At 55.0% G+C, this 57,671-nt stretch carries 52 protein-coding genes (1 of these 52 cut by a window edge); 25 read left to right on the top strand and 27 right to left on the bottom strand.

Annotated elements, in window-relative coordinates; translation table 11 throughout:
* Positions 1-1,690 carry the 3' portion of a glycoside hydrolase family 65 protein gene (locus GOX88_RS15400; RefSeq protein ID WP_367648079.1) on the top strand. Its footprint begins 752 nt before the window's first position, so 1,690 of the gene's 2,442 nt are visible here — the last part of the coding sequence; the start codon falls outside the window, past its left edge; the stop codon is at positions 1,688-1,690.
* A gap of 51 nt (positions 1,691-1,741) precedes the next feature.
* Here GOX88_RS15400 and GOX88_RS15395 read toward each other — a convergent pair whose 3' ends face one another.
* Positions 1,742-2,899, bottom strand: a complete 1,158-nt coding sequence (locus GOX88_RS15395) for a sugar-binding domain-containing protein (protein WP_170403605.1) — start codon at positions 2,897-2,899, stop codon at positions 1,742-1,744.
* Between the two features lie 138 nt (positions 2,900-3,037).
* Here GOX88_RS15395 and GOX88_RS15390 point away from each other — a divergent pair, with 138 nt between their 5' ends.
* The 8 genes from GOX88_RS15390 (at position 3,038) to GOX88_RS15355 (ending at position 13,538) form a co-directional block, all read left to right on the top strand.
* Entirely contained in the window at positions 3,038-3,700 is a 663-nt protein-coding gene (locus GOX88_RS15390; RefSeq protein WP_170403602.1) for an HAD family hydrolase, read from the top strand.
* A 534-nt stretch (positions 3,701-4,234) separates the two neighbouring features.
* On the top strand, positions 4,235-5,500 hold the full coding sequence (locus GOX88_RS15385; RefSeq protein WP_170403599.1) for a hydroxymethylglutaryl-CoA reductase: 1,266 nt from the start codon (positions 4,235-4,237) through the stop codon (positions 5,498-5,500).
* A complete protein-coding gene (locus GOX88_RS15380; protein WP_170403596.1) occupies positions 5,497-6,408 on the top strand; it encodes a UbiA family prenyltransferase in 912 nt (303 codons plus the stop codon). Before GOX88_RS15385 ends, GOX88_RS15380 begins: the two co-directional genes overlap by 4 nt.
* Complete coding sequence (locus GOX88_RS15375; RefSeq protein ID WP_170403593.1) at positions 6,405-8,867, top strand: PEP/pyruvate-binding domain-containing protein; 2,463 nt, start codon at positions 6,405-6,407, stop codon at positions 8,865-8,867. Before GOX88_RS15380 ends, GOX88_RS15375 begins: the two co-directional genes overlap by 4 nt.
* Positions 8,854-9,954: a DUF3419 family protein gene (locus tag GOX88_RS15370; protein WP_170403590.1), complete on the top strand. Its 1,101-nt coding sequence runs from the start codon at positions 8,854-8,856 to the stop codon at positions 9,952-9,954. The genes GOX88_RS15375 and GOX88_RS15370 overlap by 14 nt, the downstream gene beginning before the upstream one ends.
* On the top strand, positions 9,951-11,282 hold the full coding sequence (locus GOX88_RS15365; RefSeq protein WP_170403587.1) for a hypothetical protein: 1,332 nt from the start codon (positions 9,951-9,953) through the stop codon (positions 11,280-11,282). Before GOX88_RS15370 ends, GOX88_RS15365 begins: the two co-directional genes overlap by 4 nt.
* Positions 11,279-12,124, top strand: a complete 846-nt coding sequence (locus tag GOX88_RS15360) for a hypothetical protein (protein WP_170403584.1) — start codon at positions 11,279-11,281, stop codon at positions 12,122-12,124. Before GOX88_RS15365 ends, GOX88_RS15360 begins: the two co-directional genes overlap by 4 nt.
* Complete coding sequence (locus GOX88_RS15355) at positions 12,117-13,538, top strand: AMP-binding protein (RefSeq protein ID WP_170403582.1); 1,422 nt, start codon at positions 12,117-12,119, stop codon at positions 13,536-13,538. The genes GOX88_RS15360 and GOX88_RS15355 overlap by 8 nt, the downstream gene beginning before the upstream one ends.
* A 568-nt stretch (positions 13,539-14,106) precedes the next feature.
* Here GOX88_RS15355 and GOX88_RS15350 read toward each other — a convergent pair.
* The 6 genes from GOX88_RS15350 to GOX88_RS15325 form a co-directional block, all read right to left on the bottom strand.
* Positions 14,107-14,916, bottom strand: a complete 810-nt coding sequence (locus GOX88_RS15350; protein ID WP_170403579.1) for an NAD-dependent epimerase/dehydratase family protein — start codon at positions 14,914-14,916, stop codon at positions 14,107-14,109.
* Positions 14,904-15,806, bottom strand: coding sequence for a hypothetical protein (locus GOX88_RS15345; protein WP_170403576.1), 903 nt, complete (start codon positions 15,804-15,806; stop codon positions 14,904-14,906). The genes GOX88_RS15350 and GOX88_RS15345 overlap by 13 nt, the downstream gene beginning before the upstream one ends.
* Before the next feature lie 50 nt (positions 15,807-15,856).
* Positions 15,857-16,852, bottom strand: a complete 996-nt coding sequence (locus tag GOX88_RS15340) for a substrate-binding domain-containing protein (protein ID WP_170403573.1) — start codon at positions 16,850-16,852, stop codon at positions 15,857-15,859.
* A gap of 56 nt (positions 16,853-16,908) precedes the next feature.
* Positions 16,909-17,895, bottom strand: coding sequence for an ABC transporter permease (locus GOX88_RS15335; protein ID WP_174826145.1), 987 nt, complete (start codon positions 17,893-17,895; stop codon positions 16,909-16,911).
* 2 nt (positions 17,896-17,897) lie between these two features.
* Complete coding sequence (locus GOX88_RS15330; RefSeq protein ID WP_170403566.1) at positions 17,898-19,463, bottom strand: sugar ABC transporter ATP-binding protein; 1,566 nt, start codon at positions 19,461-19,463, stop codon at positions 17,898-17,900.
* Positions 19,464-19,598: 135 nt separating this feature from the next.
* Positions 19,599-20,270, bottom strand: a complete 672-nt coding sequence (locus GOX88_RS15325) for a GntR family transcriptional regulator (protein ID WP_170403563.1) — start codon at positions 20,268-20,270, stop codon at positions 19,599-19,601.
* An 85-nt stretch (positions 20,271-20,355) separates the two neighbouring features.
* Between GOX88_RS15325 and GOX88_RS15320 the strand changes: the two genes are divergently transcribed.
* From GOX88_RS15320 to GOX88_RS15260, 13 genes are all read left to right on the top strand, one after another.
* Positions 20,356-21,246 carry an SMP-30/gluconolactonase/LRE family protein gene (locus GOX88_RS15320; RefSeq protein WP_174826138.1) on the top strand — a complete coding sequence of 297 codons (891 nt, stop codon included), beginning with the start codon at positions 20,356-20,358 and terminating at the stop codon, positions 21,244-21,246.
* Between the two features lie 26 nt (positions 21,247-21,272).
* A complete protein-coding gene (locus tag GOX88_RS15315; RefSeq protein WP_170403561.1) occupies positions 21,273-22,307 on the top strand; it encodes a sugar ABC transporter substrate-binding protein in 1,035 nt (344 codons plus the stop codon).
* A gap of 84 nt (positions 22,308-22,391) precedes the next feature.
* Positions 22,392-23,915: a sugar ABC transporter ATP-binding protein gene (locus tag GOX88_RS15310; RefSeq protein ID WP_170403558.1), complete on the top strand. Its 1,524-nt coding sequence runs from the start codon at positions 22,392-22,394 to the stop codon at positions 23,913-23,915.
* Positions 23,912-24,913: an ABC transporter permease gene (locus tag GOX88_RS15305; protein WP_050606102.1), complete on the top strand. Its 1,002-nt coding sequence runs from the start codon at positions 23,912-23,914 to the stop codon at positions 24,911-24,913. The genes GOX88_RS15310 and GOX88_RS15305 overlap by 4 nt, the downstream gene beginning before the upstream one ends.
* Before the next feature lies 1 nt (position 24,914).
* Positions 24,915-25,703 carry an SDR family NAD(P)-dependent oxidoreductase gene (locus tag GOX88_RS15300; RefSeq protein WP_170403554.1) on the top strand — a complete coding sequence of 263 codons (789 nt, stop codon included), beginning with the start codon at positions 24,915-24,917 and terminating at the stop codon, positions 25,701-25,703.
* A 22-nt stretch (positions 25,704-25,725) separates the two neighbouring features.
* Positions 25,726-26,220, top strand: coding sequence for a lactoylglutathione lyase family protein (locus GOX88_RS15295; RefSeq protein WP_108861949.1), 495 nt, complete (start codon positions 25,726-25,728; stop codon positions 26,218-26,220).
* The gene (locus GOX88_RS15290) at positions 26,213-27,244 is read left to right on the top strand and encodes a C-terminal binding protein (protein WP_170403551.1); all 1,032 of its coding nucleotides are present in this window, start codon (positions 26,213-26,215) and stop codon (positions 27,242-27,244) included. The genes GOX88_RS15295 and GOX88_RS15290 overlap by 8 nt, the downstream gene beginning before the upstream one ends.
* A gap of 12 nt (positions 27,245-27,256) precedes the next feature.
* Positions 27,257-27,946 carry an RraA family protein gene (locus GOX88_RS15285; protein WP_108861947.1) on the top strand — a complete coding sequence of 230 codons (690 nt, stop codon included), beginning with the start codon at positions 27,257-27,259 and terminating at the stop codon, positions 27,944-27,946.
* Positions 27,927-28,847: a 2-dehydro-3-deoxygalactonokinase gene (locus tag GOX88_RS15280; protein ID WP_170403548.1), complete on the top strand. Its 921-nt coding sequence runs from the start codon at positions 27,927-27,929 to the stop codon at positions 28,845-28,847. Before GOX88_RS15285 ends, GOX88_RS15280 begins: the two co-directional genes overlap by 20 nt.
* Positions 28,844-29,470, top strand: coding sequence for a 2-dehydro-3-deoxy-6-phosphogalactonate aldolase (locus GOX88_RS15275; protein WP_170403545.1), 627 nt, complete (start codon positions 28,844-28,846; stop codon positions 29,468-29,470). Before GOX88_RS15280 ends, GOX88_RS15275 begins: the two co-directional genes overlap by 4 nt.
* Entirely contained in the window at positions 29,467-30,168 is a 702-nt protein-coding gene (locus GOX88_RS15270; RefSeq protein WP_170403542.1) for an SDR family NAD(P)-dependent oxidoreductase, read from the top strand. The genes GOX88_RS15275 and GOX88_RS15270 overlap by 4 nt, the downstream gene beginning before the upstream one ends.
* A gap of 9 nt (positions 30,169-30,177) precedes the next feature.
* Positions 30,178-30,696: a 2,4'-dihydroxyacetophenone dioxygenase family protein gene (locus tag GOX88_RS15265; RefSeq protein ID WP_170357704.1), complete on the top strand. Its 519-nt coding sequence runs from the start codon at positions 30,178-30,180 to the stop codon at positions 30,694-30,696.
* Complete coding sequence (locus GOX88_RS15260) at positions 30,677-31,090, top strand: methylglyoxal synthase (RefSeq protein ID WP_170403540.1); 414 nt, start codon at positions 30,677-30,679, stop codon at positions 31,088-31,090. The genes GOX88_RS15265 and GOX88_RS15260 overlap by 20 nt, the downstream gene beginning before the upstream one ends.
* 24 nt (positions 31,091-31,114) lie before the next feature.
* Here the strand turns inward: GOX88_RS15260 and GOX88_RS15255 are convergent, their stop codons facing one another.
* The 4 genes from GOX88_RS15255 to GOX88_RS15240 form a co-directional block, all read right to left on the bottom strand.
* On the bottom strand, positions 31,115-32,260 hold the full coding sequence (locus tag GOX88_RS15255) for an alpha-hydroxy acid oxidase (protein WP_170403537.1): 1,146 nt from the start codon (positions 32,258-32,260) through the stop codon (positions 31,115-31,117).
* 45 nt (positions 32,261-32,305) lie between these two features.
* Positions 32,306-33,589: a TRAP transporter large permease gene (locus GOX88_RS15250; RefSeq protein WP_010437263.1), complete on the bottom strand. Its 1,284-nt coding sequence runs from the start codon at positions 33,587-33,589 to the stop codon at positions 32,306-32,308.
* Positions 33,590-33,599: 10 nt separating this feature from the next.
* Positions 33,600-34,085: a TRAP transporter small permease gene (locus tag GOX88_RS15245; RefSeq protein ID WP_170357713.1), complete on the bottom strand. Its 486-nt coding sequence runs from the start codon at positions 34,083-34,085 to the stop codon at positions 33,600-33,602.
* A 78-nt stretch (positions 34,086-34,163) separates the two neighbouring features.
* A complete protein-coding gene (locus tag GOX88_RS15240) occupies positions 34,164-35,144 on the bottom strand; it encodes a TRAP transporter substrate-binding protein (RefSeq protein WP_254443343.1) in 981 nt (326 codons plus the stop codon).
* A gap of 135 nt (positions 35,145-35,279) precedes the next feature.
* Between GOX88_RS15240 and GOX88_RS15235 the strand changes: the two genes are divergently transcribed.
* Positions 35,280-35,951: a GntR family transcriptional regulator gene (locus GOX88_RS15235; protein ID WP_170403531.1), complete on the top strand. Its 672-nt coding sequence runs from the start codon at positions 35,280-35,282 to the stop codon at positions 35,949-35,951.
* 644 nt (positions 35,952-36,595) lie between these two features.
* Here GOX88_RS15235 and GOX88_RS15230 read toward each other — a convergent pair.
* From GOX88_RS15230 to GOX88_RS15215, 4 genes are all read right to left on the bottom strand, one after another.
* Positions 36,596-37,363 (bottom strand): VOC family protein, encoded by a 768-nt coding sequence (locus GOX88_RS15230; protein ID WP_254436305.1) that lies wholly within the window; start codon positions 37,361-37,363, stop codon positions 36,596-36,598.
* Positions 37,364-37,367: 4 nt separating this feature from the next.
* Positions 37,368-38,450: a ribosome small subunit-dependent GTPase A gene (rsgA, locus tag GOX88_RS15225; RefSeq protein WP_170403526.1), complete on the bottom strand. Its 1,083-nt coding sequence runs from the start codon at positions 38,448-38,450 to the stop codon at positions 37,368-37,370.
* 674 nt (positions 38,451-39,124) lie between these two features.
* Positions 39,125-39,862, bottom strand: a complete 738-nt coding sequence (locus tag GOX88_RS15220) for an SDR family NAD(P)-dependent oxidoreductase (protein WP_170403523.1) — start codon at positions 39,860-39,862, stop codon at positions 39,125-39,127.
* Positions 39,863-39,896: 34 nt separating this feature from the next.
* Entirely contained in the window at positions 39,897-40,451 is a 555-nt protein-coding gene (locus GOX88_RS15215) for an NAD(P)H-dependent oxidoreductase (protein WP_170403520.1), read from the bottom strand.
* A gap of 116 nt (positions 40,452-40,567) precedes the next feature.
* Here GOX88_RS15215 and GOX88_RS15210 point away from each other — a divergent pair, with 116 nt between their 5' ends.
* Positions 40,568-41,485: a LysR family transcriptional regulator gene (locus tag GOX88_RS15210; protein ID WP_170403517.1), complete on the top strand. Its 918-nt coding sequence runs from the start codon at positions 40,568-40,570 to the stop codon at positions 41,483-41,485.
* A gap of 335 nt (positions 41,486-41,820) precedes the next feature.
* Here the strand turns inward: GOX88_RS15210 and GOX88_RS15205 are convergent, their stop codons facing one another.
* On the bottom strand, positions 41,821-43,500 hold the full coding sequence (locus GOX88_RS15205; protein WP_170403514.1) for a BCCT family transporter: 1,680 nt from the start codon (positions 43,498-43,500) through the stop codon (positions 41,821-41,823).
* 153 nt (positions 43,501-43,653) lie between these two features.
* Positions 43,654-45,306 (bottom strand): ABC transporter substrate-binding protein, encoded by a 1,653-nt coding sequence (locus GOX88_RS15200; protein WP_170403511.1) that lies wholly within the window; start codon positions 45,304-45,306, stop codon positions 43,654-43,656.
* Between the two features lie 94 nt (positions 45,307-45,400).
* On the opposite strand from GOX88_RS15200, the gene GOX88_RS15195 reads away from it, so the two are divergent.
* Positions 45,401-46,333, top strand: coding sequence for a LysR family transcriptional regulator (locus GOX88_RS15195; protein WP_170403509.1), 933 nt, complete (start codon positions 45,401-45,403; stop codon positions 46,331-46,333).
* A gap of 433 nt (positions 46,334-46,766) precedes the next feature.
* Here the strand turns inward: GOX88_RS15195 and GOX88_RS15190 are convergent, their stop codons facing one another.
* From GOX88_RS15190 to ald, 10 genes are all read right to left on the bottom strand, one after another.
* Positions 46,767-47,990: a serine hydrolase domain-containing protein gene (locus tag GOX88_RS15190; RefSeq protein WP_170403506.1), complete on the bottom strand. Its 1,224-nt coding sequence runs from the start codon at positions 47,988-47,990 to the stop codon at positions 46,767-46,769.
* An 11-nt stretch (positions 47,991-48,001) separates the two neighbouring features.
* Positions 48,002-48,592, bottom strand: coding sequence for a TetR/AcrR family transcriptional regulator (locus GOX88_RS15185; RefSeq protein WP_170403503.1), 591 nt, complete (start codon positions 48,590-48,592; stop codon positions 48,002-48,004).
* A 287-nt stretch (positions 48,593-48,879) separates the two neighbouring features.
* A complete protein-coding gene (locus GOX88_RS15180; RefSeq protein WP_254443342.1) occupies positions 48,880-49,425 on the bottom strand; it encodes a DUF3299 domain-containing protein in 546 nt (181 codons plus the stop codon).
* A gap of 359 nt (positions 49,426-49,784) precedes the next feature.
* Positions 49,785-51,266: an NAD-dependent succinate-semialdehyde dehydrogenase gene (locus tag GOX88_RS15175; RefSeq protein ID WP_170403498.1), complete on the bottom strand. Its 1,482-nt coding sequence runs from the start codon at positions 51,264-51,266 to the stop codon at positions 49,785-49,787.
* A gap of 1 nt (position 51,267) precedes the next feature.
* Entirely contained in the window at positions 51,268-52,545 is a 1,278-nt protein-coding gene (locus GOX88_RS15170; RefSeq protein ID WP_170403494.1) for a 4-aminobutyrate--2-oxoglutarate transaminase, read from the bottom strand.
* Positions 52,546-52,651: 106 nt separating this feature from the next.
* Entirely contained in the window at positions 52,652-53,671 is a 1,020-nt protein-coding gene (locus tag GOX88_RS15165; RefSeq protein WP_170403491.1) for an ABC transporter substrate-binding protein, read from the bottom strand.
* Positions 53,672-53,690: 19 nt separating this feature from the next.
* Positions 53,691-54,485, bottom strand: coding sequence for an ABC transporter permease (locus GOX88_RS15160; protein ID WP_170403489.1), 795 nt, complete (start codon positions 54,483-54,485; stop codon positions 53,691-53,693).
* Positions 54,485-55,366, bottom strand: a complete 882-nt coding sequence (locus GOX88_RS15155) for an ABC transporter permease (RefSeq protein WP_170403487.1) — start codon at positions 55,364-55,366, stop codon at positions 54,485-54,487. Before GOX88_RS15155 ends, GOX88_RS15160 begins: the two co-directional genes overlap by 1 nt.
* Positions 55,367-55,369: 3 nt before the next feature.
* A complete protein-coding gene (locus GOX88_RS15150; RefSeq protein ID WP_254443341.1) occupies positions 55,370-56,449 on the bottom strand; it encodes an ABC transporter ATP-binding protein in 1,080 nt (359 codons plus the stop codon).
* A gap of 105 nt (positions 56,450-56,554) precedes the next feature.
* Complete coding sequence (ald, locus tag GOX88_RS15145) at positions 56,555-57,670, bottom strand: alanine dehydrogenase (protein WP_170403481.1); 1,116 nt, start codon at positions 57,668-57,670, stop codon at positions 56,555-56,557.
* Between the last annotated feature and the right edge of the window lies 1 nt (position 57,671).

Here is a 57,671-nt window from a genome sequence, read left to right as displayed (position 1 = left end):
GGCGTCTGCCTTGGATTGTCCTTCCTTCAGCGAGTTCAAAGGCGCAAACCGTGATTATGAGCGGGTTTCGCAAACCGTTTCTGTCGAGGCGCTCAACGGGCAAAGTCTGACCTTTGAAAAGATGGTGTCGATTTATACGTCGCGAGATCTGAACGGCGTGGATTTGGCCGCCAAATGCGAAGCGTCTCTTGAGACCGCACATGCCAAAGGGTTCTCCGCATGTCTAAGCGAAAGCGCCGCAGCCTGGCGCGAAAAATGGGACGCCTGTGATTGTGTGGTGACGGGTGATCCAGAAGCAACGCGTGCAATGCGTTTCAACATCTATCATCTGCTGATTGCCGCAAACGAAAACGACCCGCGCGCGAACATCGGCGCCAAGTCCATGTCAGGTGAGGGGTATAAAGGGCACGTTTTCTGGGATACCGAGATCTTCCTGCTGCCATTCTACATTTTCACGCAGCCGGAGACGGCCAAAGCCATTCTGAAATACCGTTACAACACGTTGAACGGCGCACTTGAGAACGCCCGAATGAATGGGCTTAAGGGCGCGCAGTTCGCATGGGAATCTGCTGATACCGGAGTGGAGACGACGCCAAAATGGACAGCGGACGGTGCGAACCGTATCTGGACCGGAGAAGAAGAGATTCACGTCACCGCATGCGTGGCATATGGCATCCTCAGTTATGTTGCGGCGACCGGAGACAAAGATTTCCTTCGCGATTTTGGTGCCGAGGTTTTGTATCAAACCAGTCGGTTCTGGATCAGTAGGCTGGAATGGAACAAAGACAAGGACCGGTTCGAGCTGACTAACGTTATCGGGCCGGACGAGTTTCACGAGCATGTCGACAACAACACTTTCACCAACCGAATGGCAAAATGGCACCTAGAGCAATCAGCGCGCGTGTTCAAAGAGTTCAGCGAAACCTCATCAGCGGTTCATGACGAATTGCGAATTCGGTTAGATCTAACCGAAAAGGAAGTAGAGAACTGGCTGGAAACGGCCGAAAGAATCTATGTTCCCTTTGACCCGTCCCGCAATCTGATCGAGCAATTTGAAGGGTATTTCAAACTCAAGGACATCCCCATCACCGAATGGGATAAAAACCGTATGCCCGTCTATCCCGAAGGACATGATCACTTTTCACTGAATGGCTCGATGCTACTCAAGCAACCCGACGTGATCATGTTGAATTATCTTTTACCTGACGAGTTTTCAGACGAAATCAAAAAGGCGAACTATGCGTTTTACGAAAAGCGCACGATGCATAAATCATCGCTCAGCCCGGCCATTCATTCGATCATGGGGATTGAAGTCGGCGATATTTCCTCGGCGCATCGCTATTTCGAACGGTCTGCCTTTGTTGATCTGGTCAATAATCAGGGTAACACGCAAGACGGGATGCATATCGCTTCGGCCGGTGGCACCTGGCAGTCGCTTGTTTGTGGATTTGGCGGATTCCGGGTCAAGCACGGCAAGATGACGTTCAAACCCTGGCTACCCGAGGAATGGTCTGGCATCCGGTTTAACCTGAAATGGCAGGGGAATGACGTCGAAGTTTTGATTTCTCATGACGAGTGCCGGTTTAAGCTGATTGCTCCGTCCGGCACGAAAGAAAATATCGAGGTAGTGGGTCATCCTGTTACTTTGATTGCAGGAGAGGAAGTGGTCTTCGCGCCGCAGCCAGCGTGACGACCAGGGCAATTCTCGCGGCAATGGTCGAGGTGCACCGAGGTCTCGCAGTCAGTCTGCAAGGGCCTCGGCAATGCGCATGTGCAGTTGCTCCGCCGCTGCGTGATCAATGAGCAATTCGTTGACAAGCCCTCGAGAGATCAGTTCGAATACCGTATCACCTCGTTCCTTCTGAATCGCGACGACCACAACCCCACTTTGGTTGGGATCGTCAAATGCCCGATCTGCGATGGCCTTGACATGCTCTGTTTTGATCCCGGTCCACAGCCCGTTCAGTTCGTCAATCAGGTCCATCTTGGCCTTTGAAATCCCGGTTCTCGGGATCAAAATGCCGCCAAGGTCCCCGACAACCAATTGCCGAAGATCATCAGCCCTTAACCCGCCTGCCTGAACCAGCTCTTCAAAACTGCCCAGAACTGGAGTGCTTGAAGACCCAACGCTGGAAATCAGCATATCCATTTTATCAATCAGCGCGTCAGGCCCCGAAAACACGCGGTGAAATCCCGGGGTGTCAGAGATGTACTGCCAGATGGAACGACGCATGGTCTCATCATAGTGACGGGGTATGTACGCCGGGAAACCAGTTAGCTGAGGGCTGTCCTCCGGCTGATCGTTAAATAGCTCATCAAACGTTCCGGCAAGCCGGCTGGCAGAGTATCCATGCTGAGCCAGTGACATCAATTCTGCGCAAACTGCTGCAAACTCTGTCTTTTGCGACTTATCTATGGGCTGCCTTGAGGCTGCAATCCCTTCTGCCAGGGACTTGATTGTTCGACCCCACGCAACGCCGATGACGTTCGATTTCTCAATCAGTTCTATCAATCGCCCAGATGCGGTTCGTCCAAATCTGGCACGGCGCTGTGACAGTGCAGCTTCGGTGTTCCCCGGGCCGCTTTCAAAAACCCCAAGCCGGGGCGGTATGAGGTTGTTCCTGTTGCAATATCTTTTCAGATCAGAATTGAGCCCTGAAGGAGCCAGCAATTCATCCATCTGGGCAATCCACTCGTTTGAGAATTGTTCTTTGACGAAGCGTTGTTCGATGACCAGGTAGTTTTGGCGCTCAGCGTGTTTCAGCAACCGCGAGACATGCGGTTGTGACAGGCCTCCAAGAATGGCCCCGATCTCCACCTGTGACATGTTGTGCGTCGCGCGCATGTAGGCCGCGCACTGGGCGCGTTGTTCGAATGGAAGTTTTTTTACGTCAATCATTTGTTTTAACATTGTCCGGGAACGGAAGCTTGGCAGCGTGAATAATTATGCCAGATAAACATTCACATGCCAGCCGATTGAAGAAAATTCCCTACATGCTACGTGTTTCTGGCACAGGCACGAACCAGGAGATTCAGCATGCCGATCAAAGGACTGATCTTTGACCTTGATGGTGTTTTGGTCGACACCGTTCCGGCGCATTTTGCGGCATGGAAACGCATGTTCGAAGAAAACGGGTATGAGTTTGGAAGGGCGGAATACCGGCGACTTGTCGATGGGCGCCCACGTTTTGACGGCGCGCGCGCGGTCATGACCCGGCATTCGGAAAATGAAGTCAGAACCGCCGCAGACAAAAAAAATGACTATTATGTTGAAATGATCGAGCGAGGCGAATTTCGTGTCTTCGATGCTGCTGTGCGCCTCGTAAGACAATGCCAGTCTGAGGGTTACGGGCTGGCGGCCGCTTCCAGCAGCGCCAACGTCCGAGCCGTTCTTGAAAAAGCCGGTTTGTTAGATGCCTTTCCGGTTGTTATCGGAGGCGACGATGTCGAAAAAGGGAAACCCAACCCTGATATATTCCTCACCGCCGCCAGCGGTCTGGGGCTAAAAGTGGATGAATGTGTCGTGATCGAGGATTCTTCCTCCGGAGTCGAAGCGGCAAAAAATGGTGGTTTCTATTGCGTAGGTCTTCTTCATGAAGATCACGAGAGTGAACTAACGGCGGCGGATTGCGTCGTTTCTTCGCTGGCCGAGATTGACATTGAGCAGATAGACGAAGCTAAGTCGGCATTGCCTGTCTAAGTACTTTTTGCGAAACAAAACTGGATTTTTTAGGGACAGATAACAGACTTCACCTAAGGTTCAGTATCGTGTGCTCAACCTCTCGCAATTCCGTGTGCCCGAGTTGGACTATTGGCCGATTGGGTCAAGCTCCGATGCGGCGCTTGAATGGCCACTACTCAACCAGAGATCGCTTCACATAAAACCGCTTCAGCGATGTTCGCGGTTCGTTACAACACCGATAGACATCCAGTGGTTGCAGAAACTTGCAATTGGAGATTCTTGGCGGATGGTATCAACAAACTGCATCCCCCAAACGCATAGCATTTCAACCTGCCATAACTCTGTGACAATCTCTTCCGGCTCGTGTCGCTTGAAGCACTCATTCGATCCTCCGTTTCCTGACTTTAAGGCCGGATGAACTCAAAGTGGTAGGATTGCTTACAATCGCCAACTGGATGTATTCGCTGGATATTGCTTTCTTTCTTGTTAGGGTGCAGCCATGGCAGAACTAAATCTGCATTCGTTTTACACAGCGTTTGTTGGAGCTGACTTTTGATCATTCCATTTCATGTGCGCGAGATGCTGCGGCGTATAAAGGCGCGATATGATGTTGAGCGCACCCCCCAGCAGATGGCCCCGAATGACGAAGGGTTTTCGCCTTTGCGCCCTTCTCGTGCGGCAGACAAGAAAACGGTGGCGCGGTTCTGGGATCATCTGAAGCCCACGGCAAGCGATGCTGACCAGGCGCAGATCGCGGATTCGGCGGCCGTTGATGCTTCTGAAACCTACAGCGCGAATATTGAAAACTACATCGGAACCGTGAAAGTGCCGGTTGGCATCGTTGGGCCGTTGCGGTTGAACGGTATGAACGCCAACGGGGACTTCTATGTGCCGCTGGCAACGACTGAGGCTGCTCTTGTCGCCTCCTATGCGCGTGGGGCCTATGCCGCTGGTCGCTCGGGTGGGGTTAGCACGGCTGTCTTGTACGAAGGTGTTCTGCGCACGCCCGCCTTTGTGTTCGAAGGTCTTTTGCAAGCTGGGCAGTTCGTCGATTGGGTGGTCAGCAATATCGATGATCTTCGCGCCGCAGCCGAAGCCACGACCCGGCACGGCAAGCTTGTCTCGGTCGAACCATTCATCGACACCAATATCGTTTTTCTGATTTGCCGCTACACGACGGGGGATGCGGCGGGGCAGAACATGGTAACCATCGCCACGGATGCGTTGTGCCGTTCGATTGTCGACCGTTGCCCGATACCGATGGAAAACTGGTATATCGAAGGGAATTTTTCAGGCGACAAAAAAGCCTCGGCGCTTGGGTTGGTGACAGGGCGTGGCCGCAAGGTCAGCGCGTCGGTCACCTTGCCTGCTGAGGTCGTGGAAAAAACGCTTGGAACGACCGTAGACGCCATGCTGGCTTATGGGCGGGTCGCTAATCTTGGCGCGCATCTATCGGGGCAGCTTGGCGCGCAGGCCCATTATGCCAATGGGCTTGCGGCCTTTTACATCGCCACCGGGCAGGACGCGGCTTGCGTCGCGGAAAGCGCGATGGGTGTGACGCGGATGGAGCCCCGAGGGGATGATCTGTTCTGCTCGGTCACGCTCCCGAACATTCTTGTGGGGTCCGTGGGGGGCGGCACCGGCCTGCCCAGCCAAACTGCGGCGCTGAACATTCTGGGGCTCAAGGGCACGGGCAATGGCACCGCGCTGGCCGAAGTGGCCGCTGCCATTTGCCTGTGCGGCGAGATTTCGATTGTCGCCGCAATCGCTGCGGGCCATTTCACCCGCGCCCACGAAAGCCTGGCCCGCCAAAGATGACCTTGCTGGCGCGATTGTGGATCTATCAGGCTGAACGGTTTCCGTTGAAGAAGACCGTTCCGCTGTTGCTGGTGTTTTCGGCGGCAAGCATCTGTGTCTCGGCCCGGCTTGCGGATCGCTCGTTGCCCGAATGGCCCGGGTTTCTGGTTGGATTTGTGCTGGCAATGGCGCTGTTTTTCCAGATGCGCGTTTGCGACGAATTCAAGGATGCCGAAGACGACCGGCGCTATCGACCCGAACGCCCCATCCCACGCGGGCTGGTTTCCCCGACCGAGGTTCTGGTGCTGGGCCTGCTCACCCTGCCGGTGGCTGCCGCCGCTGCATGGCTGTGGTCCCCGCCGGTACTGTGGTGTCTTTTGGGGGTTTGGGTCTGGCTTGCGGCGATGACTGCCGAATTCGGCGCGCCCGATTGGCTAAAGGCGCGGCCGGTGCTGTATCTGGTCAGCCATATGGCCATCATGCCGCTGATCGACCTGCTGCTGACCAGCATCGAATGGCTACCCGCCGGAGGGGCTGCGCCACAGCTTTGGTTGTTTCTGGTGCTGTCCTTCGTTAACGGCTGCGTTCTTGAGATCGGGCGCAAGCTCTGGTCGCCCGAAAACGAAATTGACGGGGTTGATACCTATTCGGGCCTGTGGGGATACCGCCGCGCCGCCATGATTTGGCTGTGCAGTGTTGGCCTGTCCTTTGTCTTTCTGGTGGGGACGGGGTTTGCGACGGGCGTGGGCTGGTACACGGTCGGGGTTGGGGCCCTTGCGCTGGTGCCCTGCGGTCTGGCCGCGCGCAGCTATGTCAAGGCGCCGACCTTTAGTGCGCAGGATAGAATGGACACGATCGCCGGGCTTTGGGTGTTCTTTTGCTATGCCACAGCGGGCTTTTTGCCGTTTCTGATTGGAGCTTTCAGATGAGTTTTATCGTCAGCCAATCCGAAGCCACGGATCCGAGCCAGGTCGGAGGCAAAGCCGCCGCGCTGTCGAACCTAGCCCGCCACGGGTTCAACCCGCCTGCGTTTTTTGTCATCACCGATGCCGCGTTTCGCAAAGGCAAGACAGGGCCGGTCGCAGCACGTGGCTTGAAAGGCGCGCTGGATGTTGCGTTGGGCGTGCTGGGTCCGGGGCCATATGCTGTGCGCAGTTCCGGTCGGGCCGAAGACGGGGCAGACCACAGCCACGCCGGTCAGTTCGATACGGTTCTGAACGTCACAAACAGCAACGTGTTGGGGGCGGCGAAACAGGTTTGGCAATCCGGGTTTGCAGAGACAATCGCCATCTACCGCGCCGTCAAAACCGGGGGCGCGGCAGAGGCCCCGGCAATCATCGTCCAACGCATGATTGATGCAGCGGCGGCTGGTGTCGCGTTCTCGGCTGATCCCGTGACCGGGCAACGAAACACTGCGGTTGTGTCCGCCGTCAAAGGTCTGGGCGATGCACTGGTGGCAGGTGAAGTTGATGGTGAGGATTGGACCATTGACCAAAACGGAAACCCTGAATGCGCGAAGGCGACGCCGCAGGTCCTGACCCCGGATCAGGCGCTTCAAGTTGCAGCGTTGGCGCATAAAGCAGAAGAAGCTTTTGGCACCCCGCAAGACATTGAATGGGCGTTCGATGCGGATGGGTTGCACATTCTTCAGGCGCGGCCAATCACAACCGCGTTGCGGCCCGCGGCATTGCCGGATGAAGCGCTTACCATTTTCGACAACTCCAACATCGTCGAAAGCTATCCGGGTATGGTCAGCCCGTTGACCTACTCTTTTGCCGTGCATGTCTACGGGCGGGTCTATCGTGCTTTTGTGCGGCTTCTGGGCGTATCAGACAGAGCCGTCGCGCAGAACGCGGCCCTTTTCGGCAACTTCCTGGGGCGCATTGATGGGCGGGTCTACTACAATCTGGTCAATTGGTACCGCGCGCTGGCGCTGTTGCCGGGGTTTTCGCTGAATCGCGACTACATGGAAACGATGATGGGTGTGTCCGAACCCATGCCGTCTGAAATCACCGACCAGATCGGGCCTCCGCCCGCCAAAGGTGTGCGCAAGATATGGGAATACGCGAAACTGGCTGGAGTTGCGTGCGGCCTGATATGGCAGGCTATGCGTTTGCCACGCACCCGGAGCAATTTCTACGACAGGCTGAAGGATGTTCTGGATCGTGATCTGGACGTCGAAACGGCCAATGCGACCGAACTGGCCGCTGAATATCGCGATATCGAAAGCAGTCTGCTGGATCGCTGGGACGCCCCGTTGGTCAACGATTTCCTGTGCATGATCGCCTTTGGCGCATCGCGCAACTTGCTGCACAAGTGGCTGGGTGAAGATGGGCTAGTGCTGCACAACGATGTCATGATTGGTCAAGGTGACATCGTCTCGGCGGAGCCGGCGCAGCGTATTGCCCGGATGGCGCATAGGGTCCGCGAAGCAGGGATTGCGGATCATCTCAGCGCGGACTGCCGGTTGGAAACCCTGGATCCTTACCCCCGAATCAAGGACGAGGTTCAGTTATATCTGGATAAATTTGGCGACCGATGCACCGAAGAGCTGAAGCTGGAAAGCATTCCGCTGCGCGAGGACCCCTCCAGCCTGTTGATGGCGGTCGCGGCCAGTGCTGCCCGACCGGAAGGCAAACGACATACAGGCCGTGAGCCGGACTGGAAATCCCTGTTCCCCGCCAATCCTGTGAAACGCTACTTGTCCAAATGGATCGTGGGCTGGGCCAAGGCGCGTGTCCGGGATCGAGAGAACCTGCGGTTTGAACGCACCCGGATATTCGGCCATGCCCGGCGTGTTTTCCTGGGGATAGGGCGCGAGCTTGCGGCACGGGGGCTGCTGGCCGAACCCCGTGATGTGTTTCACCTGACAACGCATGAGGTTCTGGGGGCCGTCGAAGGGTTCAGCCTGTCCCCGGACCTCAAAGCCATCGTCGCGCAACGCCAACGCGAAGATCGTGCATCGTCTGAACGCCCGGACCCGCCGGAGCGTATCGAAATCCGGGGGCCCGCAATTGCGCCGGTCTGGGTGGATGCCGAAGTACCTGAACGCGATGGGGAACGCGTGAAAACCGGCACGGGCTGTTCGGCTGGGCAGGTTACCGCAAAGGCCCGCGTGATCCGTGACCCGCGCACCGAGGCGCTGCAACCCGGCGACATCCTTGTGGCGCGGCACACCGACCCGGGCTGGATCGCCGTGTTTTCGAATGCCTCGGCCATCGTTGTTGAACGGGGATCCTTGCTGTCCCATTCCGCCATCGTGGCGCGAGAGTTGGGTATTCCCTGTGTCGTCGGCCTGAAAGGGGCGACGCAGTGGATCAGGGACGGAGAAACGCTTTCGGTTGATGGGGCAAGCGGCAAAGTGGAACGGTGCGATGGGGCAGAGTGAAATCGAATCCAAGGCAGATTTCGACCACATCCGATACGCGCAGCTGTGGGAGGACGCGGATGTTCTGACCGCCGCACTGGGCGATTGTGCTGGGGGCACCCTTGTGTCGATTTGCTCGGCCGGGGATAACGCGCTGGCGATGCTGACGCTGGACCCGGCCAAAGTTGTGGTTGTCGATCTGTCCCCGGCGCAGATTGCCTGTCTCAAACTAAGGATAGGCGCGTTTCAGACTCTGACGCAGCCAGAGTTTCTGGAACTGACCGGATCACGTCCCAGCAACAGGCGTGCTGATTTGCTGTCAAAGGCGCTGGGGGGGACCGATCCGGAAACGCGCGCCTTTTGGACCGCGCTTACGCCTGATGTGGTGCGCTACGGGATCGGCGGGGTCGGCAAGTTCGAGCGGTACTTCCGCATCTTCCGTACCCGGCTTTTGCCGTTTGTGCATTCCAGAAAAACGATTGACGATGTCTTTGCGCCTCGCCTCCCCGAGGCGCGCGGAGAATTCTTTGACACGCGCTTTGATACCTTCAGGTGGCGGTTGTTGTTGAAACTGTTCTTCTCCCGCTTTGTCATGGGCCGCATGGGGCGCGACAAGGCGTTTTTCGATCACGTAGAAGGCAGCCCAGCTCAGCATGTGGCGCGCCGTATTCGCCATGCAGGCGTTGATACGAACCCGTCGCAAAATCCCTATCTGCACTGGATTTTGAAGGGCACGCACGGCGGTGCCTTGCCGATGGCCTGGCGACCTGAGCACTTTGACACGATCCGCGACCGTCTGGATCGTCTGGATATCCGCCCAGGATCGCTAGAGGCTTTTGTCTCGACCGGCGAAAAGGCCGATGGGTTCAACCTGTCCGACATTTTCGAGTATATGTCGCCTGACATGTTTGACACGGTCTATGGTTCCATCCTGTCAGCCGCGGCGCCCAATGCCCGTCTGGTATATTGGAACATGATGGCCCCCCGCCGTGTGCCAACCCGCTACCAGAGCAAAGTGGAAACCCTTCAGGCAGTCGAAGATCAGCAGAAAGCCCGAGACATGGCCTTTTTCTACTCGGACTTTGTCGTGGAACAGGTGCGTGCATGAGTGTTGCGGCCCAGATCATGCTGGCTGTGATGTCTGTTCTGACCTTGCTGGGGTTGATGGCAGTGGTACGACGGTTGGCGCCAAAGGTCGGGCTCAGCGGCGAAGTGCAACGCAAACTGATGCACGTTGGAACCGGGCTTTTTGCGATGCTATTGCCGTGGATTTTCCCGGATCGTTGGCCGGTCTACATGCTGATCGGGGCGACGATGATCGTCATGCTGATCTTGCGTTTGCCCCGTTTCTCAAAAGGTCTGGGGGCCGCCATTCACAGCGTCGAGCGTACGTCATACGGGGATTTCCTGTTGGCGCTTTCGGTCGGGCTTTGTCTGTTGCTGGCTGGTGAAAATACGCTCTACTACGTGCTTCCGATTGCTGTTCTGACACTGGCCGATGCTGCCGCCGCACTTGCCGGGACCACCTATGGCACCAAGCGGTATGTGGTCGAAGATGGCGACAAAAGCCTGGAAGGGTCGGTGGTATTTTTCGTCGTAACGCTGTTGGTTGCGATCATCGGATTCCTGTTTTTGTCAAAACTGCCGCCGTCCAATATCATGATGCTGTGCCTGATGGTCGCCGGTTTCGGCACCTTGGTCGAGGCGCAAAGCTGGCGCGGCTTTGACAATCTGTTCCTGCCGCTCGGGTTGTTGATTTTCCTGAAGGTCCACTATCACAGCTCACTGGCGGAACTGGCGATGCTTGCCATCTTGTTCTTTGCCGCGCTGGTCAGTTTTGGCGTGGTGGGAACCCGGCTGGGCCTGAGCAAACATACGACCCGCGTGTATGTTGTTGCGGTTTTTCTGATGCTGGCCGCCGCAAAAATGCAGAATACAGTCCTGCCGATCCTGGTACTGGCCGCACATGGCTGGGCGCGCACCGCGTCTCCGTGTGACAGCAAATATCCTGATCTGGATATCGTGGCCGCCCTGGGGATTTTGGGTTTTGGTTGGCTTGCAGTGGGCAATGCAACGGGCTGGGATGCGATATCCTTTTTCGGCCTTAGTGCAATGGGACTGGCCATGGGGCTGTCGGCTATGGCGTTGCAGGGCATACCTGTTGCGATAACGCTTGCTGCCGCTGTTCTGTTTCTGGTCCGTATCTGGGCGGTTTCGCTGAACTCGGACCAGTCGAACTGGGCTGAACCTTTGACGGTGTTGTCACTTGTCACACTTGCATTGACTGCGACCGTGCCTTTGGCCTTTCCGCATGTGTTTCAAAAGAAACGAGTTTCGCGGCTCACGCTCTTGGCGCTGCTGCTGCCGTTTACCTATTACATCTGGTCCATTGCCGGGGACATTGGCGCCCGGATCGCTGACGGGGTTATTTCATGACGAAGGAAAGTATTCGAACCGACGGTGCCAAACTGTCCGTATATCTGCAGGGCCCAGAATGGGATGGTGTGCCCGCGGCAACCATCGGCGATTTCTCATGCAAGACGCCCAAGGCCGGTTTGGAAGCTCTGCATCAGGCCGCCGAACGGGTCCGCAGCGCGGGGATTGACCGGATCATCGGTCCGATGTCCGGGGATACCTGGCACAGCTACCGGTTTGTGTCGGAAAGCGACGGTTCGGTCCCATTTTTGATGGAGCCGACGAACAAGCCAGATGACCCCGATGTGTTCAAGGCGGCGGGCTTTGCACCCATCAGCAGCTATTTTTCAGCGCGCGTTCCCTTGGCGCAAACGGCGAGGTCGTCCTTGACCGCATCCGATGCGTTCACAGTCGAACCTTGGGACGGGACCAATCCCGAAGGTTTGTTCCGGCAGGTCTATCACCTGTCGGTCGAGGCGTTCGCGCGCAATGCGTTCTACAAACCCATTTCCGAGCGCGATTTCCTGGCGATGTACATGCCCGTTGTTCCGATGCTGAAGCGCGAGTTGATCTTTTTTGCCCGCCGCCCGGACGGGTCATTGGCGGGTTTCGTGTTTGGCATCCCGAACTATGCAGAAGGTCCGAAACCCAAAGCCGCGATCCTGAAAACCTATGCCAGCCTGGAGCGGGGTGCGGGACGCCACTTGGCCAGCCATTTCCATAAATCCGCCTTGGAACTGGGCTTTGATACGGCGATCCACGCGTTGATCCACGATGATAATCAATCGGCTGAGCGCAGCAGTTTCGAAGGGGCCACGGTGTTCCGGCGATATGCTCTGTATGGGCTGCGTCTGGATGGCTAACCTGCTGAACCATTTTGCCGATGCGGTCGCGCGGCACGCGGACCGGACGGCCATTGTTGAGGGCAATGGTCGCGAGGTCACCTTTCGTGAAGTGCAGAAACGCGCGCAGCAATTGGCCAGCAAGTGGTCGCGCAAAGGTCTGTGCCATGGCGACCGGGTTCTGCTGGCCATGCCCGTCAATGCGGACCTTTATGCCAGCCTCGCAGCCTTGTGGTCCTTGGGGGTAACGGTCGTTCTGCCCGAACCTGCGATGGGTCTGGCCGGGTTGCGTCACGCGGCAAGAACAACCCGTCCCAAGGCGTTCTGCGCATCGGGTTACTTTGCGCTGCTCAGATTTGTGGTGCCTGAGCTTTTGAGGTTACCTCTGCTACGACCCGGCCAAGGACAGGGCGAGCCGAGTATTGTGGATGTTCAAGACAGCGATGTGGCGCTTATTTCCTTTACATCCGGAACCACGGGTCAGGCCAAGGCCATCCCACGCAGCCACGCATTTCTGATGGCTCAGCACGACGCCATCGCGCCGCTTTTGGACAGCGATGCGGCCGAGCGGGATCTGGTCGCATTTCCGGTCTTCACTCTGATCAACCTGGCGACCGGACGCACGACGATTCTGCCAAACTGGAAGATGACCAAGCTGGACCGTCTATCGCCCGAGCAACTCGCGGGCTGGGTATCGAAACAACAGGTCACGCGGCTTTTGATCCCGCCGTCCCTGTGCGAAAAGCTTGCACAGTGCAAAGATACCGGCCAGTTGCACACCGTTTTCACTGGCGGCGGCCCAGTCTTTCCCGACCTGACCCGACGGCTGCTCGAACAGTCCGGCCTGGATGTGGTCTGCGTTTATGGCTCCACCGAGGCGGAACCGATTGCGCATCTGAATGCGCGCGAAATCTCGGACGGTGATCATCGAGATATGGCTGCGGGCAGGGGGCTTTTGGTCGGACGCCCCGTTTCGCACATCAAGCTCAGAATTCGGGACGACGAAGTTCAGGTGGCTGGAGATCACGTCAATGATGGCTATCTTGATCCTGCACATTCCAAAGAAAACAAAATTAAAGACGGTTCCAATATCTGGCATCGAACCGGCGACGCGGGTCATTTGGATGAGCGGGGGCGTCTGTGGCTGTTGGGTCGGCTGGGAAGTGATGTGAAAACCCCAACCAGACGCATTTTCCCGTTTGCCGTTGAAATCGCCGCCCACCAATGGCCGGGCATGACGAACAGCGCGCTGATGAGCCTGAACGGGAGCCCCGTTTTATGCGTCGAAGGGGATGCAGACAATTTGTCAAACTGGAATAGGCTGGCGCAGGAGTTCGGGGTTGCCAAAGTGACCCACGTGAAAAAAATCCCTATGGACAAACGCCACAGATCCAAGATTGACCGAGTGGAACTTGCTCACCTCTTGGGGTATTGATCTACAGTACTTTTCCCTTGAGTGTTCTCACGGAAAACTGCAATCGAGTACGGTTTTGTTTTTGCCCGCTGGCTAAGCAGCAGAAAAGTCCAGCAACTTGTGGAGAGCAACTGCCAGCATAGCTGCGCGCCACATGAGTGACCATTTCTCCCGCTGCAAGCTGGCAATCTAAGCTGCGAGAAAAAATCCAAGGGCAGTTTGGGCTCGTCAAATTTTTTTGCGCGCGTGGATGAGAGGCTGATCGTCCTGGGTCAAAAATGCTTGATGTTTGGGTCAGAATTGAATGACGCGGTTCTTTCATTTGTTGAGATTTTGACAGCCGATTGAGTCAAATATCAGTGACGTTCCACATTTCCTCAAGAGGCGAAACATAGTTTTACCTTTAGCGACGGGTTTTTACCTTTGCGCCTCATAGCATTGCCATTGTTCTCGTTCTGACGTTGAATATGCATCTCCCTCTAATCTGGTATTGAACGAAGCCGTTTGGGCGCTTGTCTCTAAATCCTGCTCCCGGCGAGGGTTCAGAAACTGAATGCCCAACGCAACAACAATGTCTGGGTCTTTTACTCTACCAATCCGGAAAACGTTTGGTGAAATAGCTGGGGATACGGACTGAAAACAGGCGCTTCAGCGCAGACCTAAAGGCAATGCTTGCGGTAACTTTTGCCAGGCTCCCATCTTGCGGAGAATAGCCGATCACTTGCTGCGTTTCGGTGATATCCCAACGCATACCCGGATTATCCGACATTAGGTTCAGTGCTGCAAAGGAAACGTCCTTAGCATCAATTGCGGCGCGCATACCGCTTAGAAAGTCCCGATCGCTCAACCACATTTCCTGGCCCCATCGACCCATCGCCATATGCGTGCCGGGTTGGTTGTCGTGGGTCCATTGCGTCCAGCCAATGCGCAGGCAAATGACGGATAGTCCGTGATGCTCGGCGAAATAAGCCCCGGTCCGTTCACAGAACAGTTTTGACATTCCGTAGGCATTTACTGGCCCTGGTGGTGTCGTGCTGTTGAGAACATCGTGCGTGAACCTTTTGTCGCCGTGGACCCAGTTAGAGCTGGCAAGAACCACGCGGCTGACGCCCATGGCTGCCGCATGGTGATAGAGGGAAAGCGTTGCATCCATATTGTGTTTGATCGCGGAGGCCCAGGTGGCGGAGGGCTCTCGGTCACCAGCTAGATGCACGATAACGTCCACTCCCTTAAGCAAACTGACCCAACTGCTGTCGTCGGCCAGGTCTGCAGTGTGTATGTCGGGATGATCTACGGGGCGAATGTCGATGCCGGAAACGACGTAGTCTGGTTCGCTTTCTAGCCCGTCGAAAAGTTTGCGGCCGAGATGCCCACCAGCGCCTGTAATCAAGACATGCATGACAGGAACTCCTTGTTGATTGTGAGTCCCAATGGCATTTGGGCTGCATCTTCATCCGTCAAGACGCGGAACGTTTGCCGAAAACTCAGCGTTTCATTCGGCGCGAGGTTGCGTGCCGGGGAGTGCCACTCCGCTTCGCAATAGGCGTAATCGGCTGAATTAAAGACCTCAAACGGATAGTCGTGTGCAAATTGATCGCCCTGTTGAGGTTCTGGTACCGAGCACATTAGCAACGGGGTATTAGGGCCGCACCGCATCAGTGTACGACCGTTGGGGTTCGGTAACCCGACTTTGAATTCCTGCTGTCTGTTGCAATCCACGACAATGCCATTGCCGTGCGTAGCTATCATCCCTTCGGCAGAGCCAAAAACAGGATAAAATGCAGGGTCTTCCAATTCGACGCCGATCTTGGTGGGGGTGTTAAGCATCATGACTGACCAAATGCCGGTCAGGCGCGACGAGGTCCCATGGTTGACTACGATGTGTTCTATATCCCAGCTCTCCGCCGAGGTCAGCGTGATGCGGCGCGACACTGACAAGTGCGAGGTCGGGCATAATGCGCTGGTCATGTCGATACGAGTGCTGCTTCTTGAAGTGATCTGGTAAGAGCCGCTGTCCAACACGGGAAACGGAGCGCCGTTTATCCAGGATGCATCCGGGGCGATCCACGTCTTCTCGCCGCCCCAGAGTGGAAAACCAAATTGTGGAGAGCGTGTGGGCAGATCAGCAAGCCGCGTGTCATCGACCTCCAACCCGTTGAGATCTGTGTTCTGAAAGAGGAGGGAGTGCCCCTGGAAACTAACATCCCATAAGCGGCCCCCGATGCCGGGCAGGAGTGTCAGCCGCAGATCGTTTTGCTGCAGGTGAAGAACGCTCCATCTGTCCGACATGTACCCCTCCTATTGGTTCCCGGCGCGACAGAATGCGCCGGGACAATCGCTTAGGTGTGCTTGAACTGAACGACGTTTTCGGCCGTAATCGGCATAACCCCGGTTTCAACGCGCTCCGGTAGAGGGTTGATGCCAGCCGCCTTCCAATCGGGCAAGACCTTCAGCGCGTCAGTATTCTGCCAATGCATCATGTGGAAGGCGAGAAAGATCTCCAGATAGGATTTCTGAGCCACTGCGCCGTGAATTGTGCCGTCTTCGATATAGGGAAGCATGTCATCATTTCGATCCATCGCGACGATCTTGATGTCCTTGCGTCCCGCCTCATTGACGGCAATTGCAGCGCCTTTGCCGCTGTCGCCGTCCGTGCCGCCAATGCCAACAATATCCGGGTTCGCCTGAATGGCCTGAAGGTAGGCTGTCGGCGCATAGGACGGGTCGGCCTTGTCATTGACTACGTCGACGACCTCGATGTCCGGGTATTTCTCGGCAAAGATTTGTTTGTACCCCTCGACCCGCTCCAATGTGGAGGGGGCTGGGAAAGTGCCGAGGATAACCTTGCCTTTACCGCCAATCGCTTGCGCGAGCATTTCGCCGCCGACACGTCCTGCCTGAACGCCGTTGATACCAAGGAATGTGGACCGGGGACTGTCGGGAATATCGCCAATACAACATGTGACTGGAATGCCTGCCTCGACCGCACGTTCGACGCCGGGGGCCAGCGTGGCCGGATCACCAGGGAAGATTAGGATGCCTGCGGGACGTCTTGCGATCAGTTCATCCAATTGGCGTGCTTGTGCGGCCGTGTCAAAATCCAAGGGGCCGGTGAACGTGGCCTTGATGCCCATCAATTCTTCCAGGTCTTCCATCGCATTGCGATAATCCACCCAGAACGGTACCTGCGTGACAATGGACAGGAACACATACTCCTTGCCGGCCGCTTGCGCCATGGCTTCTTTGGACAGCAAGGGCAGTCCGAACGCTGCGGCCAATCCAGCGGTGGTGCCCGCTGTCAGCAGCCTGCGCCGATTCACATTCAATTCAGTCATCGTAGTCTCCCTGTTTTGGATCTTTGGTTGTTGTTGAGTTTTGGAAAGCTTAGGGCTTAGCCCCGTTTGCTTCGGATCAGCATGTCCAAGGCGACCGCTGTAACGAGTACACCGCCGATGACGATCATCTGCCAGTAGATCGATACGGCCAGCATCGTCATAGTGTTGTTGATCAACGCGACGAAAACGACGCCGAGGAAAGCACCAAGAATAGTACCTTCGCCGCCGCGTAGGGATGCGCCACCAATGACAGCCGCTGCCAGAACCTGAAGCTCGATACCGTTGCCTGCCGTGGGCGTACCGCTCATCAGGCGAGAGGCCAGCAATACACCCGCCAAAGCCGCTAGAATACCGGTCAATGCGTACAGAATGATACGCACGCGTGTGACATGGATGCCTGACAATATCGCGGCCTTTTCATTGGCGCCGATGAAATAGACCTGACGGAAAAAGCGTGTATGGCGGACGGCCAGGTCAAACAGGACGACAAGCAGAATGGTGAACAAGACGATTACAGGAAAGCCGCCTATGTCAGCTTTGCCGATCCAGGCAAATGATGCTGGCAGGCTTGAGACAGAAAAACCTTCGGTCAGGACAAGAGCGATGCCTCGCGCGATCGACATCGTGCCGAGGGTCGCGATAAGCGGATTGATACCGAGACCGGTCACCAGCAAACCGTTCACTACACCGACAATTCCACCCAGCACTAATCCGCATACCACCGCGAGTGGTATTGGCGTGCCAGTCAAAAGTAGCATGGCTACGACAGTAGAAGACAAGGCCATTACCGACCCAACGGAAAGATCGAACCCGCCAGAGGCAAGCAGGATCGCCATACCGATCACGATGATCGCGGTGGGGGCCATGCCCACGGCCACGGCTCGAAAGTTCGAGAAGCTGAGGAAGTAGGGATTGACGTTGGACATCACGATGATGATGGCGGCGATCAGAACGATCAAAGTCAGTTCACGAATATCGACAAAAGCTTGCAAAACACGGCGCAGCAGCGGACGCTTCATGGGCAAGTTGGCTTGAGCGGTCATGGTCACGTCGCGACTCCTGATTGATTGGTTTGGGGTGCGTCCACAATTGGAACGGAATTTCCGGCGGCCATTTGAAGAAGCGTGGTTTCGGTTGCCTCAGCGGCTGCGATGTCTCCCATGAGGCGACCGTCGTGGACGACAAGGATGCGGGTTGAGAGAGAGACAAGTTCGGGAAAATCGGATGACACGACGAGGATGGCCATTCCCTCGGCAGCTCGACGCAATAGTTCCGTGTGGATTTGGAATTTGGCTCCGACATCGACCCCTTTTGTGGGCTCCTCAATAATGAGAAGAGCTGGCGAGCGTTTGAGCCACTTGGCCAACATAATCTTTTGTTGATTGCCCCCTGAGAGATCACCAACAAGTTCGTTAATCCCGCTGGTTTTGACACTGAAGGCGTCAATGGCTGTTTGGCTGGCTGCTTTGATCGAGCCCGAACGCATGAACCCAGCAGACGCATGATCGGAAAGGCTGGCCGCGATCAGGTTGTCGCTGAGTGATTGCTCCAGAAAGAGGCCTTCAGTCTTGCGTTCCTCGGGAACAAACCCGACTCCAGCACGCATCGCCTGCCGCAAGGACGTAAAGTTAACAGGCTTGCCGTGAAGTCTGATCTCCCCGGTCGCGCCATGCATCAGCCCGACAATCGATCGAACAATCTCGCTGCGGCGAGCGCCCATCAACCCTGCCATCCCTACAATCTCTCCCGCTTTAATGGAGAAAGAAATGTCTTCGAATTCACCTGGATGGGTTAGGTCTTGGACATGCAAAACCTCTTTGCCGTTAACCTTGCCTGACCGCGTGACATCACCGGGGTGAGCGCCGCCGATCATCTCGGCAACGACTTGTTCCTGAGAAGTTTCCGAAATCGGTAGAGTGCTGATGTGGCGCCCATCTCGCAAAACGGTAATGCGATCCGAGATCTGGAAAATCTCGGCCATATGGTGGCTGACATAGACGATGCCAATCCCTTTCTTTGTCAGGGTCTTTAGAACTTCGAATAGTGCGTCTACTTCGTCGGGTGCCAATGCCGATGTCGGTTCATCCAGCAAAAGGACGCGGGAATTCAACGACAACGCCTTGGCGATTTCAACAATCTGGCGGGAGCTGATCGGCAAGTTTTCCACGGGTGTTGAGACGTCGATATCCAGACCGAATTCCGCCAGCAACGCCTCGGCTCGGCGTCGCAGTTCAGGCCAGTCAACTACGCCAAACCGGGTGGGTACGCGGCCCGCGTAGATGTTTTCCGCAACAGAGAGCGCGCCAGCGAGGCTGAGCTCTTGGAAAACACAGCCGATGCCCAGGGATTGCGCATGCGACGGGCTTTCGACCCGCTGTTCCTTGCCGTCGCACAGGATACGCCCAGCAGAAGGTTGGTGAAGTCCATAAAACAGGCCGAGACAGGTGGATTTTCCGGCACCGTTTTCCCCACACAGCGCGTGAACTTCGCCGGGTCTCAATTCAAAGTCGACGCCATCCAAAACAATGTTCGTGCCGAAGCTTTTGCCAACCCGATCCAGCTGAATCAGTGGCTTTAGCCCCGGTGTTTCAGGTTTCATTGCTGGCGTCATACAAGCTTCCTCCCGCCTTTTGATTGGCATCTGATATCTCAGATGTCAACTGAAAAAGAAAAGACCGGGAGGTGCCCAAGAGAAAGGGGCGGCGCCGTTTTGGCCCGCCCCCGTCACAACGAAGCTACGTTTTTGCTAGGATGCGGTCGCTCCTTCGAGGACGATGGCGGCGCTTTTGTAGGCTTGTCTGGTGCGGTCAATATGCGCTGTGAGAAGAGATTTGATTTTGGCCATGTCGCCTTCGCGAACGGCAATAGCGATTTTCGAATGCTCATCGAAGGAGAGCTCAGTATGCTGTGGCAGCTTCGCCAAATGGGTCCGCAATGCGGCAATCTTACCGATGTAGCGTGTATAGCTGGCCGTCAGGTAATCGTTACCGGCATGTTCAAAAATCAACTGATGAAACGTGGTATCCAGTGAAAGGTAGCCCTTTTCATTGCCTCGCCTGCGTTCCTTCTCCATGTCCTTCACGACACGCTGCATGTCGTCGGCAAGACCTTCCGGGTTCCGCAACAAGGCAAGTTCAAAGGCGGCAGTTTCGATAGCCCGTCTGAAATCGCAGATCTGCGTCACTTCCGGCTCAGACAGCGAAAAAACGCGTGCGCCTTTTTGAGGCTCGATACTGACCAACCCTTCGTCACGTAATTGAGCGAGTGCTTCGCGGACTGGCGATTTCGATACGCCCAGCTCTTCGGAGATTTTTCGCTCCGACAAAACCTGACCCATTTTCAGGGAGCCATCGATAATACTATTCCGCAAATGTTCCAGTGCGAGTTCACGCAAAGACTTGGGTCTCTCAAGCGCCATCTGAGGATATCTCCAAAAAAAGGTGTTGCCAGATGCAAGATATCTGATACACCAGATTAGGCAAGCTGGTATATCAGATATCAGAATGTATTTAGGAGATCAAAAAGTGCGCGCAGAGTTGGTCGTCGATTGTAGGAACCAGCACGGGGAAGGGATTTTCTGGAATCCCGCCGATGGCCTTATCTGGTGGACCGACATTGAAGGCTGTGCGCTTTGGTCATTTGATCCTGCAACGTCAGAAACCACCTCTCATGAGATGCCGGAGCGCGTGTGTTGCTTCGCGCCGCGCGCGTCTGGTGGTCTGATTGTTGCTTATGCGGATCGGGTTGTCTTGTTCGATTCGCCCAATAGCGAGGAAACTCTCGTGGCACGATTCGAGCCGAACAACCCAGAGACCCGACTGAACGATGGGCGAACCGATCGCCAGGGGCGATTGATTGTTGGAGGCATGAACGAAGTTTCTGGTAAGGCCGATTCGTCGGTCATCTGCGTTGATAAGGATTTGAGTGTACGGACGATTATCGAAGGAGTGTCTTGCGCCAATTCGACTTGCTTTACGTCCGATGGTGAGACGATGTTCTTCGCGGATACCCCGGATCGGGAAATCGTCGCATTTGATTACGACACCCGCAGTGGAACCGTTTCGAACCGTCGGCACCACGCTTCTTTCAATGATGAGCCTGGCTTGCCTGATGGGTCCTCTGTCGATGCCGAAGGGGGCGTCTGGAACGCCGAATGGGAAGGTCATCGCGTTGTTCGCGTCGCACCTGACGGCACGATAGATCGCGTGATCGAGGTGCCGGTCTGGAAGCCCACCTGTTGCGCTTTCGGTGGCCCTGATCTCGACACGCTGTTCATCACGACCTCAAGGCTGATGAGTGATGAAGCAGTTCTAACGAAAGAACCGGAATCCGGCGGCCTCTTTGCTGTGAAACCCGGCGTTCGTGGCGTGATCGACGCGCCATTCAAAGGATAACCAACGAAATTCTGGAGGAGAAAACTATGTTGAAAACGCTAATGACCACTACGCTTGCCGCGGGGTTCGCCACGTTGGCAACGGTCGCTCTGGCGGAAAATTATCCAGCGCCGGTTCCACTTGAGGACGGGGCACAAGCGCCAATCGATGCGATAGAACCCAAGAACGAAACGTTCCGGATCGCGTATATGCCGCCGGCGACTGAGTTCAACTACTACATCGCCATCGGTGAAGGCATCAAAGCGGTTGCTGCTGAGGCCGGGGTCGAAGTCTTCATGCTTGCGCCGCAGTCCGGTGCGGACATCAACGGCCAAATGGGCATGATCCAGGATGTGCTGACGCAGGATGTGGATGCAATCATCTTTGGTACACACGATGAATTTGCTGCGGCACCACTGCTGAAGCAGGCTGTCGACAAGGGCATGGCAGTTTTGATGATCAACTCGGACATCCCGAACTTCCCGACACCAATTCATGGCGTGGTCGGGTACTCTCAGCGCAATGGCACACATGCCATCGCTGACTGGGCCATTGAAACTTATGGCGATCAACCGTTGAAGGTCGGAATCATCGAAGGGCAGCCTGGCTATCACTCGACCGAGCGTGTGGGTGGCTTCCTCGACGGTATCGAGGGCAACGATAACTTCGACGTTGTGGTGTCTATTGACGGCAAATGGAACGTTGAAGGCGGCAACACTGCTGGTATGGATATCCTGCAGTCGAATCCCGATCTCGACATGATCTTTGCGGCGAACGACTACATGATCATTGGGGCGTCCTTTGCTGCGAAAGCACTCGGCCGCAATGACATCGTCCTTTTGGGCAATGATGGCGATACGTCTGGCCTTGAAGAAATTGCGGCTGGCAACATCACGGCAACCGTCAACACCTCACCATTCCTGATGGGTAAAGCGGCTATGCACGCAACCATTGATGCGCTCAACGGGTCCTATCCCGGCGGCTGGATCGAAACGCCCACATCAATTGAAGACAAAGACGGTGCGATCAGCGTGCTGCAAGAGCCAGAAAAGCTCTTCCCGCAGCCGTCCAAAGAGTACTGAGCTTTCTCCCCGCTTCCCGGTGGCGCGTGCGCGTGCTGCCGGGTCGCAACTCAACCGAGTTTCACTTTTGTCGAGGCAATCGCAATGACACCCGCAACGCCACTTTGGGAGTTTGTCGATATCACCAAGGCCTATCCTGGGGTTTTGGCGAATGACAAGGTTTGCATCCGGCTTATGCCCGGTTCCATTCATGGGCTGCTGGGTGAAAATGGCTGTGGCAAGTCGACTATGATCAAGACTCTGTCCGGCGTACAGCAACCCGATAGCGGTCAAATCCTGCACAATGGCAAGCCGGTCACGATCAGCGACCCGCAGGCGGCACGTGAGCTGGGCGTCGCAACAGTTTTTCAGGAATTCTCGATCGTGCCCACCTTGTCGGTTGGCGAGAACATCTTCCTTGGCAATATGCCTCGGTCCCGCTTTGGTGTGATCGACTGGACCAAGGTCCACAACGAAGCCGCTCGCGTTTTGGCGGAAATGGATGTCGATGTTTCACCCGAGACCATAACCGGCTCGCTATCGGTAGGCGAGCAACAACTGGTCGAGATCGCGAAAGCCGTCGCGATGGACGCTCGCATGATCATCCTGGATGAACCGACGGCGGCATTGGGTGAAGATGAAATTGAGCGCCTGCACCAGCTACTTCGCAATATGCGTGAGCGCGGTACCGCTATTCTCTATGTGTCGCACAGGCTGGATGAGGTTGAACGGATCGTTGATGAAGTGACGATCTTGCGCAACGGCTGTGTTGTGCGAGCAAGTGGCGAGACCAAGATCAGCGTCTCTGAGATTGTCAGCGCAATGGTCGGTGAGGACATTGGTGAGCATTATCCAAAGGAGCAGAACGCGACCAAGGATATTGTGCTGGAGGCGGCGGGTCTGGCCACCAATTCGGGCGTGAAAGATGTATCGTTTTCGTTGCATCGGGGCGAAGTTCTGGGCTTGGGTGGCGTATTGGGCAGTGGCCGCACAGAGATCGCTCGCGCCCTGTTCGGGACAGACGACCTGACGGACGGACAGATAACACTGCATGGCAAACCAGTACGCTTCCGCCGGGAAATCGATGCGATCCGTGCTGGATTGGCCCTTGTTCCGGAGAACCGTAAGTTTGACGGGTTGTTCTTCAATTTCCGCGCAAGCGGGAACGTAACCGCCGCCTCCCTCGGCGGGCTTAGCCGGTTCGGCGTGTTGAATCTCAAGGCGGAAGAGCAAGCTACCCATGACCTGATCCGCGATCTGGAAATCTCGACTCAGGCCGAGGAAAAGACGGTCAACTTCTTGTCTGGTGGTAATCAGCAGAAGATCGTGATTGCACGTTGGCTGTTCTCAGCCTCGGACATTCTGATCCTTGATGAGCCGACGCAAGGGATCGATATCGGCGCCAAGATCGCTGTTTACAAGCTGATTAACAGGCTCACGCGGGCGGGAAAATCGATCATTCTGATCAGTTCAGACCATGATGAGTTGCTTGCGATGAGCGATCGGATTGCCGTCGTGCAGCACGGAACGATAGTGCGCACGGTCGATGCATCCGACCTTACTCATGACGACCTTGTGCGCGCGTCCGCCGACACTCCTCAATCCAAGCCTAAGGAGGCTTTCGCATGAAGCGGATCTTTGACACCCAGTTGATCGGACCATTTGCAGCAATGGTGATAGTCGCACTGATCGTGGCCCTTACGACCGAACGCTTCCTGAACCCGGGTAACCTTTCAAACCTGTCCCTACAGGTAAGCATCGTGGCCTTGATCGCAATCGGGTCTACTATCGTGATCTTCGCTGCGGGCATTGATCTGAGTTCCGGGTCTATGGTGGCTTTGCTGACCATGATCCTTGCGCAGATGTTGAAATTTGTTGGCATTCCACTGGTTCTGGCGTTGCCACTCATTCTTCTCATGGGCGGATTGCTTGGTCTATTCATTGGGCTGATAACAGCCTACGGGCGTATCCCGTCTTTCATCACAACACTGGCGGCGTTGATTGCCTTCAGGGGCCTTGCGCTGACCTTCAACAATGGGTCTCCGATCTTCTCGCTGGATCCGGCGCTGGAGCCAATATTTTACGGCAAGCTGTTCGGCGTTCCGATGCCTTTCTTCTACCTCGTGTTCTTCTACGTCCTTGCCGCGTTCACTATGAACTTCACGAAACTCGGCCGTGAGATCTATGCCGTGGGTGGTAACCCAGCCGCTGCCGTTCTGACGGGTATCAACGTACGTAAAGTTCAGACGACGACATTTGTCATCGCGGGATTCATGACTGCGGTGGGTGCGATTCTGATGTCAGCGCGCCTCAACTCTGGTTCACCCAACTATGGCCAGACTCTGGAACTGCAGGCCATTGCCGCCGCTGTTGTCGGCGGAGCCAGCCTTGCAGGTGGCCGCGGCAACATCCTCGCCACGCTGATGGGGGCGATGACAATCGTTATCGTCCAGAATGGTTTGAACCTAAACGCTGCGCCATCTTCGGTTCAGAACATCGTGCTGGGCCTGATCATTCTGTTGGCCGTCGGCATAGACATGTGGCGCGCGGAAATTTCGGGCTTGATGGGTCGAATGTTCGGCCGCCCTTCATCGCAGCAGTCATCTAACGTTAAGAAGGAGGCCTGAGATGGATCTGGGGCTCAAAAATAAGCTGGTCCTGGTGACTGGCTCAGGTTCCGGCATCGGCAAAGCCACTGCCCGGGTCTACCTGGAAGAAGGCGCGCGGGTCATCGTGCATGGCCTGACCGAGGCGGAAGTGTCCGACTGCGTCGACGACCTGTCATCTCTGGGCAAGGTCGAAGGTATTGCGGCCGACCTGACAAAAACCGCTGATGCGGAAACTCTGGCGGATTTCGCGCAAGCGCGCGGTACAGTTGATGTGCTGGTCAACAATGTCGGCATCTTTTCGGTCAAACCGTTCGAGGATCTCACCGATGACGACTGGATGCATTACTTCAACATCAACGTCCTGTCCGCCGTTCGGATGAGCCGGATTTTCCTGCCCGAGATGCTACGCCGGGGGGAAGGGTCCATCATCAATATGGCCAGTGAAGCGGCGGTCAAACCACTGCCTCAGATGGTGCACTATTCTGTCACCAAAACTGCCATGTTAGGTCTGACACGTGGCATGGCAGAATTGACAAAGGGGACACAAGTCCGGGTTAACTCGATCCTGCCTGGTCCGACCTGGACCGAAGGTGTCGAAGCCTATTTTGACGGCCTCGCCGATCAGAAGGGTGAGCCGCTCGACACCATCGTCGACAATTACTTCAAATCAGATGAGCCCACATCGCTCATACAGCGCTTTGTCCAACCAGACGAAGTCGCCCGCATGATCGTCACGATCTCAGCAAGCACAGCCTCCAATGGTTCTGCGCATCGGATCGAAGGCGGCATCGTTCGCAACATTCTTTAACTGCTAACTGGAGGAGCCCTACATGGCCGCTCTCACTTTCTCTCACATTGGCATCACAGTTCCCGACCTGGAAAAAGCCGTGGAGTTCTATTCCAAGGCATTCGGCCTGTACGTGTTGATGGAACCAACTGAAATCCTGCATGACGAAAGCGCCATCGGTCAGATGTGCGACGATGTATTTGGGGAAGGCTGGGGAAGCTTCCGCATCGCACATTTGTCGATGGGCGACGGTGTTGGCATCGAATTGTTTGAGTTCCCGAAAACTGTCGAAGAAGAACGCCCGTTTGAATATTGGCGGCGTGGCTTGTTTCATTTCTGCGTACAGGACGAGGATCTGGAAGGCCGCATCAAGGTTATCGAAGACCTGGGCGGACGCCAGCGCATGAGCCAAGTGCGCAAGTATTACCCAGGTGAAAAGCCCTATCGCATGGTCTATATGGAAGACCCGTTTGGCAACATTTTCGAGCTCTATAGCCACTCGTACGAATTGACCTATTCGGCGGGTGCTTATGACTGATCGCGCCGACTTTCCCCCCAGAACCGACAAACCCAAGGTCGTGATCACCGATTACGACTTTGGTGATGTTGCCGTTGAGACGGAAATCCTGGAAGCCGCAGGAGCCGAGGTGATTGCGCTTCAGGCCAAGCGCCAGGAAGACCTGTTTGATGTCGCGCCGCATTGCGCAGCGATGATGAACCAATATGCCCGGATCGGGAAAGAAACGATTACGCGGATGCGGAACTGCGAGGTCATCGCGCGTTATGGCGTAGGAGTAGATATCGTGGATGTCGGCACGGCAACGGAAAAAGGCATCCTCGTTACCAACGTGCAAAACTATTGCACCGAGGAAGTCGCCGATCACGCGATTGCCCTTTGGCTGACCCTGGCGCGCAAGTTGCCCGACTATGATCGGGCCACTCATGCAGGGGTCTGGCAGTGGCAAAGCGGGCAGCCGGTCTATCGTTTGCGCGGGCGGACGATGGGTGTCGTCTCGCTGGGTAAAATCGGGCAAGCCATCGTGGCTCGGGCGCAATCTTTCGGAGTTAGGGTCATCGCTTATGATCCGTATTTGCCAAGAGAAGTCGCCGCGAAGCTTGGGGTCGAGCTGGTGAGCAAGCCTGAATTGCTGGCAAGGTCCGACTATATCCTGATGCAGGCGCCGATGACGCCGAACACGCATCACTTTTTGTCGGATGCCGAATTCTCGGTCATGAAACCCGGTGCGATACTCGTGAACACTGGACGCGGACCAACGGTCGACAACAAAGCCCTGTTCCGGGCGCTGACCGAAGGCCATCTGGCCGCAGCCGGGCTCGATGACCCCGAAGAAGAGCCGGCAAAGCGCGCCAACTGGACGCCTGATGATAACCCGTTGTTCACATTGCCCAACGTCCTCGTAACGCCGCATGCGGCCTACTATTCCGAGGAATCCATACACGCAGCGCGGGTCACCGCGGCCACTCAGGTGGCCAAGGTCCTGACAGGACAAAACCCCGACTACACAGTCAATGCCGACGCGTTGGCCGTATCTACCGCATAACAGGAGACAAGAATGCCAGACGTCAGCACGGACCTCAGGGTTTTCAATGATTTTGAAAGAAACCCGGAACTTCTCAAAAAATTCGACAAGGTTTTGGAGGCGTACTCCGCTGCTGCCATTTTTGCGGATGTGCAGTACCGAACAGGCGTGATGGACAGCGCCATCAAGCCCGCTTTCCGCGCCAAGGTGACAGGCCAAGCCGTGACGGTTCAACTTTCAAAAGGCGATCTGGTCGACCCATTGAGAGCGCTTGAAATGGGACAACCCGGGGACGTGATCGTCGTAGACGCGGGTGGTGATCGCCAAACGTCAGTCTGCGGCGGTCTAATGGGTGGTCTGGCCAAGAACCGTGGCATACGCGGTATGATCGTTGATGGCACGGGGCGCGATACAGATGAGTTGGAAGACATCAACTGGCCAATCTGGACGCGCGCGATCACGCCGCGCGGAACGCACACGATGTTCTCGGAACGTAAAGAAGAACTTTCGATCAACGTGCCGATCGCCTGTGGGGGCGTCGTGGTAAACCCCGGAGATTTCATTGTAGCTGATCTTATGGGCGTCGTTGTGGTTCCACAGGAAATTGCCGAAGAAACCGTGCGCCTTGCTCAAGAGCAAGCTGACCGTGAGGAGGAAACTCGTAAGTGGGTGGCCCAAGGCAAAACCGTTGAGGATCTGCTGAATGAATTCGGTCGCATCTGAACCAGCGCTGATCGGCGTAGATTGGGGCACTTCATCGTTCCGTGCATTTCTAATTGGTGCGGAGGGCGAGGTGATCGATGGGGTCTCGTCGCCTGAAGGTATCATGCAGGTTGCGGGGCAAACCTTTGAGGCGGTTCTTGATCGTCTCATCGGTCCTTGGGTCGCCAAGGCTGACCTGCCGATCCTGGCATCTGGCATGATCACCAGCCGCAATGGCTGGGTAGAAACGCAGTATGCCGAAATGCCGCTAGGTGCTGGCGGTCTTGCGCGAGCGTTGGTCCCGCACGAAGCGGCCAACGGAGCGCGTATTCATTTTGTGACAGGTGCCTCGACAGAACATGCTGGAGGACCGGACGTAATGCGCGGCGAGGAGACCCAGATCATCGGGGCATCTTCACTAGGCTTGAGCGAAGGTATGTTCGTGATGCCGGGAACGCACAGCAAATGGGTTCAGGTTGCCGACGGGAAGATCGTGGATTTCTCGACCTACATGACAGGTGAGATCTTTTCGGCACTAAAAGAACACACGATCCTTGGCACCTTGATGAAGGAGGACGCCTTCAGCGAAGACGCATTCGTGATGGGCGTCAAAGCGGGCCTCAGTGGTGAGTCGAACCTGCTGCACAGCCTGTTTCATGTTCGGACGCTTCCTCTCATGGGCAAAATCCCAAAGGTTGCCACGGCCGACTACTTGTCGGGCTTGTTGATCGGGACCGAGGTTGCTGCCGCGACCGGCGAAGTAAAAGACGTCGGCACGATCACTGTTGTTGGACGCAGCGACTTGTCCGACCGATACGAAATAGCGCTTCGAACTGCAGGTTTCGACAGCCGTCGCGCGCCAGATGACATCGTTGCGAAAGGGCATTTTCTGATTGCTCGCGCTGCGGGGTTGGTGGGATGATTGACCTTACCGCAGCTCTTGCTGAGAACCCGCTGATTGCGATTTTGCGGGGGCTGGCACCAGAAAATGCGCGCCCGGTGTCTGATGTACTCTTCGATACCGGGTTTCGGATAATAGAAGTGCCGCTCAACTCACCGGACCCGCTGGAATCGATTACGCAGATCGTTGCGAAACATGGCGCTCAAGCCATAGTCGGCGCTGGCACAGTGTTGACTACAGATCAAGTCGCGGCGGTCGCAAATGCAGGCGGGCGGATCATCGTGTCACCCAATATGAACCCGGACGTCGGGCACGCGGCTGTCGCGCGGGATCTGTATTGGTGTCCAGGTGTCATGACCCCCTCCGAGGCCTTTACGGCGTTGGATATCGGAGCATCGGTCCTCAAATTCTTTCCGGCGGAAATGGTACCACCAGCTGCCATAGCTGCCATGCGCGCCGTATTGCCTGCAGACGCAGTCATCGCTGCGGTAGGGGGCATAACGCCGGAAACGATAGCGTCGTATCATGCCGCGGGTGCAGATGGATATGGGCTGGGCTCCGCACTGTTCAAACCGAGCTATACATTGGATGATATCGACAGGCGCGCGCGCGCCTTCACCAGTGTATTGGAGGAACTTGGATGAAACAGGCCCTTGTAACGGGCGGCACGCGAGGGATTGGTGCGGGTGTTGCACGGTCGTTGGCAGCCGCAGGTTGGTCCGTCATCGCCGCATCCGCCTCCCAATCCGAATTGGATGCATTCGAGCCTCAGGACGGGTTAAAGGTGCAGCTCTTGGATGTCACCGACCAGACGTCCATCAATGATGTATTCGGCGAACTCACGGGCCTCGATGCCTTGGTGAACTGCGCAGGTATTCTTTTGCGTGGCGAAGAATATGACATCGACGTCTTCGCCAAGGTGCTTGATGTGAATCTGACAGGCACCATGCGGTGCTGTCTCGCCGCGCATCCTTTCTTAGCGGAAACAGGTGGGGCTATCGTCAATACAGCCTCTATGCTCAGCACTTTTGGTGGACCTTTGGTGCCGGCCTATTCAGCTTCCAAGGGCGGCGTGGCACAGTTGACGAAGGCGCTGGCAGGTCGCTGGGCCGAAGACGGTATCCGGGTCAATGCCATCGCGCCGGGCTGGATCGAGACAGAGATGACCCAGGGCCTTCGGGAAGACCCTGAACGAACAGCGGGGATCATGGCGCGTACGCCAATGAAACGCTGGGGGAAACCCGAAGAAGTCGGTGCGCTTGTGCAATGGCTTTTGAGTGAAAACGCCAGCTTTGTGACCGGATCGATCTATCCGGTTGATGGCGGCTATCTCGCTATGTGAGGAAAATCAATGAATGACCATGACACCGCCCGAATGCCCTATCAGTTGCCATTCCCCAAGGATGCGCAAGACGAGATCGTGATCCCGAACGCCATGAGCGAGGACGATAGACTGTGGGTTCCGCAGGCAGAGAACGTCTGGTTCCGACCGCTCTGTCTGAACCGCTCGCAAGGTTATTGGATGAACCTTCTCAAAGTGCGCAAAGCTGGTGTTCTTTCGCGGCACCGCCATCCCCAGCCCGTCCACGGCTTCGTCCTGAAAGGGCGCTGGCATTATCTGGAACATGACTGGGTTGCGGAAGAAGGGGGGTATGTCTTTGAGCCGCCGGGTGAGACTCATACCTTGGTCGTTCCTGACGATGTCGAAGAGATGGTTACCTATTTCCAGGTCAATGGCGTGATGTGCTATGTTGATCCGTGGGGCAAGGTCACTGGCTACGAAGATGTCTTTACCAAGATTGATCTGTGCCGAAAACACTTTGCGGAAGTCGGACTTGGAGAAGACTACGTTGAACAATTCATCCGGTGATGCGCCGCGTTTCGCCCTCGTGGCCCATGATGCGCGAAAGGACGAAATCGTTGAATGGGTGGGTCTGCAATTGGCCCGCCTGTCCAGAGTAAAAATCTTCTCGACAGGGACCACCGGCAGTCGCATTAAGCAAGCCTATCCAAAACTGGATGTGACCTGCCTGAAAAGCGGACCACTCGGAGGCGACCAACAGATCGGCGCTATGATCTGTGAAGAGAAACTGGATGCACTGATTTTCTTTGTCGACCCTCTGTCGCCCATGCCACACGACGTCGACGTTAAGGCTCTGACCCGTCTTGCCACGGTATATGATCTGCCAATGGCATGTTCGCGCTCAACTGCGGATCTGATCGTGAAGGGTCTGATTGACGCGGATAACAACACGCCTGTCTGATACGCCGCACGCCGTAATTGCCGATCAGCTGGTTCTCAGAAGGTGCTCTGCCAGACTGCCGAGGTTTTCGCTGCCAAGCTGGCTCATGTTGGCCTCAATGTCAGCCTTCAGTATGTGAACGAGATGGTCGATCCCTCGTGCTCCGAACGCTGCGACAGCATATTGAAAGGCGCGTCCGACCATGACGAAATCTGCACCTTTCGCGAGGGCACGCATGATGTCCAATCCCCAGGCAACGCCAGAGTCGTAGATCAATGGCACATTTGTTCCGACCGCCTCGCGGATGTTCGGGAGTTGGTCAATTACGGCGGGCCCGGCTTCGAATTGACGCCCGGAGTGGTTTGAGACCCAGATGCAATCCACGCCCTCGGCAACCATTTTTTGCGCGTCCTCCGGCCGCAGGACACCCTTGACGATCAGGTGACCCTCCCATTCCTGCCGTAGTTCGCGCAGGTAGTCCCAATCCGGAATCCCACGTATCAGAGCGCCTGCATGGGTAAAGCTTTCTCGCCCGCGTGTGGGAACGTAATCGTCAAAGAACCGCATACGTGGCATGATGCCCTCGCGCAGATGCGCAAGGCACCAGGCGGGTCGTGACGCCATTTCTTTCAGCGTGCGCAGGTCAGCTTTTGGAGGCACGGTCAGGTTGGCGCGGCGTTGTCGTTCGCGCCGACTCTCTTCTGGTACGTCCACCGTGATGATTAGTGTATGAAATCCCGCTGCCTTTATCCTCGGAAGCATTGCGCGGCGCAAATCGCTGGAGTTCACCGGGTAATGCTGAAACCATCCGTTTTTGCCAATGTAAGGTGCCACATCTTCCGGTGAAGCAACCGCCACGCTGGACAACGAAAACGGAATGTTGTGAGCAACCGCTGCCTTTGCAAGCATCCGCTCTGCTCCTGCCCACATTAGGCCGGACATGCCTACCGGTGCTATCCCGAATGGCAGACCGTAAGTTTGACCCATCAATGTAGTCTGCAGGTCGACCTTTGTTCGGCCGCATAGTACACGCGGCATGAATCCGATGGCATCAAGTGCGTCCCGGTTGACCTTCAACCCCAGCTCCCGGCCGGTCGCGCTGTCGAGGTATTCGAAGGCAAACTTCGGAATGCGCTTTTGTGCGGTTTTTCGAAGGTCTTCTATCGACGGGTGGGATAGGTCCAGATCCATCCGGGTCCTCTGCTCGTTGTCTAACGTTTGAAGCTCCTCAGTCGGTCACCAAAGGGATGGCAGGGCCAAGGAAATTGCGGGCACATAGGTGATGAACATCAACAAGATCAGCATGCCGACAAAGAATGGCAGGATCGCCCGGCTGAGGCTTTCGATGGAAACCTTCGAAATGCTACTGGCCACGAACAGGTTTACACCCAATGGCGGCGTGCAGAACCCAATGGCCAGGTTGACCGTCAAGATGACACCAAAAACGATCGGATCGACACCCAGCGCGGTTGCAACCGGCAGCAGGATCGGCGTCATGATGATGATCGACGAAATCGTCTCCATGAACATGCCGATCACCAGCAAAAGCAAATTGATCAACAACAAAATGATGATCGGATTGTCGGATAGGCTGGTGATTGTTGTTGCGAGCTCTGTCGGGATTCTCGCGAGTGTGATCAGCCTGCCAAAGGCGGTCGCCATGATCACCAATATCAGAATAGTCCCGCTGGTCTTTGCACTGCCCGCCAAGACCTCTGGCAGGTCCTTGAGGGTGATGTCTCCATAAACGAAGATGCCGATGAAAGCGGCATAAACAACGGCCACGGCTCCGGCTTCGGTAGGGGTGAAGATGCCGCTATAGATGCCGCCAAGGATGATTACAGGCACCAGTAGCGCCCAGATGGAAGAGCGGAAGCTCTGCCAGACGCCCGGGCCTGAGAACGTAGTCGTCGATTGCTGAACAACCTCGTCCTTTCGCAGCAGAACACGAGCGACCAACATGAACATGAGGGCAAAAAGGATGCCAGGAACAACACCTGCAAGAAACAGTTTGCCGATCGAAACCTCGGCAGTAACACCATAGATGATGAAGGGAATACTTGGCGGTATCATAACGCCGATCATCCCCGAGGACGCCGTCAATGCGCCGCTGAATTTGCGCGTATAGCCGACCTTTTCCATCTCAGGGATCATGTTCGACCCGATGGCGGCTACGGTCGCAGGAGACGAACCGGATATGGCGGCAAAGAACACGCAGGCGAGTACGTTCACGTAAGCCAGGCCACCCCGGATATGACCGATCAGCGCATTGGCAAATCCAACCAGTCTACGAGACATTCCGCCGTGCTGCATCAGGTCGCCTGCCAGAATGAACAGAGGGACGGCAATTAGAGGAAACGAGTCCGCGCCTGTTACCACCGACCGTGCCAGAAGAACCATGGGTGGCGTGCCATCCACAAAGACCATCACAATCATGGTGGCTAGGCCTAAACAGATGCCAATTGGCACGCTGAAGAGCAACAGGGCAAAGAGCGTCAAGAAAAGCGTTGTTGCAAGCATGCCGGGTTCCTCACGCTTTGGTTCCTGCGATCAGGCGCAGGGTTCGGATCAGATGTTGAGTGACGCGGATCGCGGACAGGCCTGCGCCAATCGGCGCCGAAGCATAAAGGATCGGTATCGGTAGTCCCAAAACGACTGACGTCTGGCTGGCCACAAAAGGCTGTCGGATAAGCTTGATGCATTCAATTGTCAGAACGATCAGAAATCCAAGGACAAGAAGCGCGATCACAACATCCGCGTAAAGCCTTGCGCGCTCGCTTAGGACATCACGCAGGACCGTGATACGCACATGATCGCCTGTGTGGAATGCATAGCTGACGCCAAGCCAGACAAACCATACAAACAGCCAAAGCGTTAGCTCTTCGCCCCATGAAAGAGAGGCATTCAGAATGTAACGCATGAACACATTGCCAAAGATCAACAAGACAATCGCGGCCAAAAGTGCACTGGCTAAGACCTTTTCGGCATTCATATCGATCCATTTGATAACCGACACCGTTCACCTCCCCTTGAACGAAAGGGGCACTCGAACCTTCATGGCACGGGTGCCCGTATTGGCTGAGTAGTCCGAGGGTCAGCTTCCGCTTGCTGCGGATACCGCCGCGACCCAAGCGTCGTAGGCTTCGGCGCCAACTTCATCGCGATATTGCAGGCGAACGCTTTCGGTTTTGTCGGCGAAGGCCTGTCTCTGCTCTGCAGTCAGTTCGAGAACCTCGACACCAGCGGCACGGATCTGTTCCAGCTGCTCTGCATTTTCGCTGGCGACCAGTTCGGCCTGATAATCACGTGCGGCGGCCATCGAGTCCCGGATTAGTTGCTGATGCTCGGCAGGCAGCGAGTCAAAAAACGGTTTGGAGATGACGGGCATATAGACCGCAAAGACATGGCCCGTGGTCGAAAGGTATTTCTGCACCTCGTAGAAACGCTGTGAGGTGATGATCGCCAGTGGGTTTTCCTGGCCGTCGATCACGCCTTGCTGGAGAGCAGAATAGACCTCACCAAAGTTCATTGGCGTCGGGTTGGCCCCGAGCGTTTCGAATGTCGCCACATGGGCCGGAACCTTCATGGTACGCAGCTTGACACCCTCTAGATCTGCGGGGGTTGCAACCGGACGGACATTGTTGGTCACATTGCGTACACCCAGTTCAAGCCAGCCAAGACCAACCAATCCCTGGTTTTCGACCCGTGCAAGCATGTCATCACCAGCATCACCATCAAGAACATCAAAGGCGATGTCCTTGGAGGAATACATGTAAGGCAGTTCAATTACTGCAAAGGCCGGATCCCAGCCCGCAAAAAAAGAGGAAGGAGGAATGGCCATTTCGAGAACGCCGGTTTGAACACCTTCGATCATCTCGCGATCAGGGCCCATCTGCGACGAGGGGAATATCTGTACGTCGATCTCACCATTCGAGCCAGCTTCGACCAGTTCTTCAAATTTCAGTAGCGCGCGATGCATATGAAACGCTTCTGCTGCGCCATGCCCAACCTTAATGACTGTTTCAGCGGATGCTGCAAAAGCAAGCCCGGCTGACAAAACGACGCCAAGCGCCAATGTTGATTTCTTGAACAAGGTATCCTCCCACGGGTTTAGTCATTTTCGATCTATTATCTGAGATATCAGATATAATATAGAAATCAAGTTTACATGTGCTATTGTGTTAGAGAGACGAAAAAGGACGAAGTGAAAATGACCGAGATTTTGCAGATTAAGCGCCCGGATTCGTTGAGTAAAACTGCTGAAGAGCACATACGAAAAGGCATTATCAATGGCACGTTTCAATTGGGTGAATCGTTGCCGGAAGTGAAGCTGTCAAATGCCATGGGCATCAGCAAAACTCCGATTCGCGAAGCGCTATCGGCTTTGAATCTTCAGGGGCTCGTTCAGATCTTTCCTCATCGAGGAGCCTTTGTATTCTCTCTTTCTCAAGAGGACGTGGTACAGCTTTGCCAGTATCGGCTCATCCTAGAATCTGCAGCTTTGGAGCAGGCGCTTGAAAAGAACCCCTCGGTTCTGATCAATGAGCTGGCTACAATTGTTTCGAAGATGTCAGAGGCGCAGGAAGCGGATAAATTCGAGCAGTACTTGGAACTTGACGCCGAGTTTCACGACGCGTTTTTCAGGTCCTGCGGAAACAGTTACCTGCGGGATGGATATCAAAAAGTCAGTGATATCGTCCAAACTATGCGGACGCATCTGTCCAAGCGTTCCAATCGAACGAAGAAATCTTTCAAGGAACATCAAGCGATCACATCGCTGTTGGGCGAGGGTAAAGTAAAAGCAGCAACGAACACCCTCAAACGTCAAATCACTCGCGGTGAGCGTTCTTATTCCGATTTGGTTGGTCTAAGGCAAGCATAGGTGCCCACCAATTGATCACTATGTTTACCAAAAGCGCATCTGTCAGAAAATCTAATGCTGCATGCGCGGGCAACCTAAGTTCAAAATAGCGGAATTGGGCTGTTCTGAGACATGGGCCGTGGCCACGATTAGAGGGCGTTTTTTGTGTTGGGTCAGAAATGCTTGACGATTGGGTCAGAAATGAATGACGTGATTGGCCGATTTATTGAGGTTTTGTCTGTCGTTTGAGTCAAATATCAGTGACGTTCCACATTTCCTTGAAAGTCGAAGCATAGTTCTGCCTTTTGCGCTTTCTGCTTCCTTTCTGCCTGCGTCGGCACCGTTGGCAAAAAGAACTAACGTGGAAGCTACGAACAGAACTACTTTCGTGAAAATACCCCAATGAAACGAAATAACACCGACCGCCTTCGGGCAAAAACTTAACCCGAAGGCAAAATCTCCAAATCTCGGCCCTTGTTCGCTTTCGGGCTGCGACCTGCCGAATGCGCCCGCAGCTACCAGAGCACTCGGCAATGACTGGTTAGGGCTCTCTTTGCACCAGTACATGCGATCCGCAGAGAATGACGGCAGCGAGCCCAGAGTCGCGGACGCCGCAGAGAGGAGAAATGTCCGCTCTGTGGTTCCTGTGCAGAATAGGCGAACTGCTAGAAAGTGGTTGTTTGCTTAACTCCGAGAGCAAACGGCACGCCGTCTGGATCCCACAGGATGGGTTTATGGGCTTGAACGGTCTCATTCACATCCACAGAAGCGGGACGCGCCCCTTTTCTTTCAGCAGCGCGGGAGGCATCGGAGACTGAAGCGACATTGATGCACGGGACCCAAGCTGCATTTGAACCGGTGGACCAGTTCGCGGCGTCTTGGATTGCGACAAGATCGTCCCAAGTCCCGAGGTTAGCGACATAAGCCTTGTCTCGCTCGGGGGAGACCCGCCATCCGAAGAGTTCCGCATAGAACGCTTGCGGGAAGTCATTCCCGTTGCTGACGTAAACTTCTGGGCCGAACTGCAAGCGCGGTACAGGGAAGTCGTGCCGAGACAGCGAAACCCCCACTAGAGCACCGAGTGGGTCGCGGACGAGTGCGTTGCGCCCGACGCCCGGCACCTCGAATGGTTCCCGAACGACTTTGCCTCCGAGCGTGTCGACGCGCTTCGCGGCCGCGTCCACGTCGAGAACTTCGATGTAAGCGATCCAGCCATTTTCGTGCTCCGGAGGTGTCTCGGCCAACCCCGCGCCCGCTTCTTCGCCCAATAGCGCAAGGACAAAATCCTTCTCGCCGCCGCCCCAAGCAAAATCTGTTGCCCGCTCGACCTGATATGTCCAGTTGGCGACACGGGCGTAAAACGCCATCGAACGGTCTCTGTTCGATGTAAAAAGATCATGCCATACGATTTGACCTGCTTTTGACTGCGTCATCGTCTTATCTCCTGACATCTTTAAGCTTCTTGGCGTCGCGAACCATCTTCCCGAAGGCCTTGTCCCGTGACCTGCGTTCCGCAAGGCTGGCCGAGTTGAAAGCATCCTCCGCCAAGAGTTTGCGCCATCTCCTCATTCGATCAGCGTCGAGAGTTCCTTCTTCAATAGCTTGCCGTACAGCGCATCCCGGCTCGGTCTCGTGCTGACAGTCGCTAAAGCGACAACCAGCGGTCAGCTCCTGAATGTCAGCGAAGAGGTCATTGATCCCCTCCACCGCATCGGTGAGCTGCAATTCCCGCATGCCGGGGGTATCCAGGATCAGACAGCCATTGGGCATTGCATGAAGCTCGCGCCGCGTCGTCGTATGCCGACCTTTTGCGTCGTCCTCGCGAATGGCCTGGGTCTCGATGGATTGGCTATCAAGCAACGCATTAGTCAGCGTCGATTTGCCAACGCCGGATGAGCCGAGGAACGCCACCGTCTTGCCGGGTTTGCACCAGGCGGCAAGTTCCGTTTTTGGGGCATCTCCACGAGCGTCAAGTGCGACCACGTCGATCATGTCCGACACCGAGCGGGCCGCATCAATGTAGCTTTGCGCGTCCATTACGAGGTCGGTCTTTGTGAGGACGATGACGGGCGTAATCCCTGCCTCGAACGCCAGGGCAGCGTAGCGTTCCAGCCGTGCAACTTTGAAATCTTGATTACAGGACGTGACGATAAAGGCGGTATCAATATTCGCTGCAATCAGTTGTTCCTGCCGGTCTGTGCCGGGCGCACGCCGCTTGATAAGGCTTGTGCGCTCAAGCACCCGACTGGATCGCGGGTGTGAAGGATCCAGCATCAGCCAGTCTCCGACGGTCACATTCGGTCTGGGAGGAAGCATCGCATCAACGTTTTCACCAAGGACGTGCAGCCCATTTCGGTGCACTTCGACAACACGAACGGGAGGTGTCGCGGTCAATTCGTCCACACTGATTTGCTGGGCGAAAAAGGGGTGCCAACCCAGTGCTTGAAGTGGGCTGAGATTTGCGTGTGTGCCAGCGTCACGCGCAGGCTGCAGGAGGAAATTTGAGTAATCCCGTGTCATGGGGTGTTCACTTTCATGTCTCTCGCCCAAGCTGTGCTTGAGCACTGTCGGTAGGAAACGAGTGTGCAAATCAAGAAATGCCGTCCGCTTCAAAGCGACGGAGCTGATTCAGACCTTCTATTTGCACCGGGAGGCGCGCTGCCTCCCTTCCTTACCGGGACATGAAATCTCCATTTCAGATAGGCGACACATAGGATGACAAGAGGCCTAATACAACCGCGGAAGTCCGATACGTAAATCTTCTCGGATTACCAAAAGCGGCCGTTCAACGGGACGAAGGGAAAGCCCGCTTCGTCCGCATCTCAGAACTTGCAAAGCTCGGTTTTGAAGGTCCGCTTTGGGCTGCCATCAGTCAATCGAGCTGGTTACAGAGAATGGCAACTCAGAGCCCCAATCTTCCAGATGCTGCTTAACGCTTGAAGAGGCGCTAAACGCTAAGTTCGAACATCGCCCAACAAAGGCTAATTCAAGCAAGTCAGTCGTGCTGTTATCGTTGCTTCGGCAGCGTGACATTGATCCCTGCGACGCAACTCAGCAATTCGTTTGGTTTGGCAAGAAATCTCATTCTGTAAGCCTGAAGGCCCGACAACATCATATTGAAGATGTTGCCGGGTCGCTTTTGACCCTCTGCGGATACTTATTGAAGCTTGGTGTTCAAAAACCCGCACGTCGTCTTACAGCAGGAACCCTCCACCTGCTTGTACAGACTGGCCTGTGATCCACCCGGCACGGTTGTCGGCAAGCAAAAGAACCGCGTTTGCGATGTCTTCAGGTTCACCGATGCGACCCATCGGTGTTTGAGCGATAATCATTCCCAGCATTTGTTCATTTGACTTTACGTCTGCCGTTATTTCCGTGTCTGTAAGTCCGGGTGCGACCGCATTGACCCGGATGCCCAGCGGGCCGAGTTCCGCAGCGATAAGTCTGGTAGCGTGGTCCACAGCTGCCTTTGACGAGGCGTAAACCGCGGCACCAGGCATCATGCCACGCGCGACTACGGAAGAAATATTGATGATTGCCCCCTTACTTTCGGCAAGATGGGGGGTTGCCTCGCGGGCAAAAGCCAGCGGTCCAAACACGTTGGTTCGGTAAATGCTTTCGATATCCTGGTCACTGGTTTCAGACAGTGGACCCATCTTTCCGGTTCCAGCATTGTTGACCAAAACATCTAGTTGGCCGAATGTGTTGATGGTTTCCTCAATAACTCGGGCCGGTTCCCCATCTTTGCTGACATCCCCAACAATGGCGTAGGCTTGCGGCCCAAGTTCCTGTGTTGCTTTTTCAAGAACGGATTGTCTGCGACCGGTGATAACCACCTTCGCGCCATTGGCAATAAAGGCCGATGCCGTGGCTTTCCCAATTCCTGTCCCACCACCGGTGATAAGGACCACTTTGTTTTCGAGGTTTTCCATTTTCTTCTCCTGATTTTGAGCGAGGGGTATGTGCCTATCCAACCAACTTGGCGCTGGCTTCGGGCTGTTGTCCCGTCAGATGCGCAATCAACGCCGGGACGCTTGCTTCGAGCCTGATTTGGTCCCGGCTCATAGCACTGTGAAGCACGAATGGCGGCAGATAGGTCATGCCAGTCATAAGTGCCGTCTGTTGAAAAGGGGTTAGAAACTCGGACATGGAAAAATTGTTGAATGCACCAGTCCGGTAGCTTTCGACCGGTCCACCAGTGGAAACGGCAAGCACGAGCTCTTTTCCGTTTAGTTGGTTGCCACCGGGGCCATAGGCAAACCCGGCAAGCAACACCTGATCAAGCCACGCCTTGAGTACGGGCGGGGAGGAGTACCAGTAGAACGGAAACTGCAACACGACACGGTCAGCATTCCTAAGTAGGACCTGTTCAGCCATAGGATCAAATTTCATCTCCCGCCCGCCGACGGCCGTCAGGTCACGGGTGGTGACACCTGCAACCTGGGACAATGCGTCAAACCACATTCGGTTGACCAATGAGGCTTTGAGGTTTGGATGCGCGGTTAAAACAAGAATACTCATGGGTGATTTGTCTCTGCCGTCCGGGGTGTCGCGTTTACTTGTTGGCCAAATCTAGATATCCCACCACAGACAACAATACGCCCATTATCCACCTCTAAGGTGTAGGAGATGCACCAATGCGCTTGCCTCTTTCCACTCTCGAAGTGTTCAATGCGATTGCCCAGCACGGCAGCCTGAGTGCTGCTGCTCAAAAGCTGGGGCTCAAGCGGTCCACAGTAAGTCATCAGCTAAAGAACCTTGAAGACAGGCTTGGAACTGCACTGTTCATCCGGACAACGCGTTCAATAAACCTGACCGAGGCAGGGCGGGCACTGGCGCGAAGTTCGGGTCCGGCGTTTGAGCAACTTGCCGACGGGCTGGAAAGCGCACTTACGGCAGGCCATTCAGCTCGCGGTTCATTGAAGCTCGCGATTTCCGAGATCGCCTATCATCTGGTCGTTCGTGAAGCGCTGGTATCATTCCGGGACCTATACCCCGAGATCGAGGTTGAGCTGCTGCTAACCGATGCTTTGTCTGATGTGCTTGGCGAGGGCTTCCATGCTGGTTTTCGTATGGGTGGCATGATTGCCCAGGACATGATTGCCATCAGCTTAACAAGTCCATTGCAAACAGCTGTGGTGGCAAGCCCGGAATATCTGGCAGAGAATGGCACCCCAGAAGACCCAAGGGATTTGTTGGCACATAATTGTCTGCGCTACCGCTTCCAAAGCTCCGGCCAATTCGCCCCCTGGACTTTCACCGGTCCTGAAGGAGACTACGCTGTCGAAGTGGGCGGTAGCCTGATTGCAAACTCTTCGCCGGTCACGGTTGAAATGGCGGCCCGCGGGCTGGGAATAGCTTATTCGTTTCGCGACACTTGTCTGGAACCACTGGCATCCGGACAGATCGAAGAAGTGTTAACTCAGCATCAAGTCTCCACACCCGGCATCAATATCTTTTTCCCGCAGGAATACCGTTCAATGATGCCGCTGCGCCTCTTTATTCAACACCTGAAAAAGAACCCCGTTGGCGCCTCTTCAAAAGGGCGCCATTGAGCTCACTCCAATCTTGTCTCAATTAGTACTAAGTTTCGAAAGTTGCCATTGGAGAGCATACTGTCAAAGGCAGCAATGTTGCGCTGAGCCGACCTTCGAGCGGGCCGCGGCGAAGGTCTGGAGCGAGCCCCTTTGACCGATGCTGCACGGTGCCTCAATGATAGCAATGCACAGTAAAGCAGACTTTGCAAAGCTTAGCCTGCGGCACATTTCAGCTAAGTTAAAGCAGTCTGTATGCGGCGCTTATATCCGCATTTTCGGAAGATTTCTGTATAAGCAGTCTTCCTATTTGTGACCCCAGTTGTGTCCTGGGGTCACAGTTGGATACGCGAATTTTATTCGGCTGGCATCGTTGATGCTTCTGGATCAATAGTTGATGCGACACCGGCGGCTTCGCGACGTCCGTCGTTCCAGATCGCTTTGATCAACGCGATACACATCAGCGCCATGACGAGAGAGAACGGCAAGGCGCCGATTACCATAGCGGTCTGAATGGCCCCGGTTCCGCCTGAGATCAGCAGGCCACCAACCACCAATGCCAGCGCAGCACCCCAGAACACGATATGCGGACGTGCCTTGGGTCCTTCGTCACCAGCTGCGTTGATCGTATTCACGATCAGCACAGCCGAGTCAGCCGAGGTGACAAGGAAGGTCATCAGCAATATCACGATCACAACCGCCATGGCCCAGGCCAGGAATTCTGCAATTGGCGCGAGCATGTAGGTGGTCATGGCAAAGATCTTGTCACCATTGGCCGCATCAAGGATCACACCATTTGCGTTCCCGTTAAGCTCGAGGTCAATAGCGGTGCCTCCAGCCCATGCGAACCAGACAAAGCACATCAGCGAGGGCACGATCATTGCGCCCAGAACAAATTCACGGATAGAGCGACCGCGCGAAATACGGGCCAAGAACAGCCCCACGAAGGGGGCAAATGCGATCCACCATGCCCAGTAGAAAACGGGCCACCAACCTTGCCATTGCGCCAGCAGGAAAGCCTCGGATCCTTCAACGCCATCTGATGTATAAACGTTGAAGCTGAGCCAGGGCAGAGCGACTAAATAGTCCCAGATGCCAACAAAGAATGCCTTGGCCCCAAAGAAGGTCGCTCCGAATAGGATGAAGAAGCCGAGCAGGAAAATCGACAACGCCATGTTGATGTTCGACAGCCATTTGATGCCCTTACCCACACCGGAAAGAGCCGACAGTGTCGAGGCCCCCATAATGACTAGCAGGGCGACGATGATGCCGAGCGTTGTGGCCGAACCGTCCGCGTTAGCCAATCCACCAATGCCGATACGTGTCAGGCCTGCAACGAACTGCTCAACACCGAAGCCAAGCGTTTGCGCCACACCAAGGATCGTTGCAACAACGGCAACGATATCGATCAGGTGACCCAGGTTGCCCGACAGCGCCTTGCCGAAGAGCGGCGTCAGGGATGAGCGGATCGTTAGCGGAAGCCCGCGACGGTAGCTGAAGAACGCCAGCGCCAGACCGGCGATCGCGTAGCACGCCCATGCACCCAGACCCCAATGCAGGTAGGACCATACATAGGCTGTGCGCACATTGTCCGCGTCAAGTGCGGTGGTGACACCCTGAATGACAGATGGGTTATTCTTGAAATGGGCCACGGGTTCCGCAACAGCCCATGTCAGCATTCCGACCCCGATACCGGCACCGAACATCATTGAGAACCACGAGAAGTTCGAGAATTCCGGCTTTTCTCCTTCTACCCCCAGGTTCAGGCGCCCAGCGGCCGGCCAGATGGCCAAACCGATGCAGACGATAACAAACGCGGTCACAACCCAGATATACCACGCTGCAAACTGAGCCAGAATGGCTGCGTTCCAGTCGCCGAGAATCCTACCGGCCTGGGTTGGCCACGCAATGCACCAGACAACCAGCAAACTGATGATGATCTTACTGATCACCGTCACGTTGACGCTGAACCCCCGATAAAAACCGTTGTCAGCGGTCTTAATCGGAAGTTCCGAAAGAGGTGGCTTTATCGCCATAATCAACTTCTCCCTGTTTTTGATTTTCGGGTGGATAAATCTGCTTGTTCTGACGCGTCCATCCAATTCCCAGGAAACCAATGAAACCAACGACGCAGATAATCTGTTTCGCCAATCTCATTGGGTCCGGGGAGTTAAGATTTGCCGGAATTCTCAGCTTTCTAGAGCCAGCTTATGCACGTGAATTTCATTAATTGGGTGGCTTTCCGCGCCGATGACGCCTGGACGAGAGTGGCGATACAGAGATCGCCAATAGGGTTGAATTATCGTTCCATCATCCCGCAAAAACTGTTCGATCTTTTCCATGTGGCCGCGGCGCGCTTCTGCATCGGCAATTGCTGAGGCTTCTTCCAGCATCGCGTCAAATTCGGCGCTGGCCAGACCTGTTTCGTTCCAGGCCACACCCGATTTGTATGCCAACGTCAGCACCTGTACACCTAGCGGGCGGTGTCCCCAGTCAGTCGAACTGAACGGATATTTGTTCCAATCATTCCAGAAGGTGGCGCCCGGCAATACAGTACGCTTCACGTTCAGCCCGGCATCGCGCAGTTGGGCAGAGAGAGCGTCTGTAGTGTTTCGGCGCCAGTCATCATCAATAGAGAAAATCTCGTGCTCGTAGTCGAGCATGCCAGCTTCTTCGAGCAATGCCCGTGCGCCCTCGACATCCTTTACTGGAGCTCCAATGTCTGCATATTCAGGGTGAATGGGGCAAACGTGGTGGTTTTCGCCCAAAGTTCCACGATTAGCGTATCCCAGTTCTAGCAGTATGGCATTGTCACAAGCCATCGCCAGAGCGCGACGCACACGAGCGTCTTCATAGGGCTTTACTCCGTCCACTTCGGCATCCCGGTTTGTTCGCAAAACCATCGTGTTGGCCGAAACGGACTCGCTCTGGTTCCAACCAATGCTTTCGTAGATGTCGACAAATTCACCGACCGTTTCATAGGTCATGTCGATTTCTTCAGCTTCTGCGGCAGCCAAATGCGCTGCGCCATCGGTGCCGTAGTCGATAAACTCGATCCGATCCAAATAGGCGCCTTCGCCCCACCATTCGTGATCCGTGTTCTTCTCCAAAACGACCTTTTCACCAACCAGATACTCAACCAGCTTGTATGGTCCTGTACCGACCGGGTCACTCGCCGGATCGCCGGACCAACCATCGGGCACGATTGCTGCCGGGTATTCTGTAACTGCGGGGATAATGGTGATGTCAGGTCGCGTCAGCTTCAGTTTCAGTGTCAGATCGTCGACTACTTCCAATGCCCCTGCGGCCGGGCCATCTCCAGCTTCGTTCTGTAAGGATCCCATGCGCGCGGCCATGGAGTTGCCTTCCCAACTGCCGTCGCACCATCGACCAAAGTTGTACGCAACATCCTTGGCCGTCAACGTTCCACGCCCGTCATTCCAGTTCACTCCGGGCCGCACACGCAGGACATACTCCGTGGCATCGTCGTTCACTTCCCAGCTTTCAAGCAAACGGGGTTCGAACGTACCGTCCGCGTTGTACTGAACAAGATACTCCAAAAAACCACGGACTGCGTTTCCAAGCTGAGGCCAATTGTAAAGCGGCGGGTCAAGTTGCGCGCGCACAACTTGCTGAATACGAATTGTCCCGCCGGGTTGGATATTCGACGCGGCTTTTGCTGGCTGAGGCAGACCAACCATCGAATATGCAGCTGAAGCAGACAAACCAAGCGCGGTAGCTCGAGTCAGGAATTCACGACGGCTGAGCGTTCCGTCGGCCACTTCATCGACATGCATTGCGATTGCTGGATGAACTGTCTGGCTGCGGCTTAGTTTGGTCATCATAGGCTCCCGTATTTCTCTCACAGGGCTGCTTTCGCGTCCCTAGCACAGTTTTTGGTGTATATTTCTTCTCTTTTGCAGTAGCTGAGTGATTATGAATGACATTAACAGAGTTAATACCAACCTCAGTCGCAACCTGGTCGCGCTATATGCGTTCGAGATGGTGGCAAAACACGGGAATTTTACGAGTGCCGGAGACGCTCTCGGGCTAACCCAGTCGTCGATATCGCAACGGATAAAAGGTCTGGAAGTTGATCTGGGCGTCGTCCTCTTCAAAAGAGAACACCGTGGAGTTTCACTGACATACGAGGGGCTGAGGCTGTTGAATGTGGTCAGACCCGCAATGACGCAGATGAGCTATGCAGTAAGTTCCTTGCTTGAACGCAAAACGAAACCCAGGGTTCGGATTTCTGCCGATTTTGCGTTTTCAACTTTCTGGTTGTTACCGCGTCTGGGTTATCTTCGAGAGGAAATCGGGGATGAAATCGAAATTCAGATTTTGGCCTCAACTGTGCCACCCGGTCTAGACGACACCGATTGTGATATTCAAATTCACGTTGCGCCAAAAGACCAAATTAAGCCCGATGAAATACTACTGTTGGAAGAGGTCGTAGCGGCCGTTTGCTGCCCGCAGCTATTAGAGAGGATTAGACCAATCCGATCACCGGCTGACTTACTGAATGTTCAGCTTCTGAGTCTCTCAAAACCCGCAACCGCTGCTTGGCAAACCTGGCAAGGGTGGTTTGATAGTTTGGGCATAACGGGCGAAAGAAAGAGAAATTACATCAGTTTTAATAACTATGACATGGTGACCCAAGCCGCTTTGTCCGGCGATGGTGTGGCTTTGGGTTGGATTGGATTGATCGATGATCTGCTCAGCAAGGGTTCTCTGGTGACAGTTACGGACGATTTGGTCTCTAGCGACGCTGGTTATGTAATGTCACGGAGCCATACCGACTCGGGCCGGGGTCCCAAGCTTGTGTTCGACTGGATCGCGGATCAAGTTCTCGCAACATCTTTTAATTAGCGCGTCATCGGGCTGTTCGGTCGACCCTACCGCGAAGCCAGGTCAATTCGAAGAGCGACTGCAATATAGCATTGCCTTGAAGCGACATTGAAAGCTCGCTTTTTTCGCGCATTTCGGAATTGCAAAGTCTGGTCGCGAATGTCCGCTAGGGGCAGTGTGCGGACGCAGGTTTGAAACAGACGAGAGCTCACTTAGTTGCGCAACTCAGAACTTGCAAAGCTCGATTTTGAAGGTTTGCTTCGGGCTGCGCAAGGCCATTGATGCACAACGCGGAGAATGGCCGTAGAGAGCCCATTTTGCCGAATGTTGAGGTGAAAGAGAAAGGCCGCATTCAACGCAAATTTGTGAGGCCAACCTTTTTCCCATAAACGCATCGCCCCCGGTTCAACTATAAGTAACCGGGAGCGATATCCGGCTATGCGGATTCACGTGGTCACAGGCCGGGACTTACGTGTTTTGCGATTGCCTGAAGAGCATTCACCATTTTCAGTTCGGTTTCTGGTTTTTCGTTGTAGTGAGGATAGGCAGAATTCATTGCGATCACCACGCCTCGGCTAGGATTGATATACAGAAATTGCCCGTAGATTCCGATTGCACTGAAGTCGCCGCCGTCGCGATTTTCTGGGATCCACCATTGGTTCTTGTACCCCAGAACGAAGTCTGACTGACCATGGTCGCCTGGCTTCGACTGTGGTGTGTTTGTCGTGATTGACTGCGCCAACCATTCTTCGGACACCACCCGTTCGCCTGTCATCGAGGTACCGCCATTGAGCACCATTTGTCCGACACGCGCGAGGTCCTGCAACCGCAAACTGGCACCGCCGAAGGCAAGCGGTTCGCCCTCCTGATCAACCAGCATCTTTGCATCAGCTTCAGCGCCAATTTTGCTCCAGAGCTTGTCGCGGAAATAGTCTGCATAATCCTGCCCGGTAGCGCGACGCAGGACCCAGGCCAACACCTGCGTTTCAATGCTGGCATATTGGTTGAAACTACCTGGTTCGCGCTCTCGGACTATGGTTGTGGAAAATTCATCCAGTGATCCGCGCAGTGTCGCCACCACGGTTTGTACGATATCCGAGTTCAGATCATCGTAGTCCTCGACATAGCGTATACCCGACGTCATATCGAGCACCTGCTGCACCGTGACACCATCATATCCAGTTCCTTTCAGTTCCGGAATAAATTCGGTCACCTGTGCATTCAGGTCCGGCAAATCGCCTTCGTCATGCGCAACACCGATCAAAAGCGAGGTCAGGGACTTTGTCACCGAGAACTCAATATGGTGGGTTTCAGCCGAGTTTCCCCGCGTATAGGCCTCGTGAATCAACTTGCCATCGCGCAACACAATCATCCCGGTCCAGTGGAATTCATCGAACAGCTCTGCGGTGTTCAGTTTTTGCCCTTCATAGCTGTATGTAGTGGGAAAAGTGTTAGGCTGTTTGTCGACTTCGAACTCAGCGACCGGGCCGGAACGTTCGATGGTGATCGAGGGGTACTTTTCGTAAAGTGTCCGGAAGTTTTCGTCGATGGTCTCGGGTTCAAAAACAGCCGAATACGCCATCAGGGCGCGCACGTCCTGAAATTTGTCCCAATACACAACGCCTCCAATCAGGGCGAGCGCCAGAGCGGCGACCACTCCGCGTTTGATCCATTTCATAGTGTATTCCTTTACTGGTTTTTGGGTGCCGGAACTTTCAGCATCTCTCTCGCAATGTTTCGGATTGCATTCCGATCCATTGGGGCGAAATTGATTTCGGAGAAAAAGGTCGCCCCAAATCCCATGGCGATGATTCCATAGGCCCGATGAAATCGGTCATCTTGGTCTACGCCGATCCCTTCGATTGCCATACGATCCGTCAGCTCGTCGCAAATCCGCTGATACAGGCCCCTTAACCGCGCCTGAATACGCTGGTCCGCCTCTGCGTAAGGCCAAAGCTCATCGACCATCTTGCTGAGGTGTTCGTCGCCAAGAAGGCCATCCAGTACGAGATCCAAAACATCTTCAACGCAGATGTCTCGGCCCTCAATTGCCATCAATGTGTCTAACTTCGCCTCCCCACGCTCAATCAAGCGGTCAAAAAGCAAAAGAAGAAGATCGTTTTTGTTGCCCGCAAAGTAGCGAATTAAGGAACGGGGCAGCCCCGCTTCGGTGGCTACTTTGGACAGCGTCAGTTGCGCCAATCCCTCTCGGGCTCCGATGCGTTCAAGAGCATCCAAGATTTGCGCAATACGTTCTTTATCGTTCTTCGGACGTGCCAAGGTGCCACCTTACTGGATTGAAAAACTCACCGTTTACCGAAGACTTGCCTCAATCTTGTCATGTTGACAAGATTGAGGCAAAAAGAACCTCACGTCACGACATTCACTTATCCGGCTACAAAGTAGATAATTGGAGAGCGACCCGAGAAGCAGATATGGACCTTTCCCCCGCGAAGTGCAGCTTTGTTGCACAACTCGGATATTGCAAAACCCGGTGATGAAGGTCTGCTTTGGGCTGGAACCTGTCGACCGCACCCGCAGCATCAAAGCCGAAACGCAACGGCAGGTCAGGGCTCAAGGCCATCCATGACAACAATAGCCTGCTCGGTAGCATCAATTGTGATTTTCCCGGTCAGCCGTATGGGCTGGTGGACATAATTGGGGGTCCAGTCTTTCTTAAGTCGCACCCGGATCATCTGACTGGGAGGCGGCGGAGGTACATGGCTACACATCCCTCGTTCTGGCACCAAATAAGCCACTGGCTGGCCGTCTGGATCGTTCGGAGCAGGAGCAACAAATCCCGTCAGCGTGATTGTCTGACCGTCAAATTGCGGAGTCCCCATCACGCCTGCTTTCCTACGACGTTCTGCCACCAATTCTCGCCGATTCAGTAACCAATCTATATTGGTACCACCTGCCAAAAGCGCATCTTCGGTCTCAGACAGAAGCTCTTGCCATTTCTGACGTTCTTCATCGGTGCCTGCCTGTTGCCGCGACCTGCCGCGCAAGCGAACGACGAAGAGAACATCGTCGAACTGTTCGGGACTAAGATCACGAAATGGGTCTTCAAAGTCCTGTACCGAAGGGTCAGGAAGGTCAATCCAATCAAGCAACGTGCCAGACACTGACATTGCGGGGTGAAAGCACAAAAAAAGTCGCTAAAAGAAATGAGAAGCTAAACCAAATTCTCCAGCTTCATCGCGGGGGGCAATACAGAGCAAAACCTTAATTCTGAGGGCCTTTCGCATTCATATATAAAGCCTCAGTGACTTCTTGATTCAGATCAGTGCTGAGCTAATAAGGTGCTGAAACAAAACCCAAAAGTCTTGAAGGGGACCGGCGCTAATCAAAAGAGGATGCGTACAAACACACACTACGATCGCGCCAGATCCTTTAGCAACTCACAAACACGGGGAATTGGCTGAGAGCGCAACATAGCGGACACTCGCAAACGCGCCTTGGCCTTGTTGGGTTATGCAGTTTCAATCCCACCCATGCAAAGGTATTTGACCTCCAGAAAGTCATCTGCTCCATATTTTGAGCCCTCGCGTCCCAGCCCGGATTGCTTGATACCGCCAAAGGGCGCCACCTCGGTTGAGATCAAGCCAGTGTTGATCCCGACCATCCCGCTTTCCAACGCCTCGGCTACGCGCCACACACGATTCAAGTCGCGGCTGTAGAAGTAGGATGCCAACCCGAACTCACTGTCATTGGCCATGGCGACGACATCAGCTTCATCCTCGAACCGAAAAAGCGGTGCGATTGGGCCAAATGTCTCCTCCTTGGCGACCTTCATGTCCTGCGTCACGCCTGTCAAAACGGTTGGTTTAAAGAATGTGCCCCCAAGATCTGAACGCTTTCCGCCTTCGACTATGACCGCGCCTTTAGATGCCGCATCAGTGATGTGTTCTTCAACTTTTGCAACTGCTGCCTCATTGATCAGAGGCCCGATGGTTACGTGATCGCCAAAGCCATCTCCGACGCTCAATCGGGAGACCTTTTCCTGAAGTTTTCTTGCGAATTCGTCATATATACCCGACTGCACATAAATGCGGTTGGCACACACACAGGTCTGCCCATTGTTGCGGTATTTTGCGATCATCGCACCCTCGACCGCTGCATCGATGTCGGCGTCTTCAAAGACGATGAACGGCGCATTGCCACCTAATTCCAGCGACATTTTCTTAATGGTATCCGAGCACTGCCGCATCAGGATTTTGCCAACCCGTGTGGAACCGGTGAACGTGATTTTGGCTACCTTTTCATTTGCGCAGAGTTCTTGGCCTACTCCGGCACTGTCAGATGATGGGATAACGTTGAAAACGCCCGCAGGAATACCTGCGCGTTCACCCAACACAGCCATGGCAAGTGCGGACAGCGGAGTAAGCTCAGCGGGGCGTGCAACAAACGTACAGCCCACAGCGAGCGCAGGCGCGACCTTGCGCGCGATCATCGCATTTGGAAAGTTCCAGGGTGTGATAGACCCAACAACGCCCACCGGTTGTTTCAGAACAACGATGCGTTTGTCGCGCTGGTGACCGGGGATAACGTCACCGTAAATCCGTTTGGCTTCTTCAGAAAACCACTCGATGAAGGATGCGCCATAAAGGATTTCGCCACGGGCCTCGGCCAAAGGTTTACCCATTTCCGCGGTCAGGATCACTGCCAGATCATCTGCATTCTCAATCAGCAAGCCGTGCCATCTGCGTAATATGGCGGCGCGTTCCTTGCCTGTGCGCTCAGCCCATTCTGACTTTGCAGCGTACGCTGCGTCGATCGCTCCACGCGCGTCGTCGGCATCCATGTCCGCAACATTCGCGATCAGATCACCGTTGGCCGGATTATAGACTGCAAAGGTCTTGTTCTTGGTGATCCACTCTCCATTCACGTAAGCACGCGTTTCCAGCAGAGAGGGGTCTTTGAGGTTCAGTTTCATCACTTTGGTATTCAGCATTTCAGGCCTCTTTCACGGCGTCGATAGACGCTTCGAGAATGTCCATTGCTTCAGCAAAAACGTCGTCGGGCACGGTCAGCGGAGCAAGGAATCGGATGACGTTCCCGTAGACGCCACAGGTCAGCAGAACCAATCCGCGCGACAGGGCCTCCGCTCGAATGGCGTTGGCCATTTCCGGGTTTGGCGAGCTGCCGTCTTTTGTGTTGAATTCAGCGGCAATCATGAAGCCAGGTCCACGGATATCGACGATTTCCGGCGTCCGTTCGCGGATCATTTCCAGGCGCTGCTTCAAGCGTGAGCCAAGTTCATTGGCCCGCGCGCACAGGTCTTCTTCCTCAATTACATCCAGCACGGCGTTTGCGGCGGCAACACCCAAAGGGTTGCCGCCATACGTTCCGCCCAGTCCGCCCGGCTGTGCTGCATCCATCAGTTCCTTGCGCCCCGTTACGGCGGCCAGAGGAAGCCCGCCAGCCAAACCCTTTGCCATCGTGGTCAGATCGGCGCTGACGTCGTAACCATCCATCGCAAATAGATTGCCGGTCCGGGCAAATCCGGTTTGCACCTCATCAGCGATCAACACGATGCCATGCGTATCGCATATAGCGCGCAGACCAGACATCAACTCCGCCGGAGCGGCATAGAACCCGCCTTCGCCCTGAACGGGCTCAATAATGATGGCTGCCACACGTTCGGGGTCGAGATCAGCTTTGAACAATTTGGTCAGGGCACCCATCGTCTCATCCGTGGACGTTCCGTGCAGCTCCACCGGGAAAGGTACATGGAAAACGTCAGGCATCATCGCCCCAAAGCCTTTCTTGTAGGGGGCAACTTTGCCGGTCAGCGACATACCCATAAATGTACGTCCGTGAAATCCACCACCAAAGGCAACAACTGCCGGACGACCGGTCGCGGCACGCGCTATCTTGATCGCATTTTCAACAGCTTCTGCACCGGTGGTGACGAAAACCGTTTTCTTTTCAAAGCGACCTGGCACTTTTTCGTTCAGACGTTCGGCCAAGCGGATGTAGTTTTCGTAGGGGAGGACCTGGTGACATGTGTGGGTGAAATTCGCAGCTTGTTTTTGCACCGCGTCCATCACCTTGGGATGACAATGGCCAGTGTTAACCACTGCAATTCCAGCCGCAAAATCGATATAACGTTTGCCTTCAACATCCCAAACTTCTGAGTTGGCGGCCCGCTGGACGTAAACCTGCGTCTGCATACCCACGCCATTTGAAATGGCTGCATCGCGACGCGCGCTGATATCGGAATTAAGCATGAATACTCCTGTTCATGCAGGTCTTCGGCCTGTCATGATGTCTTGATGCCAATTGGCACATTTCAGTGTAGGAAACTGGGCGGGCCTATCCGACCCGCCCGTTGGTTTATTGCAAAAGGGTCGTCCAAACCTTGTTCTGCAATTCAGTTGCGTTCTCAGAGCATGTCTCTGAAAAAACCATAGGCGTCCCGTCAGGGGGGGATAGCTCGGGTGCAGTAGCCATCTCTTCATTCAGGAACTCTGCGCTGCCCGAAATACCGTTTGAATAACCAGCAAAATTCGACTGAATGGCAATGTTTTCAGGTTGCAGGATAAATTCGATGAACTTGATCGCGTTGTCGTAGTTCTGCGCGCCGACTGGTACCGCAATGTTGTCTGCCCACGTCAAAACGCCTTCTTTTGGGAATGCATACTTCAGTGCTGGGTCAGCCGTACGGGCGCGGATGGAATACCCGTTCCAGTTTTGGTGCAGAGCTGCGTCACCGGACGTCAAACGTTCGAGAATGCCATCCGAGTTATACACTTTTACATGCGGCTTTTGTTCTTCCAGCAATTCAAGAACCTCGCGCATTTCATCCTTGCTTTCGCTGCAGACCCCATAGCCGAGATAGATCAGTGCCATGTCGACCACATCACTCGGGGCTTTGAACATTCCGATCTGGCCCCGCAGCTCTTCTGGTGGCCGGAACAGTGTTTCATAGGTGTCTATATCACCGCCAAAAACGTCCGTATTCACAGTGAAGGATGTCGAGCCCCATTGCCACGGGACAGTGTATTCGTTCGCAGAATCCCACGGAGGGTTACGGAACCCGTCAGCTATGTTGGAATACCCTTCCAGATCCTGCGCATTGATTTTCTGAAACAGCTCTTCTGCGACGAAGATGGGCACATAGTTATGGCTGGGCACGACGATATCATAGCCGGACGCACCGGATTTCAGTTTGGCCAGAAGCGTGTCGTTGGAGTCATAAGTGTCCATCGTCACCGTAATCCCGGTCTCTGCCTCGAACTTCTCGATAAGCTCAGGCGACGTGTAGTCGGTCCAGTTATAGATATAGAGTTCACCATCGGCCAAAGCGCTGGACGCGACGAGGCCAAGGCCAGTCGCCAGGGTTGCTAATTTCATTGTATTTCCTCCCATTGGTTCAGAATTTTCCACGCTTTTCAACGAGGTAAGATAGAGTGACGAAGAAGATGGAAATGATCAGAAGCACGGTGGAAACTGCGTTTACCTCAGGTGTGATCCCGATCCGGACCAAGCTATAGATGTAGATTGGCAGGGTGGTAGACCCGGCTTCGGCCACCATCAGTGTGATGATGAAATCATCAATCGAAATGATGAAGGCAAGCATCGCACCGGATACGATCCCCGGCGCCAGAAGAGGAAGCGTGACAAATCGCAAGGTTGCCCATTTGCTCGCGTAAAGATCGCGTGCGGCGGTTTCCAGGCTTTCATCCATTCCCTGCAATCGCGCTCTGATTGGCAAGTAGGCGAATGGAATGCAAAAAACCGTATGTGCAATGATGATGTTTCCCAGACCCAGTGACAGCCCGATCGTCGCGAACAAGGTCAGCGTCGCAACGGCCGTTACAATTTCGGGCACCATCAGCGGCAACAACAGCATGCCGTTAAACAGTGGTTTTCGGGGCAAGGACTTGTTTCGGGTCAGCGAGAGCGCAGCCATCGTCGCCATTGTGGTGGAAAACACAGTCGCGGTTGTTGCGATGACCAGGCTGTTCCAGGCCGCACGACGAATGTCGTCGTTGGCCAGGGCCTTGGCATACCAGTCCAGCGAGAAGCCGCCCCAAACAGTCGCTGACTTTGTGGCATTGAACGAAAAAATGACAAGGATCAGCAAGGGCAGGTACAGGTAGACAAAGAAGCCCAGTGAAAACCACTTCAACCCTGGCAATGCTCGAATATCACGGGATTTTGGCATCAGTGAACAAGCTCCGTTCCTGAGTTGCGCGCATTACGCGCATAGAAGAGCAGTGCCAGCATCACGACGATCATGATCACGACGGACAAGGCAGAGCCAAATGGCCAGTCTCGCGAGGTTGAGAACTGCAATTGCACCAGGCTGCCCAGCATCAGGTTCTTCCCGCCGCCCAACAATTCCGGAGCGATGAAGGCACCGAGGCATGGAATGAACACCAGGATCGAACCAGCGACGATTCCCGGCAGTGAAAGCGGAACCACGACGTGGCGCAGGGCACCAATCCGCGACGCGTAGAGATCGCGCGAGGCCTCGATCAGACGCACATCCAGGCGTTCGAGCGACGCATAAATCGGCAGAACCATGAACGGTACATAAGTGTAGATCAGGCCCAGAATGATCGCGCCTTCAGTGTAGAGAAGCGGGATGGGTGATTGGATGACACCGAGGCTCAGCAACATTTCGTTGATCAATCCGGTGTCCCGCAGGACCAGAATCCAACAATAGGTTCGGATCAACAGATTGGTCCAAAACGGGATGGTGATCAGCAAGATCAGCAGGTTTCGTCGCTCGGCCGGTTGCATAGCGATGTAATAGGCAACCGGAAATCCGATCAGCACACAGGCCGCAACCGAGACAGCGGCGACCCAGATGGAACGAAAAAGGATCAACAGGTAAGAGGGGTTGAACGATAGGTTGTCGTCAAAATCCCTTTCAAGCAGCAGCCTTGAATAAGCTTCAAATGACAACTCGGGGCGAACACCACCGTAAGGGTTCTTTTCCAAGAAGGAATAAACCACGATGATCAAGATTGGCAGCAGCATGAAGCAGACAACCATGATAGTCGCCGGGGCTATCCCGGCAAAGGTTCTGATCCTTTGCATTGCTCAGGCCTCCAGAACGCGGACGGCCGAGGGATCGATCCCCACGTGAACAGCGTCACCGGGCAGTGCAAGTGCATCGCCGTTGTGATGATTTTCAGAGCGCACGACGATGCTTGGCCCATTCCGCAGATCGATGGCGTAATCCGTCGTATTGCCTAGGTACGAAATCTCGCGCACGTCTCCTGGCAGTGTTTCAGACGTAGCTGACGTCAGCAGATCGAGCTTCTCAGGCCGTACAAACAGTGTAACATCTCCGGCTGGCGGAGTGTTTTCGGTTCGCGCGGCGATTTCGATTTCGGGCGATATCCGAAAGCGGGCTGTATTCCCGTTCTGATGTGTCACCTTGCCTTGGAAGAAATTTGCGTCCCCGATGAAATCCGCGACAAAGCGATTCCGGGGCTGTTCATAAATCTCAGAAGGAGATGCGATCTGTTGCACACGGCCAGCCGACATCACCGCAATGCGATCACTCATCGATAGGGCTTCTTCCTGATCGTGAGTCACAAATACGAACGTAATGCCTGTTTCACGTTGAAGACGTTTAAGCTCAGTTCGCATCGATTGACGCAGTTTGAGGTCAAGCGCGGATAGGGGTTCGTCCAGCAGCAGAACTTTTGGATGCGGGGCCAAGGCCCGCGCCAAGGAAACACGTTGCTGTTGCCCACCAGACAATTGTGAGGGCCGGCGGTTGGCAAATTGGGACATTTGCACCAAGTCCAGCATCTCCAACGCAGTCTTTTGTGCCTGAGAAACATCCGTTCCTCTGCGGCGCAGGCCGAAAGCCACGTTTTCAACAACGGTCATGTGTGGAAACAGCGCATAGTGCTGAAACACGGTGTTGATGGGTCGCTTCTCCGGCGGCATTGAGGAGATATCCTCGCCGTAAAGCCGCAGCTCACCCGAGGTGAGATCTTCAAACCCTGCGATTAACCGCAACAAGGTTGTCTTGCCACATCCTGATGGCCCGAGCAGTGTGAAAAACTCGTTGTCGTTGATAGACAACGATTCATTCTTCAAGGCCTCTACCGGGGGTGAACCCGGATAGCTTTTGCAAATATCAATTGCCTGAATTGCTGGGGTCAAAGACTCATCTCTCATTTGGATTGGCAGTGCTGCTCGAGTTTGGCAGAGGGTACGCGGCCCTTGAATCACCCTTAGTGGGTAGGGCTCAAAGGGCCGCAATCTATCTCAGGCGCATTTCAACGCTTCTCGTGGATCGCAGTATCCGTACTCAAGGCTGTCAGCGGCTGCTTTGTAAGTCAGCTTGCCCTCGTGCACATTCAGACCCTGTAGAAGGAAGGGGTTATCCAATGCCCTGAGACCGTTGTTCGCCAGTGCCAGCCCGTGTTGCAACGTGGCATTGTTCAATGCGTAGCTGGATGTTTTGGGAACTGCGCCTGGCATGTTGGCAACGCAGTAATGAACCACACCATCAACAACGTAGGTCGGGTTTTCGTGCGTCGTAGCCGTTGACGTTTCAAAGCACCCACCCTGATCAATGGCGACGTCGACCAACGCCGCGCCTTCTTTCATTGTGGCCAACATGTCCCGTGTTACCAGGCGTGGCGCTGCCGCGCCGGGGATGAGAACCGCACCGATTACGGCATCCGCTGTTGCCACCGCATCAGCCAACGCCGCTTTGGTGGAATAGACAGTATGAACTCGTCCATCGAACAAGTCATCCAACTGACGAAGGCGCTTTAGTGAGCGGTCAAAAATAGTGACCTGTGCTCCCAGACCGACGGCCATCTTAGCGGCGTTAGTTCCTACAACACCGCCGCCGATCACGACAATTTCGGCAGGTTTCACACCAGGCACGCCACCAAGTAGCAGACCCTCGCCATTGTTGTGCTTTTCCAGTGCGCTCGCCGCGGCTTGGATGGAAAGACGGCCAGCGACTTCAGACATAGGAGCAAGCAAAGGCAATGTCGCATCGGCATCGGTTACGGTTTCATAAGCAATCGCCGTGCAACCCGATGAAAGCAAACCTCTGGTTTGCTCAGGATCAGGTGCCAGATGGAGATAGGTGTATAGGATTTGCCCTTCACGCAGTTGACTATACTCCGACGCTTGGGGTTCCTTGACCTTCACGATCATGTCCGCGGTGGCAAAGATTTCTTCGGCCGTATCCGCGACTATGGCGCCGGATGCACGATAGGTCTCGTCACTTGCCCCGATGCCAGCCCCGGCCAAGGATTGGACAACGACCTCATGGCCTGCCGCCACATACTCGCTGACCGCAGCGGGCGTCAGCCCTACGCGATGTTCGTTTGCTTTGATTTCTGTAGGCACTCCGACCTTCATT

The sequence above is a fragment of the Ruegeria arenilitoris genome (genome assembly GCF_013030985.1).
In the GTDB taxonomy this organism is placed as follows: domain Bacteria; phylum Pseudomonadota; class Alphaproteobacteria; order Rhodobacterales; family Rhodobacteraceae; genus Ruegeria; species Ruegeria arenilitoris_B.
This window is presented reverse-complemented; position numbering and strand designations above follow the sequence as displayed.

What these genes read in the sequence shown, in the direction of transcription:
- GOX88_RS15315 (WP_170403561.1), top strand. Translation starts at nt 21,273, where the DNA reads ATGTTGAAAACGCTAATGACCACTACGCTTGCCGCGGGGTTCGCCACG.
- rsgA (WP_170403526.1), bottom strand. Translation starts at nt 38,450, where the DNA reads ATGACACGGGATTACTCAAATTTCCTCCTGCAGCCTGCGCGTGACGCT.
- GOX88_RS15250 (WP_010437263.1), bottom strand. Translation starts at nt 33,589, where the DNA reads ATGCTTGCAACAACGCTTTTCTTGACGCTCTTTGCCCTGTTGCTCTTC.
- GOX88_RS15290 (WP_170403551.1), top strand. Translation starts at nt 26,213, where the DNA reads ATGACTGATCGCGCCGACTTTCCCCCCAGAACCGACAAACCCAAGGTC.
- GOX88_RS15270 (WP_170403542.1), top strand. Translation starts at nt 29,467, where the DNA reads ATGAAACAGGCCCTTGTAACGGGCGGCACGCGAGGGATTGGTGCGGGT.
- GOX88_RS15380 (WP_170403596.1), top strand. Translation starts at nt 5,497, where the DNA reads ATGACCTTGCTGGCGCGATTGTGGATCTATCAGGCTGAACGGTTTCCG.
- GOX88_RS15210 (WP_170403517.1), top strand. Translation starts at nt 40,568, where the DNA reads ATGCGCTTGCCTCTTTCCACTCTCGAAGTGTTCAATGCGATTGCCCAG.
- GOX88_RS15360 (WP_170403584.1), top strand. Translation starts at nt 11,279, where the DNA reads ATGACGAAGGAAAGTATTCGAACCGACGGTGCCAAACTGTCCGTATAT.
- GOX88_RS15395 (WP_170403605.1), bottom strand. Translation starts at nt 2,899, where the DNA reads ATGATTGACGTAAAAAAACTTCCATTCGAACAACGCGCCCAGTGCGCG.
- GOX88_RS15175 (WP_170403498.1), bottom strand. Translation starts at nt 51,266, where the DNA reads ATGCTGAATACCAAAGTGATGAAACTGAACCTCAAAGACCCCTCTCTG.
- GOX88_RS15195 (WP_170403509.1), top strand. Translation starts at nt 45,401, where the DNA reads ATGAATGACATTAACAGAGTTAATACCAACCTCAGTCGCAACCTGGTC.
- GOX88_RS15350 (WP_170403579.1), bottom strand. Translation starts at nt 14,916, where the DNA reads ATGCATGTCTTGATTACAGGCGCTGGTGGGCATCTCGGCCGCAAACTT.
- GOX88_RS15320 (WP_174826138.1), top strand. Translation starts at nt 20,356, where the DNA reads ATGTATTTAGGAGATCAAAAAGTGCGCGCAGAGTTGGTCGTCGATTGT.
- GOX88_RS15375 (WP_170403593.1), top strand. Translation starts at nt 6,405, where the DNA reads ATGAGTTTTATCGTCAGCCAATCCGAAGCCACGGATCCGAGCCAGGTC.
- GOX88_RS15280 (WP_170403548.1), top strand. Translation starts at nt 27,927, where the DNA reads ATGAATTCGGTCGCATCTGAACCAGCGCTGATCGGCGTAGATTGGGGC.
- GOX88_RS15325 (WP_170403563.1), bottom strand. Translation starts at nt 20,270, where the DNA reads ATGGCGCTTGAGAGACCCAAGTCTTTGCGTGAACTCGCACTGGAACAT.
- GOX88_RS15300 (WP_170403554.1), top strand. Translation starts at nt 24,915, where the DNA reads ATGGATCTGGGGCTCAAAAATAAGCTGGTCCTGGTGACTGGCTCAGGT.
- GOX88_RS15255 (WP_170403537.1), bottom strand. Translation starts at nt 32,260, where the DNA reads ATGGATCTGGACCTATCCCACCCGTCGATAGAAGACCTTCGAAAAACC.
- GOX88_RS15295 (WP_108861949.1), top strand. Translation starts at nt 25,726, where the DNA reads ATGGCCGCTCTCACTTTCTCTCACATTGGCATCACAGTTCCCGACCTG.
- GOX88_RS15205 (WP_170403514.1), bottom strand. Translation starts at nt 43,500, where the DNA reads ATGGCGATAAAGCCACCTCTTTCGGAACTTCCGATTAAGACCGCTGAC.
- GOX88_RS15285 (WP_108861947.1), top strand. Translation starts at nt 27,257, where the DNA reads ATGCCAGACGTCAGCACGGACCTCAGGGTTTTCAATGATTTTGAAAGA.
- GOX88_RS15200 (WP_170403511.1), bottom strand. Translation starts at nt 45,306, where the DNA reads ATGACCAAACTAAGCCGCAGCCAGACAGTTCATCCAGCAATCGCAATG.
- GOX88_RS15230 (WP_254436305.1), bottom strand. Translation starts at nt 37,363, where the DNA reads ATGACGCAGTCAAAAGCAGGTCAAATCGTATGGCATGATCTTTTTACA.
- GOX88_RS15155 (WP_170403487.1), bottom strand. Translation starts at nt 55,366, where the DNA reads ATGCAAAGGATCAGAACCTTTGCCGGGATAGCCCCGGCGACTATCATG.
- GOX88_RS15190 (WP_170403506.1), bottom strand. Translation starts at nt 47,990, where the DNA reads ATGAAATGGATCAAACGCGGAGTGGTCGCCGCTCTGGCGCTCGCCCTG.
- GOX88_RS15345 (WP_170403576.1), bottom strand. Translation starts at nt 15,806, where the DNA reads ATGTCGGACAGATGGAGCGTTCTTCACCTGCAGCAAAACGATCTGCGG.
- GOX88_RS15220 (WP_170403523.1), bottom strand. Translation starts at nt 39,862, where the DNA reads ATGGAAAACCTCGAAAACAAAGTGGTCCTTATCACCGGTGGTGGGACA.
- ald (WP_170403481.1), bottom strand. Translation starts at nt 57,670, where the DNA reads ATGAAGGTCGGAGTGCCTACAGAAATCAAAGCAAACGAACATCGCGTA.
- GOX88_RS15390 (WP_170403602.1), top strand. Translation starts at nt 3,038, where the DNA reads ATGCCGATCAAAGGACTGATCTTTGACCTTGATGGTGTTTTGGTCGAC.
- GOX88_RS15160 (WP_170403489.1), bottom strand. Translation starts at nt 54,485, where the DNA reads ATGCCAAAATCCCGTGATATTCGAGCATTGCCAGGGTTGAAGTGGTTT.
- GOX88_RS15340 (WP_170403573.1), bottom strand. Translation starts at nt 16,852, where the DNA reads ATGACTGAATTGAATGTGAATCGGCGCAGGCTGCTGACAGCGGGCACC.
- GOX88_RS15310 (WP_170403558.1), top strand. Translation starts at nt 22,392, where the DNA reads ATGACACCCGCAACGCCACTTTGGGAGTTTGTCGATATCACCAAGGCC.
- GOX88_RS15170 (WP_170403494.1), bottom strand. Translation starts at nt 52,545, where the DNA reads ATGCTTAATTCCGATATCAGCGCGCGTCGCGATGCAGCCATTTCAAAT.
- GOX88_RS15235 (WP_170403531.1), top strand. Translation starts at nt 35,280, where the DNA reads ATGACCGAGATTTTGCAGATTAAGCGCCCGGATTCGTTGAGTAAAACT.
- GOX88_RS15305 (WP_050606102.1), top strand. Translation starts at nt 23,912, where the DNA reads ATGAAGCGGATCTTTGACACCCAGTTGATCGGACCATTTGCAGCAATG.
- GOX88_RS15330 (WP_170403566.1), bottom strand. Translation starts at nt 19,463, where the DNA reads ATGACGCCAGCAATGAAACCTGAAACACCGGGGCTAAAGCCACTGATT.
- GOX88_RS15215 (WP_170403520.1), bottom strand. Translation starts at nt 40,451, where the DNA reads ATGAGTATTCTTGTTTTAACCGCGCATCCAAACCTCAAAGCCTCATTG.
- GOX88_RS15370 (WP_170403590.1), top strand. Translation starts at nt 8,854, where the DNA reads ATGGGGCAGAGTGAAATCGAATCCAAGGCAGATTTCGACCACATCCGA.
- GOX88_RS15265 (WP_170357704.1), top strand. Translation starts at nt 30,178, where the DNA reads ATGAATGACCATGACACCGCCCGAATGCCCTATCAGTTGCCATTCCCC.
- GOX88_RS15165 (WP_170403491.1), bottom strand. Translation starts at nt 53,671, where the DNA reads ATGAAATTAGCAACCCTGGCGACTGGCCTTGGCCTCGTCGCGTCCAGC.
- GOX88_RS15365 (WP_170403587.1), top strand. Translation starts at nt 9,951, where the DNA reads ATGAGTGTTGCGGCCCAGATCATGCTGGCTGTGATGTCTGTTCTGACC.
- GOX88_RS15355 (WP_170403582.1), top strand. Translation starts at nt 12,117, where the DNA reads ATGGCTAACCTGCTGAACCATTTTGCCGATGCGGTCGCGCGGCACGCG.
- GOX88_RS15335 (WP_174826145.1), bottom strand. Translation starts at nt 17,895, where the DNA reads ATGACCGCTCAAGCCAACTTGCCCATGAAGCGTCCGCTGCTGCGCCGT.
- GOX88_RS15275 (WP_170403545.1), top strand. Translation starts at nt 28,844, where the DNA reads ATGATTGACCTTACCGCAGCTCTTGCTGAGAACCCGCTGATTGCGATT.